The sequence below is a fragment of the Magnetococcus sp. PR-3 genome (assembly GCF_036689865.1).
Lineage (GTDB): Bacteria > Pseudomonadota > Magnetococcia > Magnetococcales > Magnetococcaceae > Magnetococcus.
Genome location: NZ_JBAHUQ010000029.1, coordinates 1 through 57,671, shown reverse-complemented (window position 1 = coordinate 57,671; position 57,671 = coordinate 1). Strand labels below are relative to the sequence as shown.

Here is a 57,671-nt window from a genome sequence, read left to right as displayed (position 1 = left end):
GGTCAGCAGGTGCTTCACCCGCAGCTTGTCCTTGCTGTCCACCATCGGCTGGCGTACCACCATCGGCTGGCGTACCACCATCGGCTGGCGTACCACCATCGGCTGGTGCTCCACCATCGGCTGGTGCTCCACCATCGGCTGGTGCTCCACCATCGGCTGCTGCTCCACCATCGGCTGCTGCTCCACCATCGGCTGGTGCTTGGGTTCCACCATCGGCTGGTGCTTGGGTTCCACCATCGGCTGGTGCTTGGGTTCCACCATCGGCTGGTGCTTGGGTTCCACCATCGGCTGGTGCTTGGGTTCCACCATCGGCTGGTGCTTGGGTTCCGCCATCGGCTGGTGCTTGGGTTCCACCATCGGCTGGTGCTTGGGTTCCACCCTGGCCAGAAGGTGCTGTTGTGGAGCTCGTTGGGCTAGGTGTACTACCCTGACTACCACTGCCTGCTGGAGGTGTTGTCGGCGTTGTGGTCGTTGGTGCATTTCCACCCGTGGTACTGATTAATCCACCAGGGCTCTGCCCTGTGTCATTTCCATTACCTAGAGGATTCGTAGCGGAACCGCCATCATTCCCCCCTTGGCTACCTTGCCCAGAGTCACCCTGTGTCCCTAACTGTTGCTGAGGGACAGGGGACGTGTTTTGTCCACCAGAGGTATTGGCTGGATCAGACCCAGACTCATCATTGGGATTATTTGGCGGTGGCAATGCAGAAGAAGCTGCAGCTGCAATTTCCAAATCCGTCGGTGGTTCTACAAGTCCATGAACCGTAATGGTAATGGATGTTTGATCCTGTCCATCTGCCGAAGAAACGGCAAAGGTATCAACCGCTTGATCTCCGGTATTCAGTTCGCCCAGAGCTGTCCCATCATTATCAAGCTCATAAACCCAACTGCCATCCGCGGTCAGTGTGAGCGTACCATACGTGCCAACCAAGCTACCGGCCTGAACTTTATTTTCATGCTCATCCACATCTACAACATTCAACTTACCATGAACAATACTGTCACGGTTATCATCAAACTCATGCACCACACCCTGGGTATTACCGGATATCACGGCATCATCCTGGCTACCCATAATGGTGATGCTTACCTTACCTAAAGTACCGTCCAAACTGCTGAAGGGGAACAGCTCCATAAGGTGTTGGCCTGCTGGCAACTGCTGTACAGCCAACAGAGTGTTATCCAACACATAGCTCCATGTACCGGAGCTATCCAAACTAAAGCTACCGTACAGACCGTTGGAGTTAACCGCCTGGAAGGTGCTTTGGTCACTATCGGAATCGACAACTGAAATCTGATCCGTAATGGTTGTTGTACCATCTTCCGTGACCGTACCGGTTATAGCCCCACCCAAAACAGCCGCATCATCACTACCGGAGACGGTAATCACCACTGCGGTTGTGGTGCCATCGGCTGTTGTGACCGTAAAGCTCTCAGTAACCTGCTGGCTGGCTTTCAACCCCTGAACAGAGCCGGAGCTGTTATTCAGCTGATATCCCCAGTCCCCCCCACTGGTAATACTGAAGGAGCCCAGTAAACCTTGTTGTTGACCAGCATTGAACTGAGCCTGAGCATCATCCAGATCACTAACACTTAAGCTACCAGTAGCCTCTAAAGTGCCATCCTCATTCACACTGGCTGATGCAGAACCACTGATTTGAGGGGCATCATCTGCACCGCTTAAGTTAACAACCACCTGAGTTACGGTACCGTCTGCTGTGGTTACGTCAAAACTGTCATTCACAACTTGGTTACCAATAAGGCCTTGAACAGATGTGGCACTGTTGTTGAGCTGATAACTCCAAGCACCGGCGCTATCCATGCTGAAGCTACCGTAGTTACTGACTTTACTGACAGCGACAAATAGACTTTGCCCACTGTCGGCATCATTAATGGTGAGCTGACCGGTAATGCTGGCGGTTCCATCTTCAGCGACCTGACCACCCTGGTCACCACTATACTGTGGGGCGTCCCCAGCACCATCAATCGTCACAACGACACTGGTTGAAGTCGCATCGATGGTGGTGACGTTAAAGGTCTCACTGGCTTGATGACCTTGCAGCAACCCCTGTACAGCCGAACTACTATTCGTCAGCTGATAGCTCCAGGCTCCCGTACTATCCAGTACAAACTGACCATAGGTACCACTCTGGGTACTGGCGTTATAGGATGCCTCACCACTGTCTACATCGGTCACCGTTAGTGTACCGGAGACGCTCGTTACACCATCTTCACTTAATTGGCCGGTACCGCTACTCACAGCTGCACCATCCTGATTACCCGTTACCGTAACGGCAACAGCTTGAGACCCGCCATCGCTGGTATTAACCGTAAAGGTATCGGTGACCTGCTGGCCGTTGGTCAGTGACTGAACACCTGTTTTTGTATTATCCAGTTGGTAACTCCACGCACCATCTGCCGCGATCGTAAATGCGCCATAGGTACCTGTAGAACTGGCGGCTGTTATCGTCGCATCGATCACATCCGGGTCTACCACAGTCAAGGTGCCACTGACGGCACTGGTATCATCTTCCGTCACACTGCCTGTACTGGTTCCACTCAGGGTTGAGACATCATCCGCACCCTTCACACGAATGGTCACCGTCGTGCTTTGACCATCGGTGGTTGTTACCTGGAAGGTTTCTGGTCGATCATGGCCCGCCATGAGTGATTGAACCGCTGTACCACTGTTATCCAGCGTATAGGTCCAGCTGCCATCGCTCTTAACCGACAACGTACCAAACTGCTGTGTGGTGGATGCTTCGGTAAAGATTGCCTTACCACCATTCAGAGCTTCAAGCCCCAGGTAGCCACTGACACTCTGGGTACCATCTTCTGTAACCTCACCACTACCGGTCGCGGTGGTTTCAGGTCGGGTATCAACCCCATCCTCACTGAGCACATAATCGGTATCGGTCATCCCCATTTCGTTGTACTCACCCAGCACAACCACACTAACCACTTTACTCCAGGCACCCGCAGGGTCCGTACTATCGGTCGGTGAAACCTGGATGGAACCTGTACCTGGAATAATGGAATCCACACCCAACTGCGCACCACTAAGTAGATCTGTACCCAACCCACCAATGATCAGGTTATCGCCCTTGGTCGGCAGGGAGAGGGTGTCGATCATATTGCTCTCTAGGGCAGAGGATTCATCATTAACCTGAATAAAGTTTGGCACCCCAATGGTTTGGGAAAGACCATCATCATCGGTATAGGTATAGAGGGTCATGTTAACCTGACCACTATCCCCCATCACCAAACGGGTGGCTGCATCCGAGGCATTAACCGTTAGCGAATCATTACCCACCCCACCAAACAGATAGACATCACCATTTTTAATGGTCACGGTATCCGCACCATCATTGGTCTCAGGGATCGAGGCCAACAAGGAGACCGCTCCGGTTCCATTGGTGTCATATGCCGCTTTACCTGCATCACCAAAGACGATGGAGCTATCCACATCTGTGGTTAAAACAGTGATGGTGTCATCACCCACTCCGCCGAACACCAATTTTTCACCATTGCCTGTCTTAATGGTATCTTTGCCACCGGTACTGGAGCTCTTAACTTCTGCATACAGGTGGTTGTAATTCTGACTGGCGGTGCCGCGCTGGTAGAGAAGGTTATCGCCTGAGATCACCTCACGCATACCTGTCGAACCCACCACCGACACAGAGTCATTACCCAGACCACCAGCCAACACATTGAATTCTGTAGTCAGATACATATCCAGTGTGCCGATATCATCATCCACATAATCCGGATCCTTAACAGGATCGTTGGAAACATCAACCTTGATGGTGTCATTACCAGCTGTGGAGATGTTGCTGTCAGCCGTGGCAAAATCGGTGATCAAACCATCGGTACCAAAGCTCATTGTGGCGTTATCACCGGCCACAGCACGCTCACTCACTACAATGGTGTTGGAACCATCTGAGTTTTCAACAGCGTTACCGGAATCATCCGTCTCAACATAAGAGCGGGTGGCATAGAGGGTAATGGTGTCATTACCAATTCCGCCAACCGCGACTTTGTGGCCATCAAACGTGGTCCCTTTTTGGCCAATGGTCATGGTGTCATGCCCACCGTTGGTGGTACCGATACTGGTTAAGGTCTGGAGAATACCCCAGCGATTAACCCGTTTTTTCGCTTCCTCTTCAGCCTCTGTCAAAGCAGGGTCATCATAGTCAGAGACCGATGCCCAATACTCAGGGGCGGTATCTGAATCAAACACCAAGGAGCCTGAATCACCCATGGCAATGGTGTTGCCACTTCCTGTGAGGATGGTATCCCCTGACATACCACCAATCACCACATGGTCGCCTGCGGCCAGCTCAATGGTATCTACCCCACCCGCAACCGGTAACAGGCTACGCATGGTTTTTAAATACCCTTCGGTTGCTCGGGTAATATTGATGTTATCCCCTGCCGCAACCGTATCAGCCAGCAGACCGGAAACATTAATGGTATCAGAGCCCATACCACCGACCGCAATGACCTCACCCATGACACCAGCCAGTGAGCCTGTGGGGCCAATAAGCATGGTATCGTCACCACCCGTTGTGGCCGTGGTGTCTTCACTGTTTATGGTAATCAATACCTCTTGACTATCACTATCTAGTGTATAGGCCAGATAGACGTTATCCCCAAAGGCAAACCGCTCATTGGGTGGATCATCTGCCGTACCCGCTGTGATCTCAGCTTCTGTGGCACTGGTACTAGCCACCGTCAGCTTGTCATCGTCCTTACCACCGATAAAGGTGACATCACCATCCCCAACCGTCAGTTGGTCATCCCCACCAAAGTAGAGACCTGAACTGGTGATAGAGGTTAGGTTGCCATCCTTCGCACGGCTGTAGGTAATATCAACAGAGTCCCCGGCAAACAGGGTTTCATCATCCAGGTTAACGGTGACCACATCGGCAACATCGGCCCCCATACCACCCACGATAATCTTTTCACCCTGGCCTGTTTCAATGGTATCCCCTCCCCCTTGGTTGGTGAGCAGAGAGTTGATATCCAAATGATAGTAGCTGGAGGTTGATCGCTCATAGAAGACGTTATCACCAAAGATGACATCTTCTGAGGTGCTGGTATCTTCAATCATGATGGTATCAGCCGCCATACCACCGATAATCACCTGATAGCCTAGATCATTGGTGGTCGCGCGGTTACCAATGGTGATGGCATCATCCCCACCCATCGCCGCCACGGCATCATTACTTTCAATCTTATAAAGGCCACCATGTAGGTCAAAGTTGACCTCCATATTGTCACCGGTGATATAACGACCGGTACGCCCTTTGGCCTCTAGATCACTAACCCCATCGACGGTACGTACACCCGTGAGGTCTTTTACCCCGTTGGCAGCGGCAACCTCTTCGGTATAGACCGTAATGGTATCATCCCCATAACCACCCATAACCACTTTAAAGCCTTCGTACAAAGTGATCAGATCATTACCACCAATCACATTATCCAGGCTCTGCATTTTACGTAGAATACCGTTTTCGGAATCCTTATCGTAATCAAGCTGGCCGTTATCCCCGATCACCAAGTGATCACCATGGATGGCACTCATCTCATCCTGTCCAAAGCCACCCACCATCACTTTACCGCCACTACCGGTAATAATGGTGTCGTCACCCCCTTTGTCGTTCACCAGGGTTTTGGCTTTCAACATCCAGTTTTGATCTGTAGCGCTATCTTCGTTTTGTGCACGGAAGATGTACGCGTTATCCCCGAAGATCATGTCTTCACTGGTGGTGGTATTCCAAATTTTAATGGTGTCGTCAAACATACCACCGGTAATGATGTTCTCTCCCAGTGTACTGGTATCATCCTCCACACCCACGGTAATGGTATCGTTGGAACCGTGGTCATCCTTCTCATTCAGGGTCTGAAGCAGGTACAGCTCACCATAGGTATCGTAGGTAAGTGAGACATTATCACCACTGATTTGACGGATGGAGTCACTGGTGGTCTCAACCGTGATGGTATCGGAATAAAGCCCGCCAACAATCACCTTGTCGCCATTGGCGGTACGAATGGTATCACTACCACCATAGAGTTGTGTATAGAGGGTTGAGTTAACCGTACGTAGCGCTTGGGCTTGGGCCGTGTCATAGGGGTTCCAGGTGATAATACCACTATCCCCGAGCAGCACATCGCTACTGGTGGTGGTCCCCAAGACGGTTACCGTATCATTCGCCATACCTGCGATGACCACATTGATCCCCAGGTCGGAACTATCACCGTCCAAACCAATGGTAATGGTATCGGCATCTCCCGTGGTATCTACCGTATCTGTGGTTTCCATTTGTGTGATACCACCTTGGGTATCATACGTAATGGTCACATTATCCCCACCGATGTGTCGGTTGGAGTTACTGGTGGTCTCAACGGTAATGGTGTCCTGCCCGTAACCACCCACAATGCTCTTGTCACCATTGGCAGTACGGATAGTATCGTTACCCCCCAGATCCAAAACCGTGGAAGTTACGCTGCGTAGAGCGTAGGCCGTATCGGTATCCCCATCATTACGGACGATGGTGCCGTTATCCGAGACAATAACATCCACACTGGTGGTGGTGCCGGACACCGTAATGGCATCAGCCCCCATGCCTGAGGCGATGATGTTCATACCAATATCGTGACTGTCAGAATCTCCAGCGATGGTAATGGTATCGTTATCACCATTGGCAGCATCGGTATCGGTCGTTTTCAACTCTGTTAACTTACCAGCGCTATCAAAGGTCATGGAGCCGTGGTCACCCAAGATATAGCGGTAGTTCACACCAGTGGAAAGACCCGCGCTGATGGTAATGACATCCTGCCCAAGACCACCCGCGACAATGTTGTCACCATTAGCCAGAGAGATCGTATCGGCCGAGTCCGTAGCATCCGTTTGAGGATCTGCAATCAGCGAAGAGAGGACCTCAGAAGAGGCATAACTGATGGTACCTGTATCACCCAAGACAACATTGCGGCTGTCCTGATTATCTGTCGCGGTGATGGTATCTCCCTCAACACCACCAATAATTACATTATTACCTGTGGTCACGCTGATGATATCGGTACCACCAATATCAAAGCCTGTATCCACCTCTAAAGGACGACGTGAAGAGGTATCAAAGGTGAGCTTACCCACATCCCCCACAATGGTGCTATCGCCAGAACCTGAGGTAATGTTGTCATTACCTTCACCACCAAAGATCAGGTGATCACCATCCAGGGCGGTAATGGTGTCGTTACCACCATCAGCACGGGTGCTGTTGTTGATCTCTGAGAGGTCACCATCACTATCAAAATCTAAAGTGGCACGGTCACCAATAACGGTGTCATCACCATTACCGGTATAGAAGAAGTCATGACCATTCTCACCCATGAGAATATCATTACCTTCATCCCCTTTAAGGGTCTGTGTACCTGGGCTGGTATCCGAGAAGTTTTTCACTTCACGGTCGTACCATGTCCACTCCCGTGTAGGCAGCGTATTCCAGCTCTTAATATCTGACCCACCATCGGAGTTGAAGTTAAAGCCGACGATCAGATCATCTGCATCACGCCCTTCGAGCGTATCATCCCCCGCATTACCAATAAGGATGTTCTGCATGTAGTTACCAATAAAGGTATCACCACCCGCGCCCCCGATCATGTTGTGGAATTCACGGATCTCCATGGCGGTTTCACCACCAAAGCTACTGGTTCCCTCCTGATCCACCGTGACACCATCGGTCCACTGAGAGAAGTCGATGATATTACGAGCCCCTGAACGCTCGTCACCTTTGTTTTCACCCACACTATCTGTGTTGGCACCATAGATCTTACCGGAAACCGCAGCACCGGGATCGATGATAAAGGCATCACTATGCAGACCGCCGACCAGATTTTCGAAATCGGTAAATTCGAAGAAGCGCTCACCCTCTGGGGTTGCACCACTGGTACCATTCAAAACGGTACCGGCATTAAGACTTGTCAGCGTCACTGTTAGACGCTCTTCGTCTCCTGACATGTCCATAAAGTCATTACCGGATCCACCTAAGAACAGACCAAGCTCTGAGGGATCATCCCAAATAACGATGTTGTTGTTCTCATCAAAGCCCTGACGGTTGGCATCATCCACCACCAGGTCCAACGCAATCTCAGAGAAATCCACGGTGTTACTATCCGGTACCGCCGAGCCATCATCATCTTCAATATAGGCGGTGTCCCAATCTTCCAGGAAGCGGTAAGTATCCGCCCCCAAGCCCCCACGCATGGTGGTTTCACCCGCACGGGCAATGATCAGGTCATCCCCTTTGCCACCTTCCAGGGTAGAGGTATCGGTACCACTGATGAGGATATCGTTCCCCCCACCGCCAATAATGGTGTCATTACCTTCACCAGCAATGACCAACATATCAATATCATCCACAGCGGAGGCATCGATCGTGTCATCGCCTGTACCGGTGTAAGCCCGAATACTGGTTACCCCACGGTAGGTTTTCTTGTAGGTATTCCCTTTAGGTAGAACCGCTGTGATCTCAATGGTATCTGCACCGGTCTGAACCAGGGTGTAGAACTCATCACCATCTTCCGTATCAATGTGACGGCGATCTTTGGCGTACTTCTCACCTGCGGTGTGGCCATCCACCGTCACAGGGGTACCATCCGAGCCCACATGTAGATCCAACACCCCATCATTTACACTGGCTAAAATGGGTACGCAAGGTACCGGATCCCACTGTTTTTCATAGAGGGTGATATCCACAAAGGTCTTGGACCACACCTCCTTCCAACCCGCGATGATAGAGTTGATGTCCACATAGGCTTTGATATAGAAGCTCACCTTGATGTGGATGGAGAAGATATTGAGCGGGTTACACTCAAGGGCGGCAATAATCTCACTTACCCGCAGCTTACCATCGGCCTCTTCAGGGTCCTCCCACAGATCCAGATCACCCTTGAACTTAATCCCCCCTTCAACACCGGCACGTACAATCACCGCACTGAAGGAGACCCGCACGCCAATGGTGGCCTCTAGTTCAATCTCAGGCAGATCACGGCCATCTTTCGTCCAGTTATCACTGACATAGAAACCATCAAAGATATCCAGGAAGTTACCACTGCTGAAGTAGCTGTTTAACCCGTAGGTATCAAAACCCAAAGTAAGGTTAATCTTGACATTAAACGCCGCCCGGAAGCCCATGTTGACGGTTGGGGCTGAGTAAATGGGGAACTCTTTCTTAAACTCTGTTCCAATCTCCAACCCTGGTGGGGTAAAGGTAATCAGATCCGCTGTCTTACCGGTTAGCAGATTGATGACGTTGCTGAAATCAGAGAGCAGCGGAATTTTAAACGCACTGTTGGGATCGTTGAGCTTATCCATAAAGCTCTTGGACTTGGTTTGACTGGACGAAGCATCACCACCGCTGGAGGAGGTGCCGTTATCAATGGCACTATCAATATCCCCAACATCCCCTTCCAGGCTTGCCCCCTTCTTGGAATCACTACTCTTGGCATCCCCAGCAAAGCTAAAGACATCCCCGATGGGAATAATCAAGTTGGCATCGGTTGGAATGCTGTTGATCAGGTCTACCAACTTGACCATAGCGATAATAAATTTCAGCTTGGCTGTACCGCCATAGTTTTTGGCCGTCCACTCAGCCAGGGTCAACAGACTGAAATCTGTCCCCACAATTTTACCAATACCAAGATCCTCTTTAAGGGTATCGATAATGGGCTGCATGGGCCCAGTGACTTCCTGAATTTGCGAAACGATTGGGCCTAGGAAGTCGCTAAAGAAACTTCCCATATCCAACCGTAGATCTGTAATCCAGATGCTGGGGCTTTCTGTGAAATAGGCCTCGTAACCATCAGAACTATCCGGACCGTTATAGCTCCAGGCCATATGGAACTCAGTCAGCAAGGATGGGAAGGAGAACTCCGCATCAATGGTCAGCTCCAGCTGCAAGTTGGCCTGAGCTTCCGCATCTACCACCGTCACAAACAGATCACTGAATTTATTTTGGGTGATCTCTTTAAAGGTTAACCGCCCATCACCATTGGGGTCATCAATATCAATACCCAAGGTACCGGTAAAGCGGGTACGGGAGCCTTCTGCCCCACCCAGATCAAGATCCTCTCCATCCTTACCCACAATAGAGCCTGTGACATCATCCTTCATGGTGCCACGCAGGAAGAAGAGCTGGGCGTTCATTTCAGCAGGGTTATCTGGATCCAGGTTTTTCAAATCATCGGTATCCATCTCCATTAAGGAGATGTTGGTACCGCTCAGACCACCACCAAATGCCACGCTATAGGTGTTATCACCGTTATCGGTCACGCTGATATCGGTACCATCCAGGTCACGGCTATAGGCTTTGTTCAGAGCTTTTTCAATATTGCTGGCCTGGGTGCCTGTATCTTCACTGTAGTTGATGGCAATGGTCTTATAGTTCCGATCACCATCATTAAACTTCAGACTAAAGCTACCTTTGGTGGCCTCGGTAATGGAGATCGTCTGGGTTTCATCAGAGCCAGAGCCACCATCACTCCCTGCAGAAACAGAGGCGACCGAGTCCAGCTCATTCACCAAGAAGGCATCAAAGGTTAATTTGATCTCTTCTGTGGTGAACTGTTCATCCGGTGACCAGGGGTTTTCAACCAGGGTGTCAGAATCTTTAATACCCAGACCGGCTACATCAATGGCATCCGAGACAATGTAGAGACCATCATCCAAGTTGACCCCAAAACCAAAATACATATCCCAACCCAGATCCAGCTGAATACCACCATCCAGATCCAAGGAGAGGCCTGGGAAGCCGATATCAAAGCCGATATCTACATCCTGAGAAAGGATAGATTGTCCCAAATGCATCCGAATTTGTAGTGACTTAGCCACATCAAAGGGATCAGAAGCACCACCGGTGGCGATCACATCACCCGGAGAGTCATCTCCATCTTCCTTACGGGTTGCTTCGGTATAACCCACACGGGTACCTGCAGCATAACCCCCTTCTGCAGCAGCCAGATACTCCACCACGATATCGTCAACCGTGACAATACCGTCGCCATCATAGTCGGACAGGTAGTTCAGGAAAGGGTTATCCAGACTATCGGTACCCGCAGCCCACTCCACCATAGAGGCCGGATCAATGACACCATCCCCATCGGTATCGTCGGTAAAGACATCAAACAGGAAGTAACGTAGGGCGTTCTCCATCCCACCATATTCGGTCAAGGCACTATCCAGCGCATCTCGAATGCCCTGCACCACAGAACCACGGAAATCACCAATGAACTGCGCACCCTGAGCCAACTGGTCCCCAATAAAGGGCAGTGGTAGAGATGCTGCGGCATCCAGACCGGTCTGCATACCTTTCAGTACATAGTCAATACCATCAACGATGATGGAAGGATCCCGCAACAAACGCAGGAAGGGGTTGTTCATCAGTTTAAATGCGTCCAACACCTCAGCGATATCCGGCAACTTGTAGTTAACCAGCGCAGAGTCATCAATACCGCTATCATCGGTCATCATGTTGGTGGTGATGGAGCTGTCTGGATCCACCAACGCCGTGATCATGGATTTTAAATCCGTCACATGGATCTCAACATTCCCCATATCCATGGGGTTGGTCAATCCCGGCACCAAACCAAGGTCGATAATCTCGTCAAAGACATCCCCTTCCAGACCCAAGCTGGTGGGTAAGATCACCGATGCAGAACCGCTGAAGTCGGCATCGATATCACGGAACAGGGTTCCAAAAATACCTGCGGTCAAGTTGGTGGTATCGGCTGCAATTTGCGCAACAGCTTTACCAGCCAAACCACCCGCAAATTCAATATTAAAACCACCACGGGTCGTGTTGGCCGTGACCGTTACTGTATCACTGGCACCACTGTCATACGCATTTTGCAAAGCGGTTTGGATACTGGCTGCCAGGGTATCGGCATCTTCACTGTAGGTAATGGCTGCCGATGTATAGGTTGTGGAGCCTTCCACATAGCTCAGCGTAAAGCTGCCGCTGGTGCCGGCAACCACATTAAGCCACTGCTTAGTATTGCTGGGGGTTGTGCCATCATCACTACCCAGTTGATCTACCTGGGTGGCAATCGCCCCTTGATGGGTCAGCTTATCACCATCGGCACTCATATTTTCCAGTGCGACACCGGCCAGATCCCCACCAAAGGTGATGTCCCAACCCAGGGCACTGTTGCTGTCATCATGGGCGGCAACCGTGACACTGCCACCTGTGGCACTGATGGCCGTATTCAAGGCACTCTGTACAGCACTGCTGTCGGCATCCCAAGCCATATCTGCGGTGGTGTAGGTACTACCGTCATACTCCAAAGAGAGGGTAAAGGTACCACCACTGCCAGAGGGAATTTTCACCCACTGAACTTCATCGGTCGGGGCAATATCCGTAACTTTTTCTGCTGTGACGGCGACGGTTTCACCAGCCAGCGTCCCCCCCATGGTAAAGTCCCAACCAGTTGGTATGCCGTCACTGTCAACCTCAAGATCAGCACCACTAACAGTGGCGCCGGAGAGCCCTTCAAAGCTGAAGGCATCTTCCAGATGGGCAGACATTTCATCCGCGGTCATATAGCGATTAAACAGGGTGGAGGTGTAGGTTTTTCCCTCCACTTCCAACAGCAGGCGGAACGCATCGTCTGCATCGTAACTGATGCTGTGGAGATCCCCACTGACACTATCGGTCAAGGCGTCTGAACTACCCCAAACCAAGCCTTGGGATTCACCTTCCGCAATTTGTCGTACAGACACCGCGGAGCTTAAGTAGTGACGTCCATCCCCTGCCCCTGGTGCACCCGCAGGATCGTCATAGAGGAACAGTCCGGCTTGAGCATCAATATTCGCTGTACCGCCAGAGATATCCAGAACCACGGGACCCAAGTTAGCCGCAAACTCCAGCTCAGTACCCTCAACCTCTGCAGTTAAACGGGTGTAGAGACCGGCATCGTCGGTAAAGTCATCGGTGGTTCCACCATCGTCGTAATCGTAGAGGAACATCTCACCAGAATCTAAATCGATACCCATGGAGAGGTTGATCTGTGCATCGGATTTAACCCGAACCTGAGCCGCAGCCCCCACATCAACCAGGGACTGAACCGTACCGATAATGTCATCAATGGGACCACTACCTACCAGGGCTCGCAGATCATCAAAACTGATATTGATCGGGAAGTCCTGATCGGCCAACTGGAAGGTGTAGGGAAGATTGATAGAGATGGCGTTACCCACCGGATCAAAGTCCAGCTTCACCTCATCTTCACTGATACCAAAACCATCTGCCAAGGCATCTTGCAGGGAATCGATACCCGCTGCAGGGTTGGCCTCGATCTCCTCAATGGCATGGGCGAACTGGCTGGCAATATCCAGCATATCCACCACACTCTTATCGATGATGGGAATATCCTGATCCAGGAACTCAAAAGACTCCATCTGCGCCAGCATTTCGGTGACCATTTTAATGCCATCGATAATGGACGACCAGGAGAGGTTCTTAAAGCCGGAGAGCGCATCCAAACCAATGATCTGAACATCAATGGCATCTTTAAGGTTGATCTCCCCCTTAAAGACATCAAGGACCGGAACGGTAATCTCAATGGTCGGCGCCGCATCCGCAGGGAACAGGTTCAAGTCCCCTGCTTGGGCGCTGATATCATCGATCAACAAGCGGGCAACAGGCGCTGTGCCTTCGGTGTAGGTTGAGTCTGTAAATTCCAAAGAGGTGATAAAATCACTGATCAGAGCACGACCAGTAATATCCAGCAGATAAGAACTTGGTGCATGGAACTTCAAGGCGGTGGTGCTGCTGTCCACCGAACCATCATCCGCATAGGGGTTACCAGTAGAGATAAAGGTATGGCTGCTGAAATCCGTAATGCCTGCTTCACTCAGTGCGGTTGTGATGGCACTGTTCAGATCACTGGCCAGATCCGCCACCGAGCTATTACCGATGGTATCACTGGTACGCAGGGTTACATCAATCTCATGCTCAACCGCTTCTGCTCCAGAGGCTGGGGAGGCTTCGGTCACGGTCATACGAATACCGAGATCCCGTTCCATCACGCCACTACCCAGCGTATCTAATGGTCCAGCATGTCCCACCGTGGAGCCACCCGCACTATCAACGGTGATATCCCCCAACAGGCCAAGCTGGCCACTCTGATCTTTGGCCGCTTGTAGTAGATCGCTAATGTAGACACGACTACCTGGCTCTGAACCACTACCATTCTTAAGCTGAGCACTCACCCCAGCATCAAACACCGCCTCCATTTCACCCATGGAAGCTTCCAACATTTCACCAATGGTGCCTGTGGCTTCAAAGTCCTGAATCCCCACCACCATGTTGCCACCAAGGAAGGCATCCTGCAGGAACAAAGAGACCCCTGTGGTCTTGGCAAGGCTTCCATTCAAGAAGCCCAACTGGTTGATGATCGGGTCACTATCTTGAGCACGCAGCTCCAGGTTGCTCGCCATACCACCACTGACCTCAAAGGTCAGGTAGTCATTGTCTTGAACAATTTTGACCACATCACCAAGAGAGCCCAACCCCTTCTTGGTTAACCAATCATGGCTGGTTTCGGCATCCATTGCCGCTTGGATGTCTGAGATCAAATCATCAATAGAACTGTTACCTGAGATATCCCCAGCATCCACAGCGATGGTAAAGGGGTTGTCACTGTCCCCATCCACAATCAGATCAAAAGCGATGCCTGCGACACTGCTGGAGGTATCTGAAAAATCACTATAGACTTTGCCAGTTTCAGGGAACCCACGTTCGGCATAACTATCCGCACTACCCGTTACCATCAACAGCTCAGTTGCCATAGGATCAGAGCTACTAATGGTAACCCCCATGGTGGAGAGGGAGGTACGGGATTCAAACTGGAAGCTCTGCTGTTCAGCTGTAGTGTCCCAATTGATCTTTACCGCCTCACCCAGGTTACTAAAGCCACCTGAAGCCAGCAGACCATTGGCCTTTACACTGACACCATTCAACGCGTCCTGAATGTCATCCATCAGGTCCGTGTAGCTGTTGTTATCCACCTGAGCTGCCGCAGAGACCGTAACGTCATAGCTCTCTTGATCATTAAAGGTGATGGTAAAGTTACCATCCACCGTTAAGTTGGTCTCATTATCTGCTGGGGTAGCGTCCGGGTCGGTAAAATCATCAAAGGGTTGTGATGGATCTTCCAAGAACATGGCGGGCGGACCATCCGCACTGTCTGTAAAGTCACCACCATTGACTGCGGCTCGGGCCACACCGGCACTGTTCAGATTGAAATCATCCGGACGATCAAAATCGATCCCGATGGTGGTTTCAAAAGTGATCCCTGGAGTGATAACAAATTTACCATCGGCATCCAGTGAAATAATGTCCGATTCAAAGCCCAGATCAATATCCTCTTCCATCTCTGGAAGCTCAGGCTCAATTTTGATATCAAACAGGAAGTCCATATTGGTGGCGTCAAACCGAGCCGCCAGATCATAACTCTCACCATCGGGGAGCAGATCATTAATGGCGTCGGCAAACACCTCGGCAAACTTATCCATGGTGTTGAATTTAGGACCTGTAATGGCATAGGCATCCTGACCACCCGCTGCAAAGCCCAGTACCGAAGGATCAGCATAAGAGGTTGAATGGGTCTCGCCCGTCAGCCAAGTATCGGTGACCAGTACCGTTTCCATATCGGTACCAGCCAAGACACCACCAAATTCAATATCTATAGAGCCACCGCCATCAGGTACCTCAGTAAAGGTCAACAATTCGCTGACCTCATCGGCACTCAGACCCCCAAAAGCCTCTGCCAGAGAGCTTTCCAGCTCGCTCTCCATCTCCTCAATTGAGTCACCCCATGTCCAGGCCTGCTCAGGATTATAGTAGGTACCACCGTAATAGACCGAGATACCAAACCCACCCCCAACAACATCATCAAACCAAACACGCTGTACCTCATTGACCGCATCAGCAATATCCGTTGCTGCGGCCCCATGGCGCAGGGTATAGGCATCAGCCATAGCACCCGGTTTGGAACGTAGATCCTCAAAGGTTGCAGAGAGGGTGTTGATGGACAGGTTGCCCAGGTCACCACCAAAGGTGATATCAAAGGCGATGGTAGAGGGTGAAATATTGACCTCTTCCGTATCGGTATCCGCCACCGTAACCGTACCCACACCGCTTAGAGCACTGTTCAGTGCGGATTCCACCTCACTGGCTGTGGCATCCCAATCAATGGCAGCGGTCTCGTGACTGTTGCCATCATTATCTTCAAATTGGAGCTTGTACTGTGACGTTTCGCCGCTATGGATACCGGCATCCACCACAAACAGCCGCTGCATGGCTGTATCACCTGCAGGGGAACCATAGGTGAGAACATCCACCGCAACACCCGCCCCTGGTGTCATGGCCATACCCACAAAGTCATCTACATCCGTCGGTTTAATCTGCAAAATACCGCTGGTCACACCACTGCTGGTGGTTTTTTCTGTTGCTACAATCTGGATCAGACTACTAACGACCGCTTCAGCCTCAACACTGTTGGTGGTGGACCCTTTGGTAAACTCAAAGGAGAGAGCCTCCATGGTCTTACCCGCCAGATCACCAACAAACACGATCTCCCATTTTTGAGCTTCGCCTTCATCGGTATCTGCAGCAAGCACCCCAACGTTGGTCCAATCCAACCCATCATCCAGCCCTTCAATCGCCTCTTGCAGTAACAGGCGAATTTCAGAATCACTCTTACCAGAAATATCCACGGAGCTAAGATCAGCAAAGGCCGTTTCACTACCAGCAAATTTTACTTTAAAGCTGTCTTGGGTTGACGCATCAAAAGCAACACTTTGAATGGGCAGGAAGTTGAGGGTATCGATATTCTGACCCGCAAGATCCCCGGTAAAGCTGATGGTCCAGTTGCCTTCATAGCCAGATACTTCAACATTCCCATCACCAATTCCGGTCATATCCTCCAGAATTTGTTGTATCTCTTCCGGTGTTGCCGTCGCAGATAAAGTCTCAGAAACGGTACCATTACTACCAAGCTGTAGCTTGAACTGACCTGAACCTGAGCCAAAGACAACCTCTAGCACCTCACTGGTGTACCCACCAACAGTGCTGGTATTTAGGCTAACATCCGGGGCGTCAACACCTGTCCAGGTACCACTCATCAGATCGATATCAACACCAGCTAAGGCACCATCAAATGTAATATTCCAGAAACCATCCCCACCGGTGGTTACCTTAATATCCGCCGTTTCGCCACTGTCCGTAACAGCTCCTAGGGTTCCACTACCGTTACTGGCCGCCTCAATGGCTTCACGCATCTCTGTGGCGGTGGCGTCATGATCAATGGAGGCTGTGCTATAGGTCTGTCCATTCCACACAATATCCAGATCAAAGCTGGCGGATTGCCCTGCCTCTACATAGACCTCCACACTCTGTTTCTCAGGCGTATCATTAACCCCAGTGCCTGCTACAGTATCAACTTCAAAGCCTTGGATACGGCCACTGGGCACCGTTGTACCCCACTTGATTGCACCGGTATTGACCTTCAACTCCGATACATTGGTACCCGCCAGATCACCAATAAATTCAATTTTGTATTTAGGCGCCGTACCTGGTGTGGTAATGGTCTTACCTGTTGTCTCATTCACATAACTGTTGAGGAATGAGACTTGGACATTACCGGCTCCAATACTGGAGAGCTTCTCTAACGCTTGCTGAATCTGCTTGGGGGAGTTGGTAATATCGTTGAGCAAGAAACGGATGGGATCCGTTGTCTGGGTACCATAGGTCAAAGAAAAACGACCACTCTTAGCGCCCGCAATACTAAGGATCTGCTCTTCACCAACACCAGAGGCACCATCTTGAATGGCAGAAATAATCCCTTCAGGTGCATTGGCACTAAAGGTGATATTCACGCCACTGTAATCTTTACCAGCCAACCCTCCGGCATAACTGATACGGAAACCTTCATCCCGGCTACCCGCGACCTCAAAGTTGGCTTTGGCCGAGGCGATATCATCAGTAAACAGCAAATTGTCAAAGATTAGATCAGTCAAGGCACCTTTGATGTTGTCCTTGATCTCATCATCCGTGTCACTGGCTGCAATGGTTATGGCCTGATCCGTTTTACCATCCAGCTTAAAGGTTAATGTGCCCGTAGCAATACCCAGGTTCAGAACCTGTTGTGTGGCATATGCTTCACCACCAATGGTGGTTTCATCCACCGTGGCACTGGCACCGACCTCTGCATCAAGGCTTTCTGTAACCTCATCGCTCTGACTGACCCAACTGGGCAGATCGCTCTGTACCAACAGCGCACCACCACCAACCTCTGCAACCTTCTGGTTAATCAGTTCGGCCAGCTCATCAATTGAGGTAAAGCTGGTGGTTTCGGAAGCCAAAATATAGATGGTGAAGATCTCAGGCTGCATCTCTCCAGCCCGACGCAGCACGAGGTCAAAGGCCACATCATCGGTTAAGACTGGTGAGATACTCTGACCCGCCGTAATGTCCATGGCCAGGATACCGGAAAGATTTTCATCCAGTGTCTGAACAAAGCCATAGGTAAAGTCAAAGACATCTCCCAACTCCACATCGGTGAAGGGCACCCCAATTTCAAATAGCTCAGAATCCCTGAACTGGCTGAGGAAATCTCCAACCTTTTTCATCATATTGACGATCTGTGCCGGGGTCATGGAAGAGAAACTGGCCAGATCCGTAAAGTTGGACTTTGTAATGGTTGGTGTAGTTGTGGTGATGTTTTCAATAGAGATCGGTGCGCCAACAGACCCCCAGTCAACAGTGATCCTTGGTTGCCCACCGGTCAAGGCTGAGGTATCCGCCCCAAACAGGTTAACCTGGATAGGCAGATCAGCATTGGCATAGACCGTTGCAGAGGCATCAATAAGGTCTTTTACTGAGCTCGCCGCATTGATATCCGCCAGGGTCACCCGACGCGCATTATGGCTGGTATCTTCATCAGGGTTCAGATCCATGGAAGCATTGGCGGCAAAGACGATGGAACCGTCATCGATCTTACCTTCCAAGACCCCCACCGAGACCCCAGCGTTAAAGCCAGTCATAGAAGCTTCAACACTGGCATCCATCTCATGAACCTGGACAAACACATCATCATCACCCAGGGAGATACTGCTCAGATCATCAAAACTCAAACCAAAACTAAGGTCGATACCCAGGTCAGCATCCAACTGCATGTTGCCACTGGCATCAAAACCAAGCCCCAGAGAGTCCAGAGAATCATCCATGACAAAGGGTAGCTCAAAGAGCTTATCCAGATTCATGGCCAGATCCAGGCGCAGCTCTTTTTGTGCTGCAATGCTTGCTGTCGAAGCACCACCTGTAAGGCTTGTCGTTGTGCTGGTCATCATGGAGACATCGGTCCCCCGCAAAGACCCCATGAATGAGACCATGTAATAGCCGGCACTACCGGTTACAGCAACCTCTTCACCAGCCCCCAAGATTGACTGGATAGCCGCTTCGACAACACTGATATCTGCATTGTAATCAAGGGCAGAAGTCTCAGATCCATCAAAGGTCAGGGTAAAGGTGCCGCCTGTGGCATCCACCTCCACCAACTGTTGTTCCGTATTGTTAAAGTCCAAGCCACCACTGACCTGGAAAGGACCAACGGTAGTCGAACCGTAGGTATCGGGGAAAAGAGGTGTCAGATCAGAATATTCACCCGTGGCCCCTAGGTAGTCGCGTAACCACTGGATCAGACCAGAATAGGTGTGCGTACCGGATGAGGCATAATAATCGGTCAGTACATCGCTTTCTGTACCATCCGAACTGGTGTGCTGGAAGCTAAAGTAATCCCCCAATGTACGGCCATCATCACTGGCCAATAGGTCAGAGAGGGTCGTATCTACAAAAGGAAGATTGGTATTGAGAATACCCAGATCATCAATAGAAGCCCCGACATCCGCAGCTGTCTGGAAAATATCCTCCAGCTTGGATTTAACCGTGGCATTATCAATACTGACATCAAACAGGTAGGAGACCGCCAGATCCCCTTCCACAATTTCCGAAGTAATGGTTAGGGTGGGATTACCCCAAGCGCTGACGTTGAAGCCACCGGCGCTGGCATCAAACAGCAAGCTTCCTTCAAAAGCAACGGCAGGGGTAAAGGTGATATAATCAGTAACCGTTTCTCCCTCAAGATCCGCAACCGTTATGCGTCCCTTCCCATCTTCATTGTCGGGATCTTCCATCGCAATAGAAGCGGCAACCTTAGCCGAGAAGGAGCTCCCATCCGCGATCTCTGCAGTGGCCAGATCCCCCAACAGAGAGGCCTCCACATTCAGCCCCATCACATCCAGGGCGGCACCTGTATCAAAACGGTTGAGCCTGAAAAAGAGTTCAGCATCGGAAGGAACAGGTAGAGGTCCCGCAAAACCAGTATCTTCACTACGGGTGGTTACCGCCACACCGGCATCCAGATCCAAGGCAAAGACAAAGCGACCCAAAGCTGAACCAGTAACCTGTAGGTTTGCAATGGAAGAGGCCGCTTCACCCGCCAGATCAGAGAGGCCAAAATCAAAGTCGTATAGCGCGGAACGGTCAATGTTAATGGCAACATTGAAACCCAGCGTGACCTCAGAGTCAGCCGTATCAAAGGAAGGGGTCAGGGCAAACTCAGGACCATCCAAATCAGCAAAGACATCATCCAAGACCGCCTCATCCATATTGGCGGCAAAGGTCAATGTACCTTCATCTTCCACACTAAAGCTTGTTAGAGCATCGTAGAACGCACTGGCTGCAGAGACCACATCAACATCAGCAATGCCTGACAGATCCAAACCACGCAGATTTGCACCATCAAAGGTGAAAGTTGCACTGCTGCTATCATCACTGTCATCAAAGAAAGAACCAAAGCTCAGATCGACACTGCTGAAATCAAAACTGAAATCTGGCAGTTCAAAATCTGAAAGATCCACCCCTTTAAAGGAGCCCATTTTGAACAGGTCGCCAAAGCTATGGGTACCACTGTCGTCATGTTCAAAGCCTAAGTCGGTCAGCCAGGACGACAGGGATGAACCATCAAAGATCCCTGAGATATCTAGGCTACCAAAATCTGCCCAGCCAAAATTCAGGTTCTGAGTCGCGGAGGGGCTTAAGTCACTGTGCTTGAGATAGAGACCAGCCAACAGCTTTTCAATACTGGTGGCCCCATCAAACTTGGCGCCTGAGAAGTCGAGCAAACTGTTGAGGTCAAAATCCCACTTGGTGATATCGGTAAAGTCCAGACCACTGGTACCACTGAAATCAAACCCAGAGAAGTTGACCTGACCAAAAAGACCATCCAACAGCGCAGAGGCTCCGAAGGAGGCCCCTTTCCAGGTTGAGCCAGTCCAGCGGGTATCGCCATCAAACGTTGCATTGCCAAAGGCGACATCGACCAACGTGGTAAAGCCAAAGTCCACCCCTGAAAAATCGATATCCCCAAGAGCGCCAAAATCGACACCGGTTAAATCCCAACCATGGAAGTTAAATCCACTCCAGTCTGCGATCCCACTCATAACAGAGAACTTCGCACCATCAGCACTCAGCCAGCTGCTACCACTGCTGGTACCATCCAACAGATAAGCCAAACCTGTGGCTGTGATGGTACTGTGGTTGCTCCCATCAATAGCGACATTCAGACCATCTGTAATGTCACTCCAATCCACTTCATAGGCAAAAGCCCCGGTCAAATCAACCGTATCAAATGAAGCATTGGCAAAGCTCACACCCCGTAGGTTGGCCCCTTGCAGAGAGAGATTATCAAAATCAATGTTGCTCAGATCTAAATCAGAGAGATCAAAACCATCCCAGGTATAGCCATCCAGGGTTAAGTAGCCCGCCATCTGCCCGGTGAGCAGACGTTTAACATCGGCGGTCAATGTCGAACCAAACATGCTCTTGAGCGCTCGGTCGGTGACAAGCCCTGTCAGTACGGTCTCGGTCGTGGTTCCATCACTGTTCGTAAAGCTGCCAAAGTCAATATCTGACCAGGTAACATCCACAGCCAAAGCTTTACTTAAGTCAGCCCCTCTAAGATCCGCCCCGCTAAAGTCCACACCCCGAAGGTTGGTATCACTTAAATCCACACCCCGAAGATTGGCCCCTCGGAAGTTTACCCCAGCCAGATTCAACCCACTCAGATCGGCACCTTGCAGATTAACACCTGAGAAATTAACCCCTGTGAGATCAATACCCGTCCAGTCAATGTTCAGCAAACTGGCGCCACTAAAATCAGCCAAACGTAAGATTGAACTCCCATTGAAGCTGGCACCGTCCAGGATGGCATCCCGGAAATTGATGCCAGAGAGATCCAACCCATCAAATGTTGCCCCATCTAACTGAGCACCACGGAAGATAAAGTTACGCAGATCAGAAACTGAGCTGAAATCGGTTCCAGAAAGCTTGGCGAAAGCCCAATCCACCGTACTGCCATCAAAAGGCAGGTTTAGTTTTTCCATCAAAGCCGCTTTTAGCGCATTCACCATACCCCGTAGTGTTGGGAAGGTTGTGCTGAAATCAAAGTCGGCAAAATAGGTTGTTGCTGCGGCTTCAAGGGCAAAGACATCAATGGTCTCGCCATCGCTCAAGTCACTATCAATGGTCAACAGCTCATTGATACTCTTATCCAAACCTGGAATATCACCGTTCAGCAGATCAAAACCTAACCAGCCATTTCCGGTGGAGTCGATGGTATTAAGCAGGCTTAAAATACTGTCTTTCAGTGTTTCAGTAACCTGTACATCCATGTAGAGGTCTGGCGAGGTTGTCTCCCAACGTAGATCGACATCGTTGTAGGCAAACAGTTGCTCAGACTGCAAACGTAGGGTCGGGTTACCAAAGTCACTGAGATCAAAACCATCCCCTTTGGCATTCAATACAAACTCAGCATCCAATTTACCCACAGGGGTAATGGTTACCAGGTCGGCAAAGTCATCCACCGCATCCAACTCACTTTTAAGAATGCGATTTTCGCCATCACTGTCATCCGGATCATCTACTTCCAGATTAACTTTGGCCGAGAGATCCAAGTAGCTATCCACCACCTCAATCTCAGCCAGACCTGCCACATCGACACTGGCATACAGATTACCCAACTCCAGCTCTGCACCAGCTTCCAAACGATTTACAAAAAAGAACGGGTCTGCGGTTGAAGGGTCTGGTAACGAAAAGACACCCCCCACATCCTTGGTACCCAACACCATACCGATATCCACATCGGCAATGGCATAAGCCATGGTATTGGCAGTACCAGACAGGGAGAAGTCTGGGACCAAAGCTGCGGCTTCATCGGGGAGGTCCGCGACACCAAGACTAAAGTCCAGTGCCATCTCTTGGGCTAAGTTGAGCTGCATGTTGAGGTCTACCACCACCTCATCACCACTCATATCCAGACCACCCGCAAAGGTGATCATAGGCCCACCGGTCTTGAACTGACTGTTCTCCACCACCGATTGCACCATCTTGCCTTTGATGGTGTCTGCATCCGTACCCGTAAATTTGGTCAGACCATCGTAAACCGCCCCTTCAAAGGCATCACTGGTGGCAAAGTTAGTCACACCACTCAGTACCGCCCCTTTTAGATTGGCTTGATCAAAAGAAGCATCTTCTACATCGACATCCGAAAGGTTGGCCCCAGACAGGTCCACCCCAAGGAAGGTCATTTCTGAAAGATCCAACCCAGCCAAGTTGGCATTGGCAAAAATACCCGAGACAGCCGTGGGCAAAACACCATAACTATCATCCAGCACCTGTAGGCTGGAGAGATCTGCCCCACTAAAGTCACTCCCCTTGCTTAAGGTCGCCGTGGATAGAGTGGCACCGGTCAAATCCACACCACGCAACAGAGCATCGGTTAAATCTTTTTCACTGAAGTCGATCTCAGATAGATCCCAACCAGAGAAGTCATACCCCTCAAAATCTGTCTTGGTGGCAAAATCTTTGAGTGTATCGCCAAAACCAACCGAACTGGCGATGGTCGAGGCATCCTCCACCAGCATGTCCGTCACCGTGGCACTGTCTCCCCCGGTACTATCCGAGAAATCCACCCCCCAGGCGAAGGCTTGACTAAAATCGGCACCCGCTAAGGTGGCTGTGGTTAGCACCACATCCCGCAAGTTGGCACCACTTAGATCTGCGTCGGTCAAATTAACCCCGGTCAGGTCCAGGCCGGCCAGATTAAAGCCCGCCAGATCATACCCCGTCAGGTCTGCACCCGCTGCCAGCTGTAGCGCGGTACCCACGGCATCACCACCCAACAGATCAACACCACCCGCATCGTAGAGCAGGCCACTAATATCTGTACTGTCGTCGGTTAGAATATTGGCCAAACGCGCACCCACCACCATGGCGTTAGACAGATCGACACCAGATAAGTCGGTATGAGATAAATCGGCTTCCCGTAGGTCCAGGCCACTCAGCGAAAGACCATCCAGTATCGCCCCTTGCAGGTTCACCCCCCCCATACGGGCGCGGGTCGTGGTTCCATCGGTTGTGGTACTAAAGATCGCCCCGGTCAGGTCAGCACCGGAGAAATCCACCCCGGTCAGGTCAGCACCGCTAAAGTCAGCCCCGGTCAGGTCAGCCCCACTGAAATCGAAATGTCTAAGGGACATCCCTTTAAATTCCGTATAGGCCAACGCTTTACCGGCCCACTCTGTGGTGGCTGGGTTAAAGGGTACGGCTACCGCCTTGGTCAAGGCTGTGTTCAGGGCATCTGCCAAGCCACGTATGGTGGCCTTGGGCTCATCCCCTACAGGGCTGTCTGCAAGGTGGGTGGTGTTAAAGTAAGTCTCAGCATCGGTTTGCAGATCAAAGATCTTCTGCAAAATCGTATCTTCACCCTCTTGGGCACCAAAAATTTCGGAGAGGCTTTGGTTTAAACCAGGGATTTTGGTCGTCAAAAGATCAGAATTAAGGGCACCATCCCCGGCACTCTTTAGTTCACCCAAAATATCCAGAAGTTTGGTTTTATGATCTTCTAGCAGCACAATGTCCATATAGAATTCAGGGGCATTAAACTGCACACTGCCACTATCATCCACACTGAACAGCTGGTCACTCTTTAGTGCCACAATGGGCGATCCCAGGAGATCACCCAAATCACTATTCCCCCCAACATCAACGGATACCTCAAACTGGGCATCAAATGTTGCGCCTGGGGTGACAGAGACCAAGTTGCTCATCCACCCATCAGCATCTGCGGCTTTAAGTGACTGCAACTCACTGTAGTAAAAGCGCCCATCGCCATCGGGATCATCAACCCCCACACTGGCGGCTACCTTGGCACCGATCGAGGCACTATCGACCGTGACACCCACAATATTAGCCAGGTCCATGGAGGCCGTAATATCCTGAACCCCCAACGCCGCACCGACATCAAAACGATTCAGTTTAAAGTAAGGATCGTAGCTGGAAGGTAGTGGAACAGAGATCCCCCCCCCCACATCGGTGGACTCCAAACCAATGACTGTGCCCAGATCAAAATCCAGGGCGACAATGGCACGACCATACGCTTCACCAGCAATATCCAAACTACCCACTTGAGCCAAAGCTTCGGGCAGTAGATCATCACTGCTAAAGGCAAATGCCTCATTAAAGGTCTTATCAACATTGACCTGAAGGTTCATGTTCAGATCAATTTCGTCACGACTAAAATCTACCCCCCCACTAAAGGCAAAAGCAGGCCCTGGGGCACCGGTGGCAAAGATCTCTTCCACCGCTACTTCGTTCATGGTGGCGGTTATAGTGTCGCTAAAGGTACCAGCCAGTGAGGTCGCGGCATCATAAAAGGCACCAGCAGCACTGCTAATAGCCCCTGTAACACCCGAGAAATCCACCCCACTTAACGATGCACCATCAAAAATGGTGGACTCCAGAATAGCCCCGTCAAAGAGGGAGAGCGTGAGATCAACATCAGACAGATCAATACCGGTAAAGTCGACACCTGAGAAGTTGACGCCCTTGAAGCTGCCCCACTTAAAGTTACCGTTATTAGCTGTCTCTGTGGAGAGATCAACCCCCTCAAAACTGACCCCATCAAACAAGCGTAAAACAGAGTCTGAAAGAGTGCTAAACAAGCCACCCAGATTCAAGGCACCGGAGAAATCAGCCCCTGTAAAGTCCAAACTGCCGACGTCAAAGGTAATACCGTCCAGATCTAAGCCTGAAAAATTCACCCCTCTGAACTGACCGATGAGATCTGTAAAGCCACTCAGATCAACCCCACGCCAGTCGGAGAATGAAAAATCGGTATCTATATCAAAGGTAGAGCCGCTGAAGTTGGCGCCTTTGAAATTAACACCACTAAAGATAGCCCCGCTAAAGTCAATACCGCTCAGATCAAGGTCAGAAAGATCTAAATGGCTAAAATCAAACCCGCTAAAGTCAACACCTGCAACCAGCTTTTTGATTCCCACCCAAGCTTCACTGAAATCCGCTTCAACAACCAAATCGTCCAGGGTGACATTTAGGCTGGGCAGATCCAACCCGCCCCAATCCACACCATAGGCAAAGGCATTGCTCAGATCTGCATTATCCAATATGGCGGTGGCACTGAAAATGGCATCTCTAAGGTTGGCGCCAACCAGCTTAAGCCCGGTCAAATCCACACCCTCAAAGCGCAGGCCGGACAGGTCAAAACCACTGAGGTCAAAATTTAGAGAGGAGAGGTCTAAACCTTCACCCCACAAGTTCCACCCACGACCGGTTTGACTACCAAAAATAGCACTGATATCGATATTACTCAGTGCCCCGGTCAGATCTGGGATCTCTCCACGTAGCCACTCAGGACGGCCCCACTCAACATCCAGCAAACCTGCCGAGCTAAAGTCCACACCACTTAAACTGGCATTGCTCAAATTAGCCCAACGAAGATCCAGACTACTGAAGTCAATATCATCTAAAATGGCTTCACTAAAATCTGCCAAGCGGATAATGGCCTTACCGATACCATCGGTCTGGAAAATAGCACCACTGAGATCTGCCCCAGAAAAATCAACCCCTGTCAGATCCAAACCGGTGAAGTTCGCCCCTTTGAGGATAGCATCGGAGAAGTTAACCCCACGCAGATCCAAGCCCATGGTTGAAAAATCAACCCCTGCCAAATTGGCACCGGACCAATCTAGGGTCTCATCTAGACTGAAATCTACAGAGGTTAAAGAGGCCAAAGCATCATTAATTGCATCCAGGAACCCACGTACGGAGGGGAAGTCACTCCCTGTGAAAGTGTAGGTTGTAAAGTAGGCTTCAGCAGCCTCTTGCAGCTTAAGATATTCCGTAATGTCACTGGCTGCAGAGTCTGTACCACCAACGATCTGTCCCAGGCTCTGGCCCAGACCTGGAATTTCCTCATCCAACAGATCCAGTGGCAGTTCAGCCACCATATCCTCTACTTGCCCCAGCAGATCAAGAATCTTGGCTTTTAGATCTTCACTGATCTGTACATCGACCCAAACATCTGGGCTATGGATACTCCAGTCACTGCCCTCATAGGTGAGCAGATCATCTTGCTGAAAATGCACCTGCATCAAACCATAATCAGAAAGACTAAAACCTGCTGTGGAGGCATCAAAGGTGAACATACCTGCAAGCTCAGCCTCTGGTGTCACCGTAATTAAGGAGCTTACCCCACCAGCATCCGTAACCTCTGTTGTGGTAATACGGTTTTCACCATCAGCCGCGTCGGGGTCCTCAATCTCGGCCGTTAGCTTGGCTGAGAGAGCCATTTCACCATTAACAATGGAGAGATCAGCGATACCGGCTACATCCAGATCAGCTTGTACATTGCCCAGCTCGACCGAAGCCCCAGCTTCCAGTTGGTTGACATAGAAATAAGGATCCAGTGTAGGCAAGCTGAAGACACCACCATCACCCGCCGTGCCTATAACCAGCCCCATATCGACATCTGCCAACGCATAGATGTTGGCCGCGGCATGACCTGAAATATCCAGATCTGGTAAAACCGCTTGGGCGGCTTCATCCAAATCTGCGGTACCCAGTGAAAAATCAACCCCTACCTCACGGGCCAAATTAACCCGCATATTCAGGTCTATCACCACCTCATCACCACGGATGTTCAGCCCGCCATCAAAGGCAAACATCGGCCCATCCATCGCCACACCCACACCCTGACCAATAAGGGATTCCAACATGGAAGATTTTAAGGTTGTCAGGTCACCATCATCCACCCCAGAGAAGTCAGTCGCAGCATCGTACAGAGCCCCTTCAAGACTGGTTACAGCCGCCAGATCACTGACCCCAGCCAATACAGCCCCCCGAAGATTAGCCATATCCAAAGAAGCTCCCGTCAAAGAGACTTCAGAGAGGTTGGCACCAGAAAAATCAATCCCTGTAAAGGCCAGATCTGTGAGATCCAACCCAGCAAGATTGGCCCCCTTGAACACCCCCGTCACTGTGGCGGGCAGCAGGGCATCCCCGGCCTCTAGTTTGGTCAAGCCTGAGAGATCAGCACGGGTAAAGTCTGTGGAATCACTTAAAGAGGCGGTGGTAAGGATGGCATCCGCCAAATTAACCCCCGCCAAATTAGCCCCGGAGAGATCCTTGCCACTAAAGTCAATGGTCGAAAGGTCAAAGCCGGAAAGGTCCAAACCGCTTAAATCACTGTCGGTCGCAAAATCCTTAAGGTCAGCCCCAAAACTTTCTGTAATCGCCGATAGATCTTCCACCACCATATTGGTCACAGTGGCACTGTCGGTGCCTGTAGCACCAGAGAAGTCAGCACCCCAGGCAAAGACCGCACTAAGGTCAGCATCGGTTAGGGTTGCACCGGCCAAACCTGCATCCCGTAGGTTGGCACCGGTCAAGATAGCATTAGAAAAATCAATACCATCAAGGGTTAAGCCAGAGAGGTTGAAACCGCTAAGGTCATAACTGCTGAGATCTGCACCACTGGCCAGTTCAACGGCACTCCCCGTAACGGTAGAGAGCAGCGCCTCCTCTAAACCACCGTCATAAAGCACCCCTGTGATATCTGTCGAGGCATCCACAGTCACGCCATCAAACAGAGTATCCACAAGCAGAGATTTAGACAGATCCACTCCACTGAGATCCACGTTAGAGAAGTCACTTCCACGAAGATCTAAACCCGACAGGGCGATGCCACCCAAGGTGGCCCCTGTAAAGTTGACACCATTTAAAGAGGCCTTGAGGGTCTGACCCGCACCATCTGTACCGCTAAACAGGACATCCGTAAGATCCGCACCCGCAAAGTTTGCCCCCGTCAGGTCCGCTCCACTGAAATCTGCACCCGTTAAATTGGCACCTGTAAAATCAAAACCACGCAAAGAGAGCCCTGTAAAGTCTGTATAAGCAAGCTGCTCTCCCGCCCAGTCGGTCGTGGCAGAATCAAAGCTAATGGCCACAGCTTTTTGTAAGGCACTGTTAAGCTCAGCAACCAAACCTTTAATGGTCGCGGTCTCTGTACCACTGCCCAAGGTGGTGGTCTCAAAATAGGCTTCAGCCGTACTCTTAAGATCAAAAATCCGCTGGATCAGGGTATCGTCACTCTCCTTACTGGCAAACATATCGGCCAAGGATTGATCAATACCTGGAATTTCCGTGGTTAAGAATGCAGAGTTCAGTGCACCATCACCGGCACTCTTCAGGGTATCCAACACCTCAAGCAACTTGGTCTTGTGTTCGCTGTTCAGCGCGACATCTAAGGTGACTTCAGGATTATTTAGAGCAAACTCACCAACCTCATTAATGGTAAAGAGCGAGTCTGTAGCGATGGTAACAATGGGGTTACCCAACAGATCGGTAACGGCACTGCCACCAATGGTGACACCAGAATCTACCCCCACCTCAATCTGAGCATTTAATTGTGTAGAGGGTGTCACGCTGGCAATATTCTTCCACCAGCCACTGCTATCGGCATCTTTAAGGGCCTGCATCTCTGAATAAGAGAGTTTGCCATCCCCATTGGGGTCATCCAGAGAGATCCGGGCACCAATTTGGGCATCCACAGCGGCAGACTCAACCGTGACAGCACCGAAGTTAGCCAGGGTAAGATCGGCCTCAATCCCGCCAATGCCCAGGCTAGCCCCAAGATCAAAACGGTTTAATGAAATATAAGGATCATAGCTATCCGGTACAGGCAGGGTCAGCACACCGCCCAAATCTCGATCACGCAGGCCCAGTGTTGTGCCTAGATCCATATCCAGAGCGACAATGGCACGCCCATGGGCCTCACCACTCACACCAAAAGTGGGTAATAGGCTTAATGAATCTGCCAGTAGATCTTCACTTTCCAGATTAAAATCTGCGGTGAAGCTTTCATCCACATTGGCCTGCAGGTTCAACTTCAGATCAATTTCCTGACCCGTAAAATCAATACCACCACTAAAGGCAAAGGCTGGCCCAGGGGCACCTTGCTCAAAGATCTCCTCAACCACCACACTGTTTAAATCAGCCAGGAAGGTGGCATCCCAAGCGGTTGGAATGCTGGTGAGGGTATCGTAAAACGCCCCTGCGGCACTGGCCACGGAACCGGTTAAACCTGAAAGATCAACCCCGGATAGGTTGGCGCCATCAAAAATCAGATCGGTAATATCCGCCCCAAAGAAAGAGCTATTAGAGAAATCCCCACCTGAAAAATCCCGGCCACTGATCGTACTCTCTTCGAAAGAACTGCCTTTAAAGCTGCCCCACGACAACAAGCCGTCCAACCCTGTAAAGCCGGAGAAATCTACCCGAGAAAAGTTCACCCCATCAAACAGACGTTGGACGCTGCTAGAGAGATTACTAAACAGGCCATCCATATTGGCCGCATCGCTAAAATCAGCACCTGTAAAGTCTAAAGAGCCGATGTCAAAGGTGATGCCATCAAAGTCAATACCCGAAAAATTGACCCCACGGAAGGTACCCAATAAGTTGGTTAAACCCGTTAGGTCAATACCTTGCCAATCCGCAAAGGAGAAGTCCGTATCCTTATCCGTAACGGTGGTTCCATCAAAGCTGGCGCCGGTCAGGTCAGCCCCTCGAAGGTTTACCCCAGAGAGATCAAAACCACTAAAGCTTAAGCCGGATAGATCAAAACCGCTGAAATCAAACGTACTAAAATCGGATGCCGCATCAAATGTCAAAACCCCGGCCCAGCCCAGCGCAAAGTCAGCATCAACAACAAGGTTGGTCAGTGTTGCCCCTAACGTACCCAGATCACTATTGCCCCACGCCACATCCAAGGCCCAAGCATTTGAAAGATCACTGTCTGCACTGAACACCGCATCAAAGAAACGACTACCTCGGAGGTCAGCCCCATTGAGAGAGATGCCTGACAGGTTGACACCAGAAAAATCGACCCCCGAAAGGTCAAACCCACTAAAGTCCAGAGAACGCCCTGAAAGGTCCAGACCATAGCTGATGTTATGCCAGTCAACCGTTACCCCACTAAAGATACTGCTCAAATCCTCATTGGTTATCGCATCGGTTAAGGTCGGGGTTTTACCCGAATCAAACTTAAACGATCCCCAATCAATATCTAAAAGAGAGGCCTTGCTGAAATCCACATTATTAAGCCATGCACCATCCAGCCTAATGCCACGTAAATCCAGGCCACTAAAGTCAACTTCATCCAAAATAGCCGAGCGGAAATCAGCTAAATGAAGGGTGGCGATATCCAGGCCATCTTTAAAAATGGCCCCTGTCAGGTCGGCACCTAAAAAATCAACCCCTGTTAAATCCAGGCCACTGAAGTCAGCACCTTTCAGGTTGGCACCTGAAAAGTCCATACCGCGTAAATCGATACCCAATGCGGAGAAGTCCACTCCAGCTAGGTTGGCATCGGCCCAGTCCAGTTTATCCGCTGTAAATTTGGTCGCCATAAGAGCGGACAGGGTGTCGTTCAAACTCTGTAAAAACCCACGAACGGAAGGAAAATCAGAACCGCTATAACTGTAACCATCAAAATAGCTGGTTGCTGCATCTGCCAGCTTAAAGGTACCGCCAACATTGTTGGTGGCATCCTCACCATTACCGATGAGGTCAGATAAACTCTGTCCTAAACCAGGAATTTCTTGATCAAACAGACCAAAGGGTAGGTTTTCTCCCAACTCTTCCAACTGACCAAGCAGACCAAGAATGGTCTCTTTAAGGTCTTGACCAATTTGTAGGTCCAAGTTGACTTCTGGCGTGGTTACCGCAAAACCGGAGGCATCATAGGTAAACAGGGTGTCGGTAGCCAACAGCAGTGTTGGTGAACCATAGTTGGAGAGATCAATATTACCCAGTGTGGCATTGAGAGGTAATGTCGCCTCAAGCGAGCCCGAAGCCTCTAAGGCCAGATTTTCTGTAATGGCCGCAACATCGGAACCAACCGACGTTAGGCGAATACGCCCTTCCCCATCTGCTGCGGCTTCATCCAGGTTAAGCCTTGCTTGAGCCTGTAGGTTAATCGATCCATCGGTTACCGATATGGCCGCTGCACCACTTCCAAAGATCTGCTCAGATAAGCCAACCGTTGCGGCCAGATCCGCAATTTCTACCGCTGTGCGTAGCGCCAGTCCATCCAACTTCAAAAAACCATCAAAACCAGAGCTGTCATTGTCCAGATCGGTCACACCCGCCAGTGTTAGACCAACGCCAACCCCACCTGCCAACTCTGCTTGGACCGTCAGATCACTAGCCACTGTCAGATCAAAACCAGCTTGAGCCAGTGCGTTACTGATGCTGTCGGATAAGGTTACAGGGGTGGTAAAGTTGGTTTCACTGGTAAAGTCCAGATCAAAACGAATCTCCCCCCACTGGTCATATAGACCCGCTGTAATCTGGAACATATCCGTACCAGCCAGCGCATTAAACTCATCCGCTAGGCCGTCTGCCCATAACCCCATATCTGTCGAGCCACTGATGGCAGCATCTGCCGCAGCCAATGCATCAATCATCTCATTGGTATCAATGCCCAGTAGATCTGTCACCTCATCGGTGCTGTTTACACCGGCAAGGCCAAAACCACCCTGGATCACCTCACCAAGGCTCATATCCAAAATGGGTACCGTTGTTGAAATCAACCCATCCTGCACAAAAGCAGATGCGGTGTTATACCAGCTATCAAACGCACTCTTGGCGGCATCAACCAAAGAACCGCCTAGGGAGATCCGACCCGTTAAATCTTCTACATTATCGATGTCATAGTTACCATCCACCGTGGTCGTAGCTGAACCATCATGGGTTAGGCTGACAGAGTCACCTGCGAAGTTAACCTGATCCTCACCTGCCCCCCCATCGATACCATCAAGTATGGTGGCATCGTTAATGGTAAACAGGTCGTTACCCAGCCCGCCTTTAATGGTGTAGCTGCCACTACTGGCATCAATGGTCTCTGTGCGTCCTTGATCGGCATAATTAACGGTAATGGAGTCACTATTGATGGTAAATGCCAGATCACCGGTAACATCTGAAAAGTCCAGAGTATCCCCACTGGCTCCAGTGACCGACTGAGCGGTAAAACCATCATCAAAATTATGGGTTGCCGCCAGCGTATGTGCATAACCACGAACAGCTAGGGCTGAGGTATCAATAATCCCATGCTGAAACTCGAGATCCCAGTCCCCACCCATTTTTTGGTTGCCTGTGAGATCTTCACTGGCCGCCACATCGGCCCCAGTGAGTTGGGCAATCTGCGCAACAAACGCTTTACCCTGATCATCCGCGGCAACATCGCACCCATAGATCAACAGGTCTGCATCAACAGACAGGGCTTCTCCCCACTGTTTCAAAGCCTCTTCATACTCAGACACGTTTTCACTGTCCAAGACGCCACTGCCCAGATTAATCTGACCATTCGCACCATGTGCAATTAGATGCACAGCATCCAAATTGTCATACTGCTTTAACCAACTGCTGATTTGATCCATGCCATTTTTGGTGGCATCCAACCAGATCACCTCAAAAGCAGAATCAGCGCTTGCACCAGAACTGGTGAGCGCCTCATGAATGAGTCCCTCGGCATCTTCAACATTAGGGTCCACAAACAGCAATCCGGTAATTTCCGAATTTTCTGTTTGATCTTCCTGCTGATCGTGTTGCAGCTGGGAGAGCGTGGGCTTTGCGGCCCAGTTTGTTGCCTTAGAATCAAACTGGGCGGAGATAAGATCGGCTGGCGCCTCAATGGGGTGGTCAATTTTCCCAGCGTCCGGGTCCGGTGTTGGCGGCACAACCATGCCTTCACCCGACAGCATAAAGCGCGGCTCCAGGTTCTCCACCAGTAAGCGCCGTTGGCGCCCCTGAGGATACCGTCGTCCACGCCCGGTACGTTTAAGAAAATCACGCATCTTTTGCGCAAGATGCATGGGATGTACATGGTGCTTAGATGGTTGATGCAGCGCCATGAGATTCATCTCCCCACAGATGTGGTTCATACTTAAAGGTGGTCATCAGCCGCTTGCCTGAGCGAATAACCATATTCAAAAACAGAAACCGTTTTTCCCGAAAAGCTGTAACGATCGTATGAGAAAAACAGCCCCATTGTAGTAGGTGTCTATGCACCCTGAATGGTTGCACCCTTTTTTGGCATGTAACCATTTGTTAGGTATAGAGATATCTCGATATAAAAAACAACATCATACAAAGGTCTCTTCACCTGCGATAATCCCCGGCCAGCATGGTCGGGATTGTGAATGTTGTAAGCCTTAAGAATCAAGCAACGCGGCCAACGTTTCCAGATCATCCCGACTTAAGGCACCAACGGCTTGCTTGAGCCGTAAACGGTTGATTAAATACTCATAACGTTGTGATAAGTATTCCCGTCGGGAGGTGTAATAAAGCTTATAAGCATCCAGAACCGATAGAACATCTGCAACACCGGATTCAAAGCCAGCCAGCTTAGACTGCAAAGTTGTCGCATTTGCAATCACCTGTTTGCGCAATGCCCCTAAGAGTCGCGAACTACTTTCCACTTGCCGATAAGCAAAACGCGTTTGCCGTTCGACACGCCGGAACTCCAGATCAGCCAAGTGCCTAGCCTGAGCCTCCAGCGCACGGGCCTCGCGCACTTGAGACATGGTCAAGCCCCCCTCTAAGAGGTTCATATCCATGGTCACACCGATGGTGGTGTCATAGGTCTTACCACCACTACCAAAGATCGACCCACTCGCCGTGGAGAGTGAGTGCTCACCTGACAGTTCAAGTGTCGGGAAATACCCAGCCTTAAGCCGCTTAACCTCAAAGTTTTGAACGCGCTGAGCCAAACGGGCCGATTGCAAGGTCAGGTTCTGCTTTAGTGCGGCCTCTAACCAAGACTCAATATTGGCAGGCTGTGGTGGAGCTGGATCAAAATCCCCTTGGAAGCCATGTACAGCATCCACCTTGTCACCGACAATCTCTTTGAGAGCATACTTGGCATCTTCCAGGCGGTTTTGGGAGCCAATAACCTCCGCCTCTGTCAATGCTGCCCGCCCCTCTGCCGTTGCGACATCGGTACGGGTTGCCAGGCCACTATTTTCCTGTGTCTGGGCTCGCTCCAAATGTTTTTGAGTTGCCTCATGCTCCGCCTTAGCCATATCCAAAGCATCTTTAGAGGCGAGCAGATTCATGTAGTTTTCTGCCACACGCAGGATAAGCTCTTGCTCTTCGCGCAACAGGTCTACTTTCGCTTGGGACTGTGAAGCACGCGCTTGGCTCATCTGCACAATCAAAGGCAGCTGAATCAATGGCTGTGTAATGGTTAAGCTGTAGTTACGATCGGTGTAGTTGGTCGGTCCAGTTGGTGAAGAGGAGAGCTGCTGACGCTTGATATCTGAACTGACAATACTGGTGGACACAGAGAAAGAGGCACTAGGCAGGTAACCTGCCAACGCCTGAGGGAAAGCCTCCTGCTTAGATCTAAACAGTGCTTTGGCCCCTTGGAACTGGGCATCGTGGTTTAGCGCATTCTCAAAGAAATCCATCAAGTTAAAGGTCATGCCAGGCTCTTCTGGCGCGGGCGCTTCTTCCAGATCCATCGCCTCCATGACCTGCTCTTTACCAAAAAGCTGCACGGGGCTGATCATGATTTCAGGATTCTCCGCAAAATCATGTGCCGGGACCAAACGGCGATCCAAAGGTAAATCAGCCAAGGCTGTGCCTGGCAACAGATCCTTTGGTGTTAAGACAGAGACGACAAAGTTCTCATGTAAGTTATCAAAACTCTTCCGTACTGCCGCATCTAACATCTGTACAGACTGGACCAGTTCAAACTCAACCCGAGCTGAACCCAATCTGGATTCTCCATACCGGATGGCACGAATAAGAGGGTGCTTGGTCTGATAAGCGGCAACAGCATCCACCACCTGTTCTGGCTTCCACCCAATTAAATCCATACGAATACGAGGGGGGTTTTGCAGCGCATAGGCACTGACTTCGGTTCCACTTGTCCCGTTAAGAAAAAGGGATAGCCGACGCCCTTGCTGGCGCAACTCCACACTTTTCAACGCCCCCGAAACCGCCCCACTTTGGGAAAGATTAGGCCCACTTGAGCCACCGTCTGGTACCAGCCCCACAACGATGGTACCCCGATCACCTGCGACATTACCGTGGCTCTCCACCAGATCTAACGGCTGGTTTAGATCAAAGACCAGGCGACCAATACCCGGTTCATCCTGCTTACCACGGATCTTACGTACCAAGGGGTTGTCAGGATTTGCATTGTAGCGTTTAATGGCCGTTAACAATTGTTTTACTGGAACTTTAGGCAGATCCAACACAAGGCGAGGAGGATTGGCGCGGAAAGAGGCTTCTGCCACGATAGCGGCATTACCTTCCAACACAACCTGGAGTAAACCACTACGGTTCATCAGTTTGACACGATGCAGGGTGGGTGTAGGGAGCTTTTCATCCAGCGCCAGTGTCTCTTCAGGCATCTCAGTAGAGAGCACAACCTCCCAACGTGAAAGCTCACCATCCAACGCCACCAGGGTTTCATCAAGAACCGACATCTGCTCCAGCAAGACCAGCGTAACAACACCCTCTCCCGCCTCTTCATCCACAGAGATCTGTAACGATTTAACCAAAGGATGCAGTTCCGTCAACCGTGCCACGAGCTGTTCCAGCATGGGCTGTGTCGCCCCTTTGAGGTGCACCCTCAACCCGTAACCGTTATCGATCAAACTACCATGGGTAATGACCCCCAGGCCTGCATCAACCTGGAAACGTACCGTACCGGCCTCCCCCAGCAGAGCCAGCTTACGTACAGGGTCGGATTGCGCCCAAGCCAACTGCGCAACAAACAGCAAGCCAATTAAAGGCAGTACTAAGGCACTTTTCAGTCGACGAAAAATCATAATCAACAACCCGACACAGGACAAAAAGTTGTAAAGACTCTGCGCAAAAAACCAACACATCCATCATCGTTTTTTACACGCTTAACAGAACTTGGCGGTCAACCAGGACTTCCCTAGGAATCCCCGGCTTTTACCAACCGTTATTTATACCATTTCAAAGCAACAATTGCAAAAAACCAGCCCTATTCAAACCATACATATTCTTACAAATGACCTGATAAGCCTACGATATTAAGCTTCTCTTTGTATTAAGCTTCATCAACACACTCATCAAACAAAAAAAGAGCCCATGGTTACCCATGGGCTCTCTTCTTAGAAACTTCGCATCTGCTTATTCAGCGGAACGCATTTTCCAATCAACCAAACGCTGGAAGCGGCGCAGAGAAACAAGGTGCGCCACAATCAACTTATAGTGACCACTGCGGGTCAAACTGGTCAAAGCTTCATCATCCAGCTCATCCAGCTTTTTCTCATCAATACGCATAAACCCGCCAAAAGAGCTGGTCACACCTTTGAATTCCCAGTTAAACACTGCGTCATCAAACAGATCCAACTCTTCCATTTTCTTCAGGAAGTTCTGCGTCCGATCAAAAGCTTCCTGAAAATCTGTCAGGAATTTCATCGCACTTTTGGAGAACTCACTGGCTTCGCCTTCACCATCAAACAGTTCACGACCTTCGTCACTGTTGACACCTTCAGCATCCATATCCAAGCCAACGACCATACGGGTATTTTCAGGATCCCGAACCATGATGAAGGGATAACGACGCAAGAAAGCAGGCATATATTCACCCTCTTTCCATACACCATCACCATCCACAAACTGGTTGGTCTCACGCTCCAATCCCATCAGAGCCAGCGGTACGATGCTACCATCCTCTCCTTTGGCAAACATGATCGGGTGAGAGAGGGAACAAGGAAAAAATTCAATATCGGAAATAGGGCAACTTTGAATTTTTGTCGCATAGCGGAAATGGTTGATCGGCTTGATCTTAAGATCTTTATGTTCTTTGCTATTGACCACTGCAACATTGGCATAAAGCGCTTGAGCCATCGTTGAGATACTCCTGACTGATAGGGAAACCACGACTGCAAAAGCCGTATGAATGAAACGAGAGCTTACCATGCCTTATACAGTGGTAAGAAGCATTATTCTTTCAAAAACTCATCAAAAAATTGAAAAAACAGCAGTAAAAGAGTTTTAACAAAATCTCTCACTCAAAATCCCAACACATCCTTACGATAAATATGTCTTTTTCTTACATTTCCTTAAATAATTTTTGCGGGTTTTCTACGTTTTAAACAAGCGACAAAACTTTGCCCATGCCCCCCGAATATCTTCATAAAAAAATCTTATATTTTTACGCTCAAGCCGACCATCCCAATCTATTATTATGCGATATGGGGTGAACTACACCCATACAAGCATCAATTTTCAAAATCCAAAGTTGCATTTAATCCTATTAAATTGTATGAATTTAATTGCTTATGGGATTAGCTTCTCATTTTATTTTCTATTTCAATCTACAACAACTACAAGGTTCAACATATGGAATCATTAATAGGTAGTGCGTCACCAACGTTCATACTCATTCAACTTGTCAACTACACCATTGCAGGCATTCTCTTAATCTATACTTTTCGGACAAACCGACAACTTTTCTGGACCTTAACCGCGGGTATTCTCATGGGCTTTGCCATTGAATACTCCCAAACGTCTAAAGCCTCACCGCCCTACTACTACACCGAAGCTTTAGTATGGCTACCAGGCGGCGTCCCCTTAGGCGTGGTGCTGAGCTGGGGAACCATCTTTTTCTCACTCTTCACGACCCTACGTCGCTTACAGCTCTCAACCTGGGTTATTGCCCCTGTTGCAGGCTTAGCGGCGACCATGCTGGACCTCGTTACCGATCCAGCTTTTGTATCCATTGGTTTTTGGGTGTGGAAGGTACCACCAGGTTGGTTTGGCATTCCGTGGAGTAACTACATGGGGTGGTACATCATTGTTGCAGCTTTTGTAGCTTCAACAGAGTGGATGCTTAAACATTTAAAGCCAGGAAATACACATCTGTTTTGGGAGATCACACGGGCGGTTATTCCGGTACCCATCACATTTGGTGTTTTCATAGCCTTAATGACCATCTATGTAGAGTTATTCCAAAAAATGCAGCTTCTACCTGAGCAGCTGGTGGTGAGCTCTGTATTGGTACTAACGGGGCTAATAGGGGCATGGAAGTTGGCAAAAGCCAAACGCTCTTGGCCCCTAGATGTCTACAGCTTGGTCACACCTCTATTTCTTATTGTTGCCAGCCTGCTCATCCTTACCTTCAGCAAACTGCATACAACCTACGCAGAACTGAGCATGGTCATGCCGGCACTCTCGGCCCTGGTAATCCTGATTTTTTTAACACCGAACCTGGATACCTTACTGGGCAGAACCCACCCACCTGAGCCTTGTGAAAAATGTGCCCACACAGCATGGTGGGCCATTATCGCGACCGTGGCGTTGGCCATTTCTCTTTATCAGGCCAACATTGCCCCAAAAAAGGGACTTATTGGCCCTGTAGAGATTCCACAGGATGATGCATTTATTCCTGAAGAGCAGGTTCAGTGGTGGTATTGGACAGGCCATTTAAAGACAGATACAGGACGTGAATTTGGCTATGAAATAGTCTTTTTCGCTTTTAATACTGGCTTGTTAATGCGAGATCAGTTGGTTCAAGCTGCGATTACAGACGTGGAGGGCAATAAGTTTCACTTTGGTGAAAAAATCGTCTTCCGCCTACCCACCCAACTCGACAGTTCATTTGACTTAACAACAGACAACGCCAAAAAACCCGGAAACATCGTCGTTACGGCCAAAGGTGGTGGTGGTTTAGATCATCTGCACGCTGAAGTGGACAATTTTATTCTGGATGTTGATCTTAAACAGACCAAACCTGTTGCCATGCACTATGGCGGGGACGCGCATCCATACCGCTTCAATGGATACACCTACTACTATTCACGCCCCCATATGAAAACCACGGGCACCTTAAGTATTGATGGCAAAGTTGAAAAAGTGGCTGGCCATACATGGTTTGATCGCCAATATGGAGAGCTCTACCAAGCCATTGTTAAAGGGTGGCAGTGGTTTGCCATAGAGTTAGACGATAACCGTCAGATTATGCTCTATGATATTCTGGGTAAAGCTAATGAGACCGAACAATCTGGATCCATTACGGATGCCAAGGGGATTACACGCACCCTCTCTCGCCATGACTTTTCTGTAGAAATTCTTGGGGAGTGGACCAGCCCACATACCAACTGCAAATACCCCTCTGGTTGGAAAGTTACCGTTAATGATGAGGTCTTTACCGTTATGCCCCAGGTTAAAGATCAAGAGCTACGCGCCACACACGGTTACTGGGCTGGACCCGAGTACTGGGAAGGTACCAACAGTGTCACCAGCGAAAAGGTTAATGGTCGGGCCTATGTTGAACTAAATGGCTACTGTCGCAGCATAGAAGGAACCTGGGGCATACAGAACAAATAATTCATGCCCTCTTCAAACAACAAGCCCTCGCGACCTGTTCGCGAGGGCTTGTTTATTCAATGACAAGAGACTCGGCATCATAATCCTTCTTGCCGTAAAAAACCGCACCCCCGCCATCCACAGAGAACGATCAGGCTCGTCTTTTTGCTTACAGATACACCTTATTGCAACGCCCAATCAAGCGTTAAGCCAAAGGATTAAATATCGGCCTTCCCCTTGCGGATACCATCCAACAAGCTCTGCAATGATTTAATCATGAGATTAAAGGAAAGATCATCAGGGGATTTTTCCCAATTTTGGCATGACTGAGCCACCATACTGGCACCAATACTTAAAGCGCTGCCTTTGAGAGTATGCACTTGTTTGTGCAAGTCTTCATCCTCACCCAATTGCTGCCAATGCTCTCGCAGACGTTCAGGGAGCCCCTCATTTAACTGTAGATATTGATCCAAAAGCTTGGTAAAGAGCTCTGGCCGTTTAAGAAGGTGTGAGGGCACTCTACCAGGATCAATTCCAGCAGGAAATGAAACAGGAGGCCACATCTGCGAACCTTCGCCATCCATTTTTTTAACTGATTTTACTTTACCTTTATCGGCTTCCACGCTCTCTTCAACAGGATGGTTTGGGTGCATCCATTTACCTAACATATCATAGAGGGGCTGGATTTCTATTGGCTTGGTCAGGTGCCCTTGCATACCAGCCTCTAACGATCGGTCGGCATCCCCAGACATGGCATGCGCTGTCATGGCAATGATTGGTAACTGCTTACCCTGGGGTAGCTGTCGAATACGCTTGGTCGCTTCATACCCATCCATCACAGGCATTTGAATATCCATAAGCACCAGATCAAAGGTACGACCTTGCAGGGCATCCAAGGCTTCCTGCCCTTGGTTGGCAATGCTGACATCCAGCCCGCACTGCTCCAAGAGTTCTTGCGCAACCTGTTGGTTAATGGGGTTATCTTCGACCAACAGCACCTTACCACCTTGCAACCATTTGGGGGGATACCCCTCCTGTGTCAGGGCATCACGAATAGGCACCAAAGATGTGTCCTCAAACTTACCTGCCAAGAGTAAGCCAATGTTTTTGCCTAAAACACTTGGGCTACAGGCTATTGAAACAACACCATCTAGCCCATACTGCTCAGCTCGGGCTTGCAAAGCGGCCACTTTAAAAGCAGGTGCCAGCAGAAGTTGTTTGGGTGGCAGCTGTAAACGTGTTTGAAGCCTTGGCAATCCCCCCTCTAATGCGCCATGTTCAAACTGCTGCCAACTATAGATAACCATACCAATCTCACCCTCTTCTGCCGCATTCAAGCGCGCCAAAAGTGCCGCACGATCAGGTACAACATCAACCAAGGCTTTTAAACCCTGTAAATTGCGAAGAAGCGCGGTTCGTGCCTGACAGGGGCTTTCAACCAAGAGTATTTTTTTAGAACCCAAGGCCGAGGAGAGGTCACACTTGATGTTCTGTGCCAGCTGCATACCAAACCGGGCCGAAAAGGTGAACCGACTCCCCACCTCTGGCTGACTGCTGACAGAGATTTTTCCACCCATCATTTCAACCAAGTTATGGCAAATGGCCAAACCAAGACCCGTACCACCAAAACGACGGGTATGCGAAATATCAACTTGCGTGAACGGGGTAAACAACTGAGCCGCTTGCTCAGAGGTCATACCAATACCACTATCGGTCACATGGAACTGAATAAGTGCCGAGGCTTCATCCTGCTCCAGAGGCTCCACTAAAATTTCCACAGATCCCTTCTGCGTGAACTTCACAGCATTGGCAACCAAATTGGTTAGAACTTGACCCAGACGTAAGGGATCACCAATGAGCGCTTGTGGAACATCGTTACTATGGGTTAATACCAGCTCTAAGCCTTTTTCTTCTGCACGGTTGGCATTGAGGTTGGCGACACTTTCAAGCACCTCATCCAAAGTGAAAGAGAGCGTTTCAATTTCAAGTTTACCCGCCTCAATCTTCGAAAAATCGAGTATGTCGCCAATCAACCCCAGGAGTGATCGGGCTGAAAAGAGAATTTTGGTCAAATAATCCTGCTGTTGCTTATCCAGTTTGGTTTTTAAAGCCAGATGAGAAAAACCAATAACAGAGTTCATGGGCGTCCGAATTTCATGACTCATATTGGCTAAGAATGCACTTTTAGCCCGTGTGGCTTCCTCAGCTTCTTCTTTGGCTTGGGTTAAATCAGCCTGGACCTGTTTAAGTGTGGTAATTTCAGCAAACCCCAGCACCATCAGCTGGTCACCAGCATCATCTTCCAAGGCATAAGCCGAGACCAAAGACCAGCTGTTATGTGCCTCCAGGTCCCTAACTTGAAACTCCTCATGCCTTACAGATTCACCAGCTTGCAGACGCTGACGTATCTGTTTAAAAACATCAGGATCAACAAACAACGCTGAGGCTGGGTAAGAAATGGGAAGATCTTCGGCCACCTTAAAGAATTGATGAGCCGCACGATTACTACGCCGTAAGCGCCCATCTTTCATACCAACCAAGATCATAGGGAATGGTGCAACCTCAAAGATGGCACGGGTACTTCGTTCACTTCTTCGCTCACGTTCAATAGATATCCACACCATCCGCCATAGCCATGCTAAGACGATTAAAATGAAAAAAGTACCGAGCAACAGTTTAAAGCGGACATCCCCCTTTAAACTCCGCTGAAAGGCTGTGTTGGCATAAAATTCTGCAATGCCCAGAAGCTCACCACTCATTTTGTCATACAAAGGTACGGTGGTCAGAAAACACCGCTGGCAATCTACTTGACCTTTCTCTTTGTCCAAACTGCCACCTGGTGCAGGCACCATGTCATAATCAACCTCAACCCGTAGCCCTAAGACAATCGGTGTACCAGTAATGGGCTCTTTAACAATCAAGATCTCATCTATGGCCCCCTCCAGACGGGCGGGGTCATAGTAGCCATTAACAGGCTGCAGGGCATCTGCCAGGACACGGGCTTGATAACCAGCCAGTGTTCGGGCGTGGGATTCACTATTGGCATCTAACTTCGGCTCCAACTCATAGAGCCAGTAGCCAGTCATTAGCAATAAGACTAAAAAGCCAACTAAGGGGAAAAGGAGTGTCACATTCCCCTTTCTCCCTCGTTTCATTAGGGCTCCATTTTGCACAGGTTTACTCATAGCGTTTGGCCACCCTTAAAAAGAAGGATTTCAACTGAATCCCAGACGCTTTAAGAGCCCCCATATTGATATAAGGCAAAACGCGATCGGTAATAGACAAGCCGCCACTCACCCCCGCCTCGACATCCCCTTTAAAAGGTGAGATCAAGATCACTTTTTGGTGGCGTGCAAATTTTATGATATGCGGTAAATCTTCATCGGCTGACTGGCTTAGAAACAAACCTGCCAATTGCTGATTATGATATGAGGAGAGCTGCTTAAGCTTTACCGCTTCGACATGAATGGATTTTCCGCGTAACTTCCCACGGTTACGCATGACACGCACCAAGGCATCTGCCCTATCCTGCTCCGTGCGATACAAGATAAGCAGGTGCAGTTGGCCATCCGCATTTAATTTAGAGGTAAGATTACGATCCGCAGACAAGAAGGAGGGAAACAACTTAAATCCAACATTTAAGCGTCTGTCCTCTTGCTCTCCCGCAAAGGGGAGACCATACAAGGGGCTTAACAAAAGGGTGACCAAAATAATCGGAAAAATAAACTTAATGAACAACCTTTTGTTTTGTTCTTTTTTATACCCTACTTTCACTCGGCACATATAGCCGAAATACCTTTAAAAAGATTTTGTTATACCGACCCAGAAAGTGCGGCCCGGACGTACTCGGTCTCCATTATAGGAGGGAAAATAGTCCCCGGTAGCAGCGCCAAGCACCCTTGGAATATCATCATAGGCAAGCAAAGCTGGATACCGAACCAATTCATCAAACAGGTTATCAACTCCTGCGCGTAATGTCAGGCCATTAATGTTCAAAACTTTCCGTACCGTCCAGGTCAAGGATAAGGTTTCATACCCTTCAAGATCTGTCCGCGTATCGTTATACTCTCGATAGCGCTTCCCCACATGCCTCAACCAACTGGTTATGGTCATCTCATCCGTTGGTTCATAAGTCACGCTTAAATTGGCCATTTTATCCGCAGCACCAGGTGAGCGGATATTGTTCTCTTGATCATCTGCATAGACATAGCTGGCGTTCCCCTCAAACTTCAAACGGGAATTGACCCGATGGACCCCTTCTACTTCAACACCACGTTGGTGTACGCCACTACTGGCAACAAACCCAACAAGGCTGTCTGCCCGAATGGTATTTTTCAGTCGAGAAGTGAACAGCGTACCCCGCAACTCATTTTTCACCCCTTTAAAAATATAGGACAGTTCCGCGGTATGGTTTCGCTGGGGTTGAAGCGTCTGATCCCAAGACATTTCGTAGAAAGTAGGCGGGCGAAATGATTGCGCATATTGTGCTTTAAGAATGTGCTTATCATTCAAACGCCAGACACCGGCCAACCGTGGGGTAATACTGGCACCAAAATCATCATAGTGATCTAAGCGAATACCACCGGTAATGGTAATATCATCATTAACCCGATAAGCATCTTGAGCAGACAAACTCATGACTGTACGGCGCCAATGCTGAGAAGGCCACTTCAACCCATCTTCATAGGTGAATCTCTGCATAACCGTACCCAGATTCACCCCAGCTGGTGTCACATTATTTTCCTGCCAGGACTCCCCTACCCATAAATGGCTCACAGCAAAGCCAGCCATGAGATCATGTTTTCCAAACTGGAAGGAGAAGTCACCATTCAAATAAATCTTGTCCTCATTATATTTACCGACTGAGTTATAGCCATTCGGATAGATAACACCGAGAACATTGACCTGATAATATGGCATCAACATGATGTCGTAAAAATTACTATAATGAACCCAACCCGCTTTGGTATCGAGCTTTCCATTTTCTGCCACATCCCAAGCAGCTCGCCCCTCTAAGCTGACATATCTATTGCGGTAAGAGATGCCACTGTTCTCTTCAGAAAGTGCATGAACGGTCCCGTAAAAGTCTCCATGACCATCCTCTAGATATTTAAATGAAAGCCCATAATCACCATGGACAAAATCCATTAAAAAAGTACGTTCTTGAAGATCTTCGTTGGTATAACCGGGTGTATTGGTTTGAGCTTGGGTGCCAGTGTAGGAAGGGTTATTCCACAGCGCATCATCCGCATAAAATTGGCGGTTGCCCTGGGAGTGTCCGGCAGAGAAGTTATAGCTAAGGGACCATTTTTTATGCTTGGGTTGCCACTTACCCATACCACCCAACACATAAGTGTCAAATGATCCTGCCCTGGCAAAGGTTTGGTTGAGTTCAGTGTGTGTAATGACATTGATCACACCAGCATAGGCAAATTCACCATGCACAGCAGATCCTGGACCCCGAATAACTTCAATTTGCTTAATTTGCTCAATGGGCATGTTTAAAACAGGGTCCGCGGTTGCCGCCAAAGTGGCATTGAGCGGAACACCATTGAGCATAAGTTTCATGTTGCCTGAGCCAAAACCACCCCCAACACCACGAACCAAAACCTGTTTACCACCTGTTTTATCTAAGGAAGGTTCAATGCCCGGAACAAAACGTAAAGCAGCCCAAACCGATTGCACCCCCTTTTCCATCATATCTTTACCATGTAGCACCGTAACCAAACCGGGTACAAAGTCGATATTCATGCGGGTTTTAGTGGCAATCTCTGTTTGTTCCTCAAGTACATTGAGTAAATTCTCGAGGTCTGCCATTTCATCTTCAAGATTTTGACTCTCTTGAGAGAAGGCCATAACGGGTAAGGAGGAAAGCAGAAGAACCCCAACCAGTGAAATCGTTAGAGACCGTTTCATAAAGTCAACTCAACGTGAAGTGTTTTAACTGGTGACATCCTAACCTCGACAAAACAGACCAGAACCAGAGCTTTCGTTAGAATAAGCAAGAACTTGAACCATTAACACAGCCATGACATTTGCAATTTTGGTTTTGCAACTCATCCAAAAATAACGTTAATCATGAAGAGCCGTTTTATTCCAAGAAAAACTTACACTAAGACGAAAGATATGAAACCCAAATCTGACTATTTTAACCTATTAAGTCAAGAACTACCTTATCTTCCTGCCTTTAACGTCTAACTTATAAGATTGTTTTCTTGAAAAAGAATCGATACATTACGCCCCCCTTCCAGAACATCAAATAACATTCCGCAGCACAAAATAAGCATATACTAAATCTTATATATTAAATTTTACTTTTCAATCCAAAGACTTAACCTGGATCAATTTTCAAAGCATGGGAATAAAAAAAACTTGCTAATCCTCTAAAAAAAACGCAACTCTTGATACACATCATCTCACCCTGAGCAGAGGATAAGCACAATTACGCACCAAGGCACAGCAATTTGGAGACAGGGATGGCTGCACAATTAAGACGTCGAGATCTTCTAAGGGGGTCGGTTAAAAAGGACCACCCGACGATCCTACGTCCCCCCTGGGCCCGAGGGGAGAGAGCATTTCTCAACCGTTGTGATCGGTGTGACCACTGCTTGGATGCCTGCCCAACGCATATACTGGTCCGCGGAGAGGGTGGCTACCCTCAAGTTGACTACAAACTGGGTGAGTGTGATTTTTGTGAAAAGTGTGTTGAAGTGTGTCAGCCAGGAGCACTCTCACTTGATGTTTCACCCGTTTGGCAACGTTTAGCACAGATACCTGAAGATTGCTTACCTCTAAAAGGGGTTACGTGCCAAAGTTGCCGAGATGTTTGTGAACCAATGGCAATCCGTTTTCCACCTAGTTTGGGCGGAATTGCCAAGCCGGAAATAGATGCTTCCCTATGTAATGGTTGTGGTGCTTGTGTCACACCCTGCCCTGTGGGTACATTAACGGTTGTTGCACTGGAGGGAACAGTATCCCTCCCCCAGACGCCATTAACAGATGAGGTTGCCCCATGCACCTTATGAGCGCCGTGGTCCAAGTGAGACCCGACCAAAGAGTTGAGATTAGCGATCAAATTGTCTCCATCCCCGGTGTGGAAATACATGTCGATGGTGGAGATGGTAGGTTGGTCGTTACATTGGAAAGTGATCGGTTCCGATCCCTGGCCGATAATATGGAACAAATTCGTGATTTAACAGGCGTCTTAGACGCTACCCCTGTCTATCAATATTCGGATCCCACGGAATCCGAGGCATCCCAGAAGGAGATGGCATCGTGAAGCTCAGCAGGCGAGAGTACATCAAGGCCAATGCCATTGCTGCGGCAGCGGCTGCAGCAGGTTTGCCCGCAGCGGTGCCCAGTGAGGCTGAAGCTGCTCCCAACAGCGCCATCCGTTGGGATAAGGCACCCTGTCGTTTCTGCGGCACTGGCTGTAGTATCTTGGTGGGTACCAAGAATGACCGCATCGTTGCCACCCAAGGTGACCCCGATGCCCCAGTCAACCGCGGATTGAACTGCATTAAAGGGTATTTTCTTTCCAAAATCCCATATGGCAAAGACCGTTTGTCTAAGCCGTTACTGCGGAAATCAGCCGGTAAATATGACAAGAATGGTGACTTCCATGAAGTATCATGGGATGAAGCTTTTGATGTCATGGCTGATCAGTTCAAAAAGTCACTTAAAAAAGGCTTGGATTCTGGAAAAATGCCTCCAGTGGGCATGTTCGGTTCAGGCCAATGGACAGTTTGGGAAGGCTACGCGGCTGCTAAGCTGATGAAAGCCGGCTTCCGTTCAAACCATATTGATCCCAATGCACGTCACTGTATGGCCTCTGCTGTTGCGGGCTTTATCCGTACCTTTGGTATTGATGAGCCCATGGGTTGCTACGATGACCTCGAGCATGCAGACGCTTTTGTGCTCTGGGGCTCAAACATGGCAGAAATGCACCCCATTCTTTGGTCACGTCTGACCAATACGCGTTTGACCAAGCCCAATGCTAAGGTTGCTGTACTCTCTACATACCAGCACCGCTGCTTTGACTTGGCAGATCTGGGTATCGTATTTAACCCGCAAAGTGATTTGGCCATTGCCAACTTCATCGCGAACTACGTGATTAAGAAGGGGACCTACAACAAGGACTTCATCACTAAGCACGTAAACTTCCGCTTGGGTAATACCGACATCGGTTACGGTCTGCGTCCCAGTGATGAACGTGAGAAGAAAGCAAAGAACAATAAGTCTCGTAAAGACACCATTGGTTCTAAGCCTATTACGTTCGAACAGTTTGCTGAGTTTGTCTCTGAATATGATGTTAAAAAAGCCAGCGAGATCTCTGGTGTATCTGAGCGTCAGCTGACTGAACTTGCAGAGATTTATGCCGACCCAGACCGCAAGGTCATGTCGCTCTGGACCATGGGTATGAACCAGCACACCCGTGGTACATGGCAGAACAACCTTGTCTACAACCTGCACTTGCTCACCGGTAAGATTTCTGAGCCTGGCAACAGCCCCTTCTCACTGACAGGTCAGCCTTCTGCTTGTGGAACAGCACGTGAAGTAGGAACGTTCTGTCACCGTCTTCCTGCAGACATGGTTGTGGCAAAGAAAAAGCACCGTGATATCTGCGAAAAGCATTGGAAAGTTCCAGAAGGAACCATTCCAGGCAAAGTGGGCTACCACGCTGCTCTGCAGAACCGAAAGCTTAAAGATGGTCAGCTCAATGCCTATTGGGTGATGTGTAACAACAATATGCAAGCTGCAGCCAACATGAATGAGGAAACCTACCCTGGGTATCGTAATCCTCAAAACTTCATCGTTGTGTCTGATCCATATCCAACGGTAACCGCACAGGCAGCTGACCTTATTCTTCCGACCGCAATGTGGGTTGAAAAAGAAGGTGCCTACGGTAATGCTGAACGCCGCACCCAGTTCTGGCGTCAGCAGATCCCTGCTCCAGGTGAGGCAAAATCTGACCTATGGCAGCTGATGGAGTTCTCTAAGCGCTTCAAGGTAGAGGAAGTTTGGCCTGCTGATCTGATTGCTAAAGCACCAGAGCTTAAAGGCAAAACGCTGTTTGACATACTCTTTGCCAACGGTCAGGTGGATAAATTCCCTCTCTCTGAAACAGCCGAAGGCTTTGATAACGAAGAGTCAAAAGATTTTGGCTTCTACGTTCAAAAAGGTCTGTTTGAAGAGTATGCCTACTTTGGCCGCGGTCATGCCCATGACTTGGCAGACTTTGATACTTACCACCAAGCTCGCGGTCTGCGCTGGCCTGTGGTTGATGGCAAAGAGACACTGTGGCGCTTCCGTGAAGGTTATGATCCCTACGTGCCTAAAGGTGAAGGTGTACGCTTCTACGGTAAGCCTGATGGCAAGGCATGGGCATTTGCCTTACCCTACGAGCCACCAGCAGAAGTACCTGATCAGGAATATGATCTGTGGCTCTGCACAGGTCGTGTACTCGAGCACTGGCACTCAGGCTCTATGACACGTCGTGTACCAGAACTGCACCGAGCAATGCCTGACGCCATGGTTTATATGCACCCAAGTGACGCGAAAAAACGCGGCCTTAAGCGGGGCATGTCAGCCAAGCTGGTATCACGCCGCGGTGAGATCACGGCACGCATTGAAACCCGTGGCCGTAACCGGGTTCCAGAGGGTCTGATCTATGTGCCTTGGTTTGACGCTTCGCGTCTGATCAACAAACTGACACTGGATGCAACGTGCCCCATTTCGAAAGAGACTGACTATAAGAAGTGTTCAGTCAAAGTACTGAAAGCCTAGCTTTCGATTCACCATAAATGAATCGCCAGGGAGGTCTCATAGAAGACCGGGTGGGGTAGCGGTTCAGATCAGGTTAGATGTTGGTGCCCGCTTGACGGGCACCACATCTGGCTTGGCATGAAGGAACAGTGATGGAAGAACCCGTTACCCCCCCACAGGAAAGCGATGATAAAGGTGTTGATCGTCGCGGTTTTTTTCAGAATTTAGCTCGAGGCGTTGCAGGAAGTGCCGTTTTTGGCTCTCTACTGTGGACACACGCTAAGACAGCTTCAGCCATGCCTGCACAGTCATTAAGACCGCCAGGAGCCTTGGTAGAAGATGATTTTTTAAAAGCTTGTGTACGGTGTGGACTCTGTGTGAGAGCTTGCCCGTATAAGATTCTTAAATTGGCACAACCCGGTGATGAAGAAGCGTTAGGAACACCCTTCTTTGAAGCGCGAACTGGGCCTTGTGAAATGTGTGAAGATATACCATGTGTCCCGGCTTGCCCGACGGGTGCTTTGGATCGAAGTTTAAAAGAGATCGATGATGCACGAATGGGCATTGCGGTATTGTCTGACCAAGAGACATGTTTAAACTTCTTGGGGCTTCGTTGTGATGTCTGTTACCGGGTTTGTCCGGCCATCGACAAAGCGATAACCCTGGAGATGCGTCGTGATTTACGCAGCGGACATCACGCTAAGTTTATCCCGACTGTCCACTCTGAGCACTGCACAGGGTGTGGCAAATGTGAAGAAGGGTGTGTTCTACCTAAAGCTGCCATCAAAGTTATGCCTATTGAGCTAGCTAAAGGCGCTTCTGCTGAGCACTATAAATTGGGTTGGGAAGAGAAGGATAAGCAAGGGGAGTCCCTGCTACCGGATCTTATTAAATTACCCATTCGCCGACCTGGAGATCAGCCATGAGCCGACTTCCAGGGGTTGAAGCGAGACAAGAAAAAGGTTGGATTAAAGCTTATAAATGGCTAATCCTCCGAAGGTTTTCACAAATACTGGTCTTTGCACTCTTTTGGAGTGGGCCATGGTTGGGTGTTTGGATAGCCAAAGGCAACATGGCATCTAGCACACTGTTTGAAGTGATTCCATTGAGTGATCCCTTTATTCAGTTGCAATCGTGGTTCTCTGGGCATCAATTAGCCCAAGATGCCCTCCTGGGCACACTTCTGATTGTGGTGTTGTATATGCTTGTTGGGGGGCGACTGTTTTGTAGCTGGGTTTGCCCACTTAACGTTGTAAGCGATTTTGCAGGATGGGTACGACGCACTTTGGGTTTCCGGGGTGGTTGGCGGCCTAAACGCAATACACGCTATGTGGTTCTTGGACTGGTGTTAGTCATGTCACTAGTAACCGGCCAACTTGCGTGGGAGTTAATCAACCCTGTTTCAATGGTACAACGGGGATTGATCTTTGGAATTGGCTTTGGCTGGATGGCAGCGGTTGCGCTGTTCCTTTGGGAACTACTGGTAAGTCCTCAAGGATGGTGCGGTCGGCTTTGTCCACACGGAGCACTTTATAGCCTGCTTGGCAGGTGGTCACCGCTAAGGGTACAAACCCCGACGCGTGATGAGTGCGATGACTGTATGGACTGTTATTTAGTCTGCCCTGAACCACAGGTTCTTAAACCGGCCCTTAAAGCGGTAGATGGACAAGGCCCGGTTATTAATGCGATCAACTGTACCAATTGTGGTCGCTGTATAGATGTTTGCCCCCAATCAATCTTCAACTTTGGGGTTAAAGTTAGGCCCTCAGAAACGAGCTAAGGTGGCGCTATGAACGGTTTCGCGAGATGGATGGTAATGGGATGGATGGCCTGCTTCGCCCTGGTGGGTGTGGTCGCCACAACGTCGGCCAACGAAGGGGGGGTTCAATCCCTACGCGGGGTACAAAGCCTGGAGAGTAACTCCGCGGCACCCGTCTTCAAGAAGTGGAGAGAAGATCAAAAACCGATCAAACGGGACTATCTACAACAGCCCCCGCTGATCCCCCACTCGGTAGAACAGTATCGCATCAATCTGCGGCAAAACCGCTGCTTGAGTTGCCATAGCTGGGATACCTACAAGCAGTCTGGTGCTACAAAGATCAGTTTAACCCATTTCCGTGACCGCTACGGTAGTGAGTTAGCTGATGTCTCACCTGGACGTTACTTCTGCACCCAGTGCCATGTGCCCCAGCGTAATGCACGGCCTTTGGTGGAGAACTCCTTTAAACCGGTGGATGCACTACGCTAATTCAGACTAATACTGAACAGCGTATCGTTCCCCATCCCTAACCGATTCCGGAATTAAGGAGATCGCGAGATGGCATTCATCGTCTACAAGGATGGTCCTTGGGACCGTATTAAATCAGCAGGCCTCGTTGCTTCGGCCGTCCTCATCTTCGTAGGTATCGTCTTTTGGGGCGGTTTCCACTGGGTGTTAGAGCTGACGAATACAGAGAGTTTCTGCATTACATGTCATGAAATGCGTGACAATGTTTATGCAGAGTATCAGGACAGTGTGCACTACAATAATGCCAGTGGTGTTCGTGCAACCTGCCCAGACTGCCACGTACCAAAGGAGTGGCTCTACAAACTGCGCCGTAAAATTCAGGCCAGTAATGAGCTCTACCATTGGGCTTTAGGTACAGTGGATACGCCAGAGAAGTTTGATGAACATCGTTTAACCATGGCCCGTCGGGTATGGAAAGCGATGAAAGAGACCGACTCTCGCGAATGTCGTAACTGTCATGACTTCCAATCCATGGATTTCACCAAGCAGGGAACCCGTGGTTTTGACAATCACCGTCGCGGATTTGCTGCTGGCAAGACCTGTATCGACTGCCACAAAGGCATCGCACATAGATTACCTTTGGGTATGAACAAAGAAGAGCAAGCATTGGGCGGCGGATAAATAGCGCCACCAAATCGAAGCAACCCTTCCGGGCCGCCATTGTGCGGCCCCTTTTTTTGCCTTTGACCAAAAGGTATCAAGAAGACGAAGAGCAGCTTGGGTGTCCTTTAAAATATTACTGAGTGTTATTTTTTTTACTCACAGGCGGGAAATATTGATCCATTATCTCGGTTAAACCCATCGAGCTAAGGCCCTATGTGTTGCCAACTGTTGTTGGACAACCAATGCATGGATTGACCTCTATCCGTGCATCCGGGCTATACACATAAACCTACTCATCATAGCCCTCCGCTCTTCTGGCAAATACCCTACCAGTCCTCACCAACTGATGTCACACACTGTTCACTTAGAGTTCACCCCTGGACAGCCTACCAATAAATGAAGCGTGCTAGAGTTTGACCAAAGCCACAGGTAGTTCGGATGTACCCGTTTTGGAGAAGATCATGCGCTCATTAAACCGTATTGAAAATAATCTGTATTGGCCTCGTTGGATGTTATTTATTGCCATAACACTATTTGTTGGATACATGGCAGTGGGTAATAGCCCCCACACGACATCTGCGAGCACACCAAACATTGCCACTCATCACGTGACGGCACAGCGTTAAGATGCACGGGTAACTACTTACCTAAGCTCATGCTGTAATCTGCTTTGATCTGTTGGTAAATATTTTGAAGCTCCTGATAACGTGAATCGCGCTTGCCGTACTCCTTTTCTGCCATAGGCAGAAGCTCCTTCATCCATTGCAAGGCACGGCTATGCTCTAACAGCCCTTGGTTGCACAAAGCCAGAAAAAAGCGGGTCTCAATTCTTTGGCTTTGTGTAAGTTCTGGGTTCGTTCTTTGCAATGCGAGCAACCACTGGAAACTTCTAAGGGCTGTCGTAAAACTTTGTCGTCGTAACTGGATCTGACCCCGCTCACGTATAAGGTTTTGCGTCACTTCATGTTTAACACCCAAATGATCCTTGGCTACCTTTAATGCTAGGCCAACCTCAATCATAGCGACATTCAAATGATTGGCTTCCAGCAAAGCAGATATATATAAATGGTGCCGCAAGAGTGTCTCTTCATGCTTACGTCCTAAACGATCAGTTGACAAACTCAACATACGCCGGTGTTGGGTAAGAATCTGTTCTGTTGGCTTAACGAATTGGATACTCAAACGCGCCCGCGCATCTGCCACAGCCAAACTACGACCATACGTATGTCCTAATACTGAAATTCGACTCGCTTCGATTTGAGACCAAATCTCTTCCGCCTTTTTATACTTACCAGCACTTTCATAGATACGCGCGATCCCCCCCTGAATATCCCAGGTGACAGGGTGAATAAGACTCAGCATCTGTTGAATATCTTGCATCAATACGATTTGATCTTTATTAAAATCATCCCACTGTTTATTCCGCGCCAAAGCTTGCAACCGGTTCATTTTCTGTTTGAGTTTCTTTTGCATAAACGCACTGGGCAGGTTTTGGCGTTCCATCCATAACCAGGCATTTCGCTGATCAGGATCCATATTTTTTAACTGTGCATTTTTCTTTAAGATTTTAGACCATGGGTAAGAACGTACTTTTACCGAAGAATCATTTTGGGATGAGGGTAAGTTTGTTAAAAAAGGTCGAATCAGCAATTCGGCTTTGTCATAGTTCATTTGCTGCCATAAAACAGGTACCCATGACCAGACAACCTTTTGCTGCATTTCTGCTGTTAACCGTTGAGCTATTAGTGAAGAGAAGTGTTCTGATGCCTCAGCATAGAAGCTCTGTTTGGCTAAAGCTCGAGCAAGAAGCAGAGCATTTACCTGAGCATATTGACTCTGAGCTCCAAACGCTTGAACGCTGTAGTGGTAGCTTTTACGGGTATTGTTTAAAGCTGTGGACCATTGCCCCTGCTCTACAGCTTTCTGAGCAGACTCCATCGTCTGACGCATGGCAATGATAGCTTGGGATTGCCCCCCTTTATTTAATGTGGGGCCTATTTCTTTGGACTTTTCAAATTTAGATAGAGATGACTTGGTTTTTTTAACCTCTGCTGAACCCGCACACCCTGAGATTAAAACCATCAAAACCAGGTATATGCCCCAAGAGGGGGAGAGTAATTTCAGCTTATTCACAGCTTCACTTCCTAACATTTCCTTCCCCTATCTCAGCTTTTTTCATAGCCGTGTATAGACCTCATCCTGCATCTGTGGCAAAGTGAGCGCAATCTTCTTTTAAATAAGGCTTCAAAATTGAGTCCTCCAGAGTACGCGAAGCACTTGAAGAGACCATTAATCAAAGCACAAAAGCTGTTAGGTATGACCTTATGAGAGAACCTCTTGCTGCCGTATCCCCTTATTCTAGTAGTGAGGAGACTGCTCAGGTCCTTGCCCAGGCGCTTTCAGATGCTATGGCTGCAAAAGGTGAAGCCCCTTTTCATCTGGCGATATCCGGCGGAAACACACCTAAAAGATTGTTTGAAATTCTGGGGATCAGCACCATAGGTCAACGCCTACCCTGGCACAAACTGGTTATCTATTGGGCGGATGAACGATGTGTACCCACTAATCACCCAGACAGTAACCATGGCATGTTGATGAGTACCATTGGGGGAGATCTCCCCCACCCTGATTTAACCTACTATCGAATAAAAGGTGAAGAGAGACCGCAAAAAGAGGTTGAACGATATGCGGCACTTCTTAAAACCAATTTGATTGGCTCCCCCCTACCTAAGCTTGACTGGATCTGGCTAGGCATGGGTTTAGATGGTCATGTCGCCTCACTTTTTCCTGAGAGCAAGCTAGAGGAAGAGCCCAACGGTATTTGTGGGATCAGCACCAACCCCTACTCCGGCGAGCAACGCATAACCCTGACTGAGTCGATGATTTTGGCAGCACATCGTGTGACGTTTTTGGTAACCGGTTATGCAAAAGCAGAAATTGTTCAGCGGGTACTTACAGCCTCAGCCTCTGACAGTGGACTTCCTGCAGCTCGTATTACTCACCAGCACGAGCAAGTAGACTGGATGTTAGACCAGGAAGCGGCATCGACACTCCCTCCCCGATAAGCCACTCAGGTTTCAGCATATAATACCATGTCAGCATCTCTGTTAATCTGGAGTTGAATTCCCGACCAGAATAGGAGGTACCGATATGGCGAACAACCTTCTCAGTATACCCAAATTTGAACGGTTTATGGCGGTTATGAGAGTGCCGGGTATACATCGGTCTGGATGTGCATAAACAGAGCTAGAGCGTAGCTCTACTCAGATATAGATGGGGCGTTGGCCGACCTGATTATGCCCCCGGAACCATCCACATGGATCCCAATACTCCAACCTCTGTCAGTGAAGGTGGGAGTGATTGCCCAGGAGGCTGGACCAACCGGTTACAGTTTGGCCCGTGCACTTCAATCGGCAGGGCTACCCATTACCGTAGCCGCGCCAAGCCGTATTCCATGACCTGTCGCTCCAACCAACAAACCCGATCAGCTTGTTTGTCGTAAGTTGGCTTAATTCGTCGCTTCCGGCCTGATATGCCCCATTGCCACTCCTTCAGAGCATGAAGAGGCGTTCCGCCGCCGTCATCAGCAGACCGATGCCGTGCGGCACTGCAAACAATGAATGCGTGGCCTGCCTTAACCAACAGCGTCATAGAACCCGATCATCTTGATCATTGGAGCAAAGCAGCCATTGAACAGTTGCTCCAACTTGGCTTGTGTCTGCTACCCACCAAACACTCAACAGCCACCTGCGGGAATTGGCCTTTCTCATCGAAGAACAACAAACGATCGATAAACAGATCAAAACTCAAGCCATAACTTGCGGTCAACAAAATCTCATCGAACGCTTGAAAACCGCTGATGGTGTCGGGCATGTGGTCACTTCCACATTTGCTGCCGAACGCTTCCACCCCGAACGAACCAGTCACAGTCACTCTCCCATGGTTAGGTAGAGTGGCGGTAAGCATGACCGAGGGTGTCTATGTCCTTTGGGGCAACAATATTTGCGTAGCTTATTAATCGAAGCAGCTTGGATTTGGCGGGCCAAAGATAAACAAGCTAAAGCCTTTTACGATCGACTTCTCAGCTGCTGATCCTTACCGCAAAAGCCCATTGTAGCATGGGTTCGTAAACTGGCTATCAAGCTGTGGCAATGGCGTTAGGATTCTGCCACAACCTGAACTTA

The 57,671-nt window shown here is 49.4% G+C and carries 17 protein-coding genes and 1 pseudogene (1 of these 18 running past the window's edge); 10 read left to right on the top strand and 8 right to left on the bottom strand.

The window, feature by feature from the left end; all coding sequences use genetic code 11:
• The 3 genes from V5T57_RS15170 to V5T57_RS15160 all read right to left on the bottom strand — a co-directional run.
• Nucleotides 1–34,390: the 5' portion of a pentapeptide repeat-containing protein gene (locus tag V5T57_RS15170; RefSeq protein WP_332892088.1), read on the bottom strand. Its footprint begins 518 nt before the window's first position; the window shows 34,390 of its 34,908 coding nt (coding positions 1–34,390); the start codon lies at nucleotides 34,388–34,390; its stop codon lies off the left edge, out of view.
• A gap of 300 nt (nucleotides 34,391–34,690) precedes the next feature.
• A complete protein-coding gene (locus tag V5T57_RS15165; RefSeq protein WP_332892087.1) occupies nucleotides 34,691–37,318 on the bottom strand; it encodes a TolC family outer membrane protein in 2,628 nt (875 codons plus the stop codon).
• Nucleotides 37,319–37,649: 331 nt separating this feature from the next.
• The gene (locus V5T57_RS15160) at nucleotides 37,650–38,372 is read right to left on the bottom strand and encodes a SapC family protein (RefSeq protein WP_332892086.1); all 723 of its coding nucleotides are present in this window, start codon (nucleotides 38,370–38,372) and stop codon (nucleotides 37,650–37,652) included.
• A gap of 495 nt (nucleotides 38,373–38,867) precedes the next feature.
• Between V5T57_RS15160 and V5T57_RS15155 the strand changes: the two genes are divergently transcribed.
• Nucleotides 38,868–40,853 (top strand): carotenoid biosynthesis protein, encoded by a 1,986-nt coding sequence (locus tag V5T57_RS15155; protein ID WP_332892085.1) that lies wholly within the window; start codon nucleotides 38,868–38,870, stop codon nucleotides 40,851–40,853.
• Nucleotides 40,854–41,050: 197 nt separating this feature from the next.
• Here the strand turns inward: V5T57_RS15155 and V5T57_RS15150 are convergent, their stop codons facing one another.
• From V5T57_RS15150 to V5T57_RS15140, 3 genes are all read right to left on the bottom strand, one after another.
• On the bottom strand, nucleotides 41,051–43,987 hold the full coding sequence (locus V5T57_RS15150; RefSeq protein WP_332892084.1) for a response regulator: 2,937 nt from the start codon (nucleotides 43,985–43,987) through the stop codon (nucleotides 41,051–41,053).
• A gap of 22 nt (nucleotides 43,988–44,009) precedes the next feature.
• Nucleotides 44,010–44,456: a YfiR family protein gene (locus V5T57_RS15145; RefSeq protein ID WP_332892083.1), complete on the bottom strand. Its 447-nt coding sequence runs from the start codon at nucleotides 44,454–44,456 to the stop codon at nucleotides 44,010–44,012.
• 174 nt (nucleotides 44,457–44,630) lie between these two features.
• Nucleotides 44,631–46,748: a TonB-dependent receptor plug domain-containing protein gene (locus tag V5T57_RS15140; protein WP_332892082.1), complete on the bottom strand. Its 2,118-nt coding sequence runs from the start codon at nucleotides 46,746–46,748 to the stop codon at nucleotides 44,631–44,633.
• Between the two features lie 560 nt (nucleotides 46,749–47,308).
• Here V5T57_RS15140 and napF point away from each other — a divergent pair.
• The 7 genes from napF (at nucleotide 47,309) to V5T57_RS15105 (ending at nucleotide 53,505) form a co-directional block, all read left to right on the top strand.
• Nucleotides 47,309–47,857, top strand: coding sequence for a ferredoxin-type protein NapF (gene napF, locus V5T57_RS15135; RefSeq protein WP_332892081.1), 549 nt, complete (start codon nucleotides 47,309–47,311; stop codon nucleotides 47,855–47,857).
• A complete protein-coding gene (locus V5T57_RS15130) occupies nucleotides 47,845–48,111 on the top strand; it encodes a chaperone NapD (protein ID WP_332892080.1) in 267 nt (88 codons plus the stop codon). The genes napF and V5T57_RS15130 overlap by 13 nt, the downstream gene beginning before the upstream one ends.
• A complete protein-coding gene (gene napA, locus V5T57_RS15125) occupies nucleotides 48,108–50,618 on the top strand; it encodes a nitrate reductase catalytic subunit NapA (protein WP_332892079.1) in 2,511 nt (836 codons plus the stop codon). The genes V5T57_RS15130 and napA overlap by 4 nt, the downstream gene beginning before the upstream one ends.
• A 131-nt stretch (nucleotides 50,619–50,749) precedes the next feature.
• The gene (gene napG / locus V5T57_RS15120) at nucleotides 50,750–51,523 is read left to right on the top strand and encodes a ferredoxin-type protein NapG (RefSeq protein WP_332892078.1); all 774 of its coding nucleotides are present in this window, start codon (nucleotides 50,750–50,752) and stop codon (nucleotides 51,521–51,523) included.
• A complete protein-coding gene (napH, locus tag V5T57_RS15115; RefSeq protein WP_332892077.1) occupies nucleotides 51,520–52,377 on the top strand; it encodes a quinol dehydrogenase ferredoxin subunit NapH in 858 nt (285 codons plus the stop codon). Before napG ends, napH begins: the two co-directional genes overlap by 4 nt.
• Before the next feature lie 36 nt (nucleotides 52,378–52,413).
• On the top strand, nucleotides 52,414–52,845 hold the full coding sequence (locus tag V5T57_RS15110) for a nitrate reductase cytochrome c-type subunit (protein WP_442918223.1): 432 nt from the start codon (nucleotides 52,414–52,416) through the stop codon (nucleotides 52,843–52,845).
• A 69-nt stretch (nucleotides 52,846–52,914) separates the two neighbouring features.
• Nucleotides 52,915–53,505 (top strand): NapC/NirT family cytochrome c, encoded by a 591-nt coding sequence (locus V5T57_RS15105; RefSeq protein ID WP_332892075.1) that lies wholly within the window; start codon nucleotides 52,915–52,917, stop codon nucleotides 53,503–53,505.
• Between the two features lie 621 nt (nucleotides 53,506–54,126).
• Here V5T57_RS15105 and V5T57_RS15100 read toward each other — a convergent pair.
• Nucleotides 54,127–55,638, bottom strand: coding sequence for a hypothetical protein (locus V5T57_RS15100; protein ID WP_332892074.1), 1,512 nt, complete (start codon nucleotides 55,636–55,638; stop codon nucleotides 54,127–54,129).
• 173 nt (nucleotides 55,639–55,811) lie between these two features.
• On the opposite strand from V5T57_RS15100, the gene pgl reads away from it, so the two are divergent.
• The gene (pgl, locus tag V5T57_RS15095; protein ID WP_332892073.1) at nucleotides 55,812–56,552 is read left to right on the top strand and encodes a 6-phosphogluconolactonase; all 741 of its coding nucleotides are present in this window, start codon (nucleotides 55,812–55,814) and stop codon (nucleotides 56,550–56,552) included.
• Between the two features lie 604 nt (nucleotides 56,553–57,156).
• Here pgl and V5T57_RS15090 read toward each other — a convergent pair.
• A complete protein-coding gene (locus tag V5T57_RS15090) occupies nucleotides 57,157–57,360 on the bottom strand; it encodes a hypothetical protein (protein WP_332892072.1) in 204 nt (67 codons plus the stop codon).
• A 90-nt stretch (nucleotides 57,361–57,450) separates the two neighbouring features.
• Here V5T57_RS15090 and V5T57_RS20985 point away from each other — a divergent pair.
• A pseudogene (locus V5T57_RS20985) lies at nucleotides 57,451–57,579 on the top strand (transposase); the annotation flags it as partial.
• Between the last annotated feature and the right edge of the window lie 92 nt (nucleotides 57,580–57,671).

Coding starts and splice junctions, on each gene's coding strand:
- V5T57_RS15165 (WP_332892087.1), bottom strand. CDS start 37,318: ATGATTTTTCGTCGACTGAAAAGTGCCTTAGTACTGCCTTTAATTGGC.
- V5T57_RS15160 (WP_332892086.1), bottom strand. CDS start 38,372: ATGGCTCAAGCGCTTTATGCCAATGTTGCAGTGGTCAATAGCAAAGAA.
- V5T57_RS15155 (WP_332892085.1), top strand. CDS start 38,868: ATGGAATCATTAATAGGTAGTGCGTCACCAACGTTCATACTCATTCAA.
- V5T57_RS15150 (WP_332892084.1), bottom strand. CDS start 43,987: ATGAAACGAGGGAGAAAGGGGAATGTGACACTCCTTTTCCCCTTAGTT.
- V5T57_RS15140 (WP_332892082.1), bottom strand. CDS start 46,748: ATGAAACGGTCTCTAACGATTTCACTGGTTGGGGTTCTTCTGCTTTCC.
- napF (WP_332892081.1), top strand. CDS start 47,309: ATGGCTGCACAATTAAGACGTCGAGATCTTCTAAGGGGGTCGGTTAAA.
- V5T57_RS15130 (WP_332892080.1), top strand. CDS start 47,845: ATGCACCTTATGAGCGCCGTGGTCCAAGTGAGACCCGACCAAAGAGTT.
- napG (WP_332892078.1), top strand. CDS start 50,750: ATGGAAGAACCCGTTACCCCCCCACAGGAAAGCGATGATAAAGGTGTT.
- napH (WP_332892077.1), top strand. CDS start 51,520: ATGAGCCGACTTCCAGGGGTTGAAGCGAGACAAGAAAAAGGTTGGATT.
- V5T57_RS15110 (WP_442918223.1), top strand. CDS start 52,414: ATGGGATGGATGGCCTGCTTCGCCCTGGTGGGTGTGGTCGCCACAACG.
- V5T57_RS15105 (WP_332892075.1), top strand. CDS start 52,915: ATGGCATTCATCGTCTACAAGGATGGTCCTTGGGACCGTATTAAATCA.
- V5T57_RS15100 (WP_332892074.1), bottom strand. CDS start 55,638: ATGTTAGGAAGTGAAGCTGTGAATAAGCTGAAATTACTCTCCCCCTCT.
- pgl (WP_332892073.1), top strand. CDS start 55,812: ATGAGAGAACCTCTTGCTGCCGTATCCCCTTATTCTAGTAGTGAGGAG.
- V5T57_RS15090 (WP_332892072.1), bottom strand. CDS start 57,360: ATGCCCGACACCATCAGCGGTTTTCAAGCGTTCGATGAGATTTTGTTG.